Below are 52,244 nucleotides of genomic sequence, written 5' to 3' on the forward strand. Positions count from 1 at the left end.
GGGAGCCTCCGGCTTCGGCGGCTCTTTCTTCTGCAGCTTGTTGATGCCCTTGACCACCAGGAAGAGGACGAAGGCGATGATCAGGAAGTTGATGCCGGCCGTTACGAAATTGCCGTAGGCCAGCACCGCGCCCTGCTTCTTGGCTTCGGACAGGATCGGCGAATTGACGGCCTTGTTGAGGCCGATGAAGTAGTTCGAGAAATCGACGCTGCCGATCGCGCCGATGAAGGGCATGATGATATCGGAGACAAGCGAGTCGACGATCTTGCTGAAGGCCGCGCCGATGATGACACCGATGGCGAGGTCGACGACATTGCCCTTCAGGGCGAATTTCTTGAATTCTTCCAACATGGTGCACCCCTCGAGAATCGACGGAACTGTCCCAACAGCCTCCAGAGGACGCTAGACCAGCCTCGCGAAGCAGGGAAAGCCCGAAAGCGCGGCAAAGCGGGCCGAATACGGCTCCGGATGCAAAGAGTTGGGGATGAACCGGGCAGGTTGACTTGCGCCAATGGCCTATGGCGGGCCGAGGGACCGTCCGATACGCTATCGGAAAACCCGGAAACGGAACTCGATGGCGCCAGCAACCCGGCCTCGCTCGCACATGATATCCCCGAGGGCGGCATGATCCCCGCCTGGTCCGTGGTGCTGGTCGCGCTTGCCTATCTCTGCGGGCTTTTCGCCGTCGCCCATGTCGCCGACACCTCCGGGCGCAAGCTGATGACCGGGCGGTGGCGAACCACGATCTACGCGCTGGCGCTCGGCGTCTACTGCACCTCCTGGACCTTCTACGGCTCGGTCGGTTTCGCCAATCGTGCGGGCTTCGACTTCCTCGGCATCTATGTCGGGCCGATCCTCGTCATCGGGCTGGGCCATCGCTTCGTCGCGCGCATCGTCGGGATCGCGAAATCGCAGAACATCACCTCGATCGCCGATTTTGTCGGCGCCCGCTACGGCAAGAGCGAGCGGGTCGCCGCGCTGGTCTGCCTCGTCGCGGTGATCGGCGCGCTGCCCTATATCTCGCTGCAACTGAAGGCCGTCGCCAATTCTCTCTCGGTCTTCCTGGCGGCGACCGGCGGCCATCCGCTGACGCCGGACGTGCCGGTGCTGAGCGACCTGCCCTTCCTCGTCGCGGTCGTGCTCGCCGGCTTCGCCTGCGCCTTCGGCACCCGCCATATCGACGCGACCGAGCACCAGGACGGGCTGGTGCTGGCGATCGCGGTCGAATCCCTGATCAAGCTCGTGGCCTTCCTCGTGCTCGGCTTCTTCATCGTCTACGGGCTGTTCGGCGGCCCGGGCGACCTGCTGGCGCAAGCGGCAAAACCGGCCGACGGCGCCTTGCCGATCTGGGAGCGCACCTCGAGCTGGCCGAACTTCCTGACGCTGACGCTGCTGTCGAGCTGCGCCGCCCTGCTGCTGGCGCGGCAGTTCCACATGACGATCGTGGAGAACCGCGATGTCCGCGACGTGCGTCGCGCGGCCTGGATGTTCCCGCTCTATCTCGTGCTGATCAACCTGTTCGTGCTGCCGCTGGCGGCGGCCGGCGAAATCCTGATCCCCGGCAGCGGCGTCGACCGCGACATGACCGTGCTGCTGCTGCCGCTGCAACGCGAGGCCGGGGTGATCGCGCTCGTCGTCTTCGTCGGCGGGCTCTCGGCCGCGACCGCGATGGTGATCGTCGCCTCCGTCGCGCTCGCGATCATGATTTCGAACCATCTCGTCATGCCGCTCCTGCTGCGCGGGCGCCGGAGCCTCAGCGACCCCGGCCGCGCCTTCGGGCTGTTCGGCGGGCGCAGCGAAGGCGACGGCAATCTCGGCGGCGATCTCGGCTCGCAGGTGGTGATCATCCGGCGCCTGAGCATCTTCCTCGTGATCCTGCTCGGCTATCTCTATTACCGTGCCTCCGGCGAGGCGGCGCTTGTTTCGATCGGCCTGCTCTCCTTCGCCGCGACGGCACAGATCGCGCCGGCCTTCTTCGGCGGACTGATCTGGCGGCGCGGCACGTCGCTGGGCGCTGCGGCGGGACTGACGATCGGCACGCTGGTCTGGGCCTATACATTGCTCATGCCGAGCCTGGCGCTGCCTGGCGGCTGGTGGAGCAGCGTCGTCACCGAGGGCCCGTTCGGAGCGGAGATGCTCAAGCCGGAGGCGCTGCTCGGGCTCGAATGGCCGGCGCTGCCGCATGGCGTGTTCTGGAGCCTCGGGCTCAACATCGCCGCCTATATCGGCTTCTCGCTGCTGCGGCCGGCCAATGCGATGGAGCGGCTCCAGGCCAATGCCTTCGTCGAGTCGCAGCCGGCAACGATGGCGCAGTCCTTCTCGCTCTGGCGCACCACGATCACCGAAGGCGAATTGCAATCGACGATCGCGCGCTATCTCGGGGCGGAGCGCACGCAGCGCGCCTTCGAAGGCTTCAACCTCAGCCGCGGCGAGGCTTCCGAAAGCGGGCGGCAGGCCGATATCCATCTGCTGCGCTTCGGCGAGCACCTGCTCTCCTCGGCGATCGGCGCGGCTTCCTCGCGCCTCGTGCTGTCGCTGCTGCTGAAACGGCGCAATCTCTCGACCGAGGCGGCCTTCAAACTGCTCGACGACGCCTCGGCCGCGCTCCAGTACAACCGCGACATCCTCCAGCACGGGCTCGACCATGCCGGCCAGGGCATCACCGTGCTCGACCGGGACCTGCGCCTGCTCGCCTGGAACCAGGCCTTCATCCAACTCTACGACCTGCCGGCCTCGCTGGTGCGCTTCGGTACGGGGCTCGACGAGATCGTACGCTTCAACGCGGCACGCGGCGCCTATGGCAGCGGCGCGCGCGACGAATTGATGGCGGCGCGGCTGGAAAGCTTCATCAACGACCGCGAGCCGGTTCGCCTCAAGCTCTACCCGTCGAAGAAGGTCATCGAGGTCCGCACCAACGCCCTGCCCGATGGCGGCTTCGTCACGACCTATACCGACATCAGCGACACCGTCGCCGGCGAGGAGGAGCTCGAGCGCGCCAACGAAGGCCTCGAACGCCGTGTCGCCGAGCGCACCGAGGAACTGCTGCACGTCAACGCCGAACTCCAGCGCGCCAAGGCCGAGGCCGAGGCCGCCAATGCCTCGAAGACACGCTTCCTCGCCGCCGCCAGCCACGACATCCTGCAGCCGCTCAATGCCGCCAGGCTTTATGCGACCTCGCTGGTCGAGCGCGACCGCAGCGGCGGCCAGCCGGAGCTCGCCGAAAATATCGACGCCTCGCTCGACGCGGTCGAGGAGATCCTGACCGCGCTTCTGGAAATCTCGCGGCTCGACGGCGGGGCGCTCAAGCCGGAGCTCTCCTCTTTCCGGCTGGACGAACTGATGCGCCAGCTCCAGCGCGAATTCGAACCCAGCGCCCAGGAAAAGGGCCTGAAGCTGGTGTTCATGCCGACCAGCCTGACATTGCGCTCCGACCGGCGCCTGCTGCGCCGCCTGCTGCAGAACCTGATCTCCAACGCGATCAAGTACACGCCGAGCGGCAAGGTGCTGATCGGCTGCCGGCGCCGCGACAATCAGGTCGCGGTCGAGGTGATCGATACGGGGCTCGGCATCCCCCAGAGCAAGCAGAAGACCGTGTTCCGCGAGTTCCAGCGGCTCGACCAGGGCGCGAAGGTCGCGCGGGGCTTAGGGCTGGGGCTCTCCATCGTGCAGCGCATCGCACGGGCGCTCGACCATGGGCTGACGCTCGATTCGGCACCGGGACGGGGGTCGCGCTTCTCGGTCCTGGTCCCGCGCGCCGCACCGCTGCCGCCGATGACGACGGCGGCAGCGCCGCGCAACGCGCCGGCCGGGCAGCTTGCGGGCATGCGGCTTCTCGTCATCGACAACGAGCCCGCCATCCTCGACGGCATGAAGCGCCTGCTCGAAGGCTGGGGCTGCCGCGTCACGATCGCCGCCAGCCTGGAAGAAGCGCTGCCGCATGTCGGCAGCAAGGGCGAGGCCGATGTTCTGATCGCCGACTACCATCTCGACCACGGCAACGGCCTGACCGCGATCAGCGCGCTCCGGGCCCGCGCCCGGACGCCGATGCCGGCGATCCTGCTCACCGCGGACCGGACGCCGCATGTGCGCGAGGCGGCGAACGCGCTCGACGTGCACCTGCTCAACAAGCCGTTGAAACCGGCCGCCTTGCGGGCGCTGTTGGCGCAATGGCGCGCGACGCGGTTGGCGGCGGAGTAGCGGTTTGGCCTTTCAGAACAAACGAGCCCTCATCCTGAGGAGCAAGCCATAGGCTTGCGTCTCGAAGGATGCTCCAGATGGATCCGGAGTCTCCTGCAGCATCCTTCGAGACGCCGCCCACGTGGCTCCTCAGGATGAGGGCTCAGTTTTGGATAAGTCAGCGCTCTCTCAGGCAGCGGCCGAGGCGGCGTTGCGCATCGCGTCTTCCGAGGCGAGGAAGGCCGCGACTTCCGGGCTCGGCTCCGGGCTCTCGGCCGTGACGCCGATCTCGCCGAGCAGGCGCGCGACCGGGACATAGGACCGCGCCTTCTTGTCGTAGAGCGCAGCCCTGACGAGCGCGACCGCAGCGACGATCTCGGTGCCGTCCCGGCCCTGCATCAGCATGCGGTGCTGCATCACCAGCCAGTTCTCGCTCCAGCAGATAATCTTCGTCTCGACCCGGAACGGGCGGAACAGGCGCATCTCGCGGCGGAAGCGGATCGTTCCGGCGTTGACCACGGGCAGCCACCGATGGCGCAGGACCGCCCGCCAGAGGCCGCTGCGCAGCATCAGTTCGAGCCGGCCGAGATCCATCAGCGTCCAGTAGCGGCCATTGTTCATGTGCAGGCTGGTGTCGAGATCGTGGAACCAGACCCGGAAAGGCAGGACGGACGCATCTGCCGGCAAGTCGAGCCGCTTGCGGAAGCGCGTCGTCAGCAGGAGCCAGATCAGGCGGAACCAGAGATTCATGGGGAGCTTGTCCGCGCGGGATCGATCGAGTGAGCGCCTCCATGTCATGGAGATGCCGGCACTGTCGATCATGCTATCGTCTGTCCATCGCCACGGAGCCGGTCGTTGCCCACCCTGCACGTTTCCCCGCTGTCGCGCCTGGACGAGACCGTCGCGGCCGTCCGCGCCCGGCATCTCGTGACGCTGATCAATCTCGGCACCACGGTCGCGCGGCCGGCCGGAATCGCGCCGGAGCGGCATCTTTTCCTGGGCATGTCCGACATCAACCAGGCGCTGGACGGCCATGTCCTCGCCGGCCAGGAGCATGTAGGGCGGCTGCTCGCTTTCGTTCGCGATTGGGACCGTGCGGAGCCGATGCTGATCCATTGCTGGGCCGGGATCAGCCGCTCGACGGCAGCCGCCTATATCGCCGCCTGCACGCTCAACCCCGATCGCGACGAGGACGAAGCGGCCGACGCACTACGCGCCGCCGCCCCTTCTGCCACGCCGAATGCTCGGCTCGTGGCGCTGGCCGATGCCGCGCTCGGGCGGGGCGGGCGGATGATCCGCGCGATCGAGCGAATCGGGCGCGGCGCCGACGCCTTCGAAGGCACGCCTTTCGCCATGCCGCTCGGCTGAATTCCCGCTTCCGGCCACGCAGTTTCCTGCAAGCTTTCTCCGCCAACGCTGCCAATGCTACGGCGCTTACGCCGGATCGCTGCAGAAGATTGCTTGCATCCGGCGAAATTTGCGACGATGCATCCCGCGGGAGGCTTTCACAGTGACCACGACGATCGAGCTCGATTCCCGCGACCGCTCCATCCTGCGGATTCTCCAGCAGGACGGGCGCATCACCAATTCGGACCTCGCCGAGAAGGTGCATCTTTCGCCCTCCGCCTGCCTGCGCCGCGTGCGCCAGCTCGAGGACAGCGGCCTGATCCGCGGCTATGCGATGATGCTCGACGACAAGATCGCGGGCTTCCCCGGCACGGCCTTCGTCTTCGTCACGCTCGACCAGCAGGGCCGCGCCTCGCTGGAGAGCTTCGAGCAGGCGGTGCAGAGCCTGCCCGAGATCCTCGAATGCCATCTGCTGGCCGGCGCGCATGACTATCTGATGCGGGTGATCTATCGCGACAGCGCCGATTTCGAGCGCATCCACACCGATATCATCACGCAATTGCCGGGGGTCACGCGCGTGCAATCGACGCTGACCCTACGCACGATCAAGAAGACCTCGGCCCTGCCGGTCTAAGTCAGGAGCGCCCCGAGACGGGTTGCGGCCGGACGCGCTCCGGCCGATAAGCTCACCCGCAAAGAGGAATCAGGCCGTGAGCGAAGAGAAGACCAACGCCGATGTCGCCGCCCTGCCCTTCGAGGCGGCGATGAAGGAACTCGAAGCCATCGTCGCGCGGCTGGAGCGCGGCGACGTCCCGCTCGAGGAATCGATCGCGATCTACACCCGCGGCGAAGCGCTGAAGGCACGCTGCGACGCCCTGCTGAAGCAGGCGGAAGCCCGCATCGAGCGCATCACGCTCGGTGCCGACGGCAAGCCGACGGGCGCTGCCCCGCTCGACGTCGAGAACTGAGCCGCTCTCCCGGTCGGCGCCTGTCGCACCGCAATGACAATCCTTAGGCAATGCCGCGGCGCCTCGGGCGTCGCGGCATTGCATTTCTGCCAGCGGCCGGTTGCGATCCGGCGCTTGCCTGCCGGCCCCAGCGGGGTCAGATTCGGCCTTAACCAAGGAGGCCCTCATGTCGCAACTGCCCGCCGACGATCCGATCCTGGGCGATGCCCGCTCCTGCGAGGCGATCGAGAAGGTGATCGTGCCGCGTTCCCATGACCTTGGCGGCTTCCAGGTCCGCCGGGCGCTGCCGGCGATCGGCCAGCGCATGGTCGGCCCCTTCATCTTCTTCGACCAGATGGGCCCGGCCGAGTTCCATCTCGGCGAAGGGCTGGACGTCCGCCCGCATCCGCATATCGGGCTCTCGACCGTGACCTATCTGTTCGACGGCGAGATCATGCATCGCGACTCGCTCGGCACGGCGCTCGCGATCAAGCCCGGCGCGGTGAACCTGATGACGGCCGGACGCGGCATCGTCCATTCCGAGCGCACCGGCATGGAAGCGCGCGCCACCGGCCCGAAGCTCTACGGCATCCAGGCCTGGCTCGCTTTGCCAAAGACGCATGAGGAGACCGCGCCCGAGTTCAAGCATCATGGCGCTGAGGACCTGCCGCGCATCGTCGAGGGCGGCAAGCGCATCAGCCTGATCATGGGCTCGGCCTATGGCCAGACCTCGCCGGTCAAGTTCCCGTGGGATGCGCTCTATGCCGAGGCGGTGCTTTCGCCCGGCTCGATCCTGCCGCTCGACCCCGACTATGACGAGCGCGCGATCTATATCGTCTCCGGCAAGGTCGACATCGCCGGCGACGAATTCGGCGCCGGCCAGCTCCTCGTCTTCAAGCCGGGCGACCGGATCTCGATCCTCGCCATCGACCAGGCCCGCGTGATGATCGTCGGCGGCGAGCCGATGGACGGCCCGCGCAACATCTGGTGGAATTTCGTCTCTTCCTCGAAGGAGCGCATCGAGCAGGCCAAGCACGAGTGGAAGACCGGCCGCTTCGACACCGTGCCCGGCGACGAGAGCGAATTCATCCCGCTCCCGGAAGGCTAAGGCGACGTCTTCAGGTCATCATCCACGCCTCAGGTTTGTCTGTCATTCCGGGGCTATCCGAAGGATCGAGCCCGGAATCCAGAATCGACGCCTTTTCCAAGAAAGACGCTGTCGGGCCGTCGCTCGAACTGAAAGCCCATATCGGTTCTGGATTCCGGGCTCAGGCCTTTGGCCTGCCCCGGAATGACGGCATAGGCTCACGCGGCCTCGGAGATGTCCCGCAGTTGCGGCACTCGCGAGAAGCCGATCAGCAGCAACTGGATCAGGAAACCTGCCGTCGCCAGCGCGAGGCAGGCGGCGATGCCGAGATGGGCCGCCACGGTGGCGCCGATCGCCGCGCCCACCGGCCGCGCGCCGAAGGTCGCGGTCATGATCAGGGCCGAGACGCGGCCGAGCATCGCGTTGGGCGTCACCGCCTGGCGCAATGTCATGGTCGAGATCGTCCAGATGATCGGCCCGACGCCGAAGAGGAAGAAGCTCGCGGCGACCAGATAGACCGAGGGCATCCAGAGCGTCGCGAGCATCACGCCGGCCGCGCAAAGTCCGGCGAAGGGCCCGAGCAGGATCAGCGTCCCGAAGGTGACCTGCTTCGCGATGACTGGCGCGAGGATGGCTCCGACGATCATGCCCGCGCCGTAGATGCCGAGCGTGAAGCCGACTTGCGTCGCGCTCAGGCCCAGATTCTGGACGGCATAGGCGACATAGATCGCCTGGAAGATGAACCAGGAGACGTTGAAGAACACCGCCGTCATCAGGATCGGCCGGAGCAGGTCGTGGCCGGCGACGAAGCGGGCGCCTTCCTTCAGATCATCAAGCAGATCGCGGCGCGGCCCGGACGGCGCCTCATCCTTCGGCAGGCCGGTGAGCAGCAGCATGGCGAGGATCGAGAGCCCGGCCGCCAGCCCATAGGCGGTGGAGACACCGATCCAGCCGACGAGCGCGCCACCGAGCGCCGGGCCGCCGGCATAGGCGGCGCTGCGCGCCAGCTCCAGCCAGCGATTGGCATCGGCCAACTGAGCGCGCGGCACGACCGAGGGAACGAAGGCTGGCGCCGCGACGCTGTAGCAGACCGTGCCGATGGCACCGAGCGCACCGATCAGGGCGAGCCAGGTCGGGTTGAGGCTGCCTGCCGCGAGCAGAAGCGGGATCGCCAGCAGGGACACCGCCCGCAATGCCTCCGTGCCGACCATGAGGCGGCGCCGCGAGGCGCGATCGACCATCAGACCGGCGGGAATCGAGAGCAGGAGGAAAGGCAAGGTCTGCGCGGTCTGGAGCCAGCCGGTCTCGGCCGGCCCGGCCGCGAGCAGCAAAACCGCGGCCAGAGGCGCGGCGGCAAGCGCGATCTGCTCCGAGAACTGGGCGAAGAGGTTGGACCAGCCGATGCGACGAAATGCCATCGGCAAAGGCGTGTGATCGGTCGGATGCATGACGTTGCGTTCCCGGAAATGGTCGTGGGCGCAGTGAAATCCGTTGCCGGCGACGGAACCACCCGTTTCGTGGCAAGGCCGGCGCCAGCGGAGGACCAGGCCGAAAATACAGGCGCGGTTTGCAAGCGCGCCGCGCAGGCTCTATTTCGAAGCTATTCCAGTGAAGGATCAGACAGCCTCGTGCCCCGTCCCGCCACGCCGCTCCTCGATACGATCCACGGCCCCGCCGACCTGCGGGCCCTCGACGACGCCAAGCTGCGCCAGGTCGCCGACGAGCTGCGGCTCGAGACGATCGACGCCGTGTCCGTCACCGGCGGGCATCTCGGCGCGGGCTTAGGCGTGGTCGAGCTGACCGTCGCGCTGCATCATGTCTTCGACACGCCGCGCGACCGATTGATCTGGGATGTCGGCCACCAGGCCTATCCGCACAAGATCCTGACGGGGCGGCGCGACCGCATCCGCAGCTTGCGGCAGGGCGGCGGGCTCTCTGGCTTCACCAAGCGCTCGGAAAGCGAATACGACCCGTTCGGCGCCGCGCATTCCTCGACCTCGATCTCGGCCGGGCTCGGCATGGCGGTCGGGCGCGATCTCGCCGGCCGCAAGAACAACGTCATCGCCGTGATCGGCGACGGCGCGATGTCAGCCGGCATGGCCTATGAAGCGATGAACAATGCCGGCGCGCTCGATTCGCGGCTGATCGTCATCCTCAACGACAACGACATGTCGATCGCGCCGCCGGTCGGCGCGATGTCGGCCTATCTCGCGCGCCTCGTCTCGGGCCGGACCTATCGTTCGCTGCGCGAGGTCGCCAAGCAGCTCGCCGAGAAGCTGCCGCGCTTCTTCCACGACAAGGCGCGGCGCACCGAGGAATATGCGCGCGGTTTCTGGACCGGCGGCACGATGTTCGAGGAGCTCGGCTTCTACTATGTCGGGCCGATCGACGGGCACAATCTCGACCATCTTCTGCCGGTGCTGCGCAATGTGCGCGACGCCGGCAACGGGCCGATCCTCGTCCATGTCGTGACGCAGAAGGGCAAGGGCTACGCCCCGGCCGAGGCGACGGCCGACAAGTATCATGCCGTCGTCAAGTTCGACCCCGTCACCGGCCTGCAGGCCAAGGCGCCGGCCAATGCGCCGAGCTATACCAACGTGTTCGCCCAGGCCCTGATCAAGCAGGCGCGGGAGGACGACAAAGTCGTCGCCGTCACCGCCGCGATGCCCTCGGGCACCGGGCTCGATGCCTTCGGCAAGGAGTTTCCGGGCCGGACCTTCGATGTCGGCATCGCCGAGCAGCATGCGGTGACCTTCGCGGCCGGCCTCGCGACCGAGGGCTACAAGCCGTTCGTCGCGATCTACTCGACCTTCATGCAACGCGCCTACGACCAGATCGTCCATGACGTGGCGATTCAGAAGCTGCCGGTGCGTTTCGCGCTCGACCGCGCCGGGCTCGTCGGCGCCGACGGCGCGACCCATGCCGGTTCCTTCGACATCGCCTATCTCGCCTGCCTGCCCGACATGGTGGTGATGGCCGCCGCCGACGAGGCGGAGCTGACCCATATGGTCGCGACCGCAGCGACCTATGACGAGGGGCCGATCGCCTTCCGCTATCCGCGCGGCGAAGGCGTCGGCGTCGAGATGCCCGACATCGGCGTGCCCTTGGAGATCGGCAAGGGCCGCATCGTCCGCGAAGGCACGCGGATCGCGCTGCTCTCGCTCGGGACGCGTCTGGCCGAATGCCTCAAGGCGTCCGAGCTGCTGGCGCAGCGCGGCCTGTCGACGACCGTCGCCGATGCCCGGTTCGCCAAGCCGCTGGACGAGGCTCTGATCCTGAAGCTCGCGCGCGAGCACGAGGTTCTCGTGACGGTCGAGGAAGGCTCGGTCGGCGGCTTCGGCAGCCATGTCCTGCATCTGCTGGCGCAGAACGGCGCGCTCGATGCCGGCCTGAAGATCCGGAGCCTGACTCTGCCGGACGTGTTCCAGGACCATGACAAGCCGGACGCCATGTATGCGGCAGCCGGGCTCGACGCCGCCGGCATCGTCAAGGCCGTCGAGGCTGCGCTGGGCACGCCGAGCGCGGTGAAGCTGGCCTGACATCCCTGCCATGAAAAGCCGGGCCGATCAGTTGCTCGTCGAGCGCGGCTTCTTCGAGAGCCGGGCGCGGGCGCAGGCCGCAATCGCGGCCGGGCTGGTTACCGCCAATGGCGCCCCCGTGCGCAAGGCCTCCGAGATGGTGGCCGGCGATGCGGTGCTGACCGCGCAGGCGCCGCATCCTTACGTCTCGCGCGGTGGGCTGAAACTGGCGGGCGCGCTCGATGCCTTCGGCTTCGATCCGCAGGGGCTGACCTGTCTCGATGTCGGCTCCTCGACCGGCGGCTTCACCGACCTCCTGCTGCAACGCGATGCACGCCATGTCGTCGCCGTCGATGTCGGGCGCGACCAGCTCCACGCCTCGCTGCGGACCTATCCACGCGTCACCAGCTTCGAGGGGCAGGATATCCGCACGCTGGCTGTCGAGGCGCTGCCCGAGCGGCCGAGCCTCGCGGCGATCGATGTCAGCTTCATCTCGCTCAAGCTGGTCCTGCCGGCGGTCGCTGCCCTGCTCGCGCCTGCCGCCGGCATCGCCGCGCTGATCAAGCCGCAATTCGAGGCCGGACGCGCCGCGCTCAAGAAAGGCATCGTGCGCGACGAAGCGATCCAGTTGCAGGTTTGCGACGAGATCGTCGCGACGCTGCAAGCGCTCGGCTTTACAGTCGATGGACCGATTCCCTCGCCGATCGAGGGCGGCGACGGCAATCGCGAGTTTCTCGTCGGCGCGCGGCGCTAATACGTTCTCATTTTCCTCGGAAACGCCGCGTCTTCCCGGGCTCGCCGCGGGATCCATCGGAAGGCTCCGCACTCCACGATGGATCCCGGATCGCCGCGGCTGCGCCGCTTGTCCGGGATGACGGCGTGGTTCCGTTGGAAGCCGGATTGCCGAAACGAATGCCCGATCAGCGTGCCAGCAGCGCGTCGATCTGCGCCTGCAAGGCCGTGTCGTCGAACACTCCGATATCGATCGTGCCGTTCGCGTTGATGAACTGGGTCGCACGGGCGATCTGCCGACGCAGGGCCTCACCGGCGACCTCGATGATCACCGGCAATTCCGCCGGAGGCGGCGTTTCGGCGAGGAGCGCGGTCACCGTCCGCACCAGCCGCGTCATGGCGTGGCACGCCTCGTCGAAGGCCCGGGCCCGGTTCGGGTTCAGGTCGTCATAGGCAGCGAGCGCGGACGCCGCGCAGCGCAGGGCCGAGGTGGCGAAATGCTCGCGATAGCCGACGGATTGCCAGGCCTTGAGATCGGCGAGGATCGTCTCGTCCATCCCGACCATCTCGATCAGCATCAAGGCTTCGCTGAAGCGATTGAGGAAATCGGTCGACAGGCGCGGATAAGCACCGGCGTCGAGCCGATCGGCCGCCGTTCCAGCCAGCATATCCGCCGCGATGACGCTCATCCGCTACCCCAAACCGGGGCGACTATGTTCGTGCAACCGCAAATAAAGTGTTGATTCCGACCGCTCGTCTCGACGTAAACAGCGGGCATGTGCGGACGCTATGCGATCACCCTGCCCCCCGAGGCGATGCGCGAGACCTTCGGCTATCGCGAGCAGCCGAACTTCCCGCCACGCTACAATATCGCGCCGACGCAGCCGGTGCCGGTCGTCAGGCCGCATGACGGCGCGCCGCAGTTCATGCTGATGCGCTGGGGCTTCATCCCCGGCTGGGTCAAGGATCCCAAGGATTTCCCGCTCGTCATCAATATCCGCATGGAGAGCGCCGCCGAGAAGCCCTCCTTCCGCAACGCCCTGACGCGGCGGCGCTGCCTGCTGCCGGCCGATGCCTTCTACGAGTGGCGGCGCAGCGGCACCGGCAAGCAGGCGCAGAGCGAAGCCTTCCTGTTCCGCAAGCCCGATCGCGGCCTCTTCGCCTTCGCAGCTCTCTGGGAGACCTGGCACTCGCCTGACGGATCGGAGATCGACACCGTTGCGATGATGACGGGGCCGGCGAACGGCACGATGGCCCCGATCCATCACCGCAGCCCGATCATCCTCGATCCGCGCGACCACCAGGCCTGGCTCGATCCGCAGGCGACGCCGGAACAGACCGCGCGCCTGCTGAGGCCGCCGCCTGACGATCTGCTGGAGGCCATCGCGATCGGCAACGCGGTCAACAAGGTCGCCAACGACGCCGCCGAGATCCAGTTGTCGCTGGCCGAGCTTCCGCCCGAGGAGGCTCCCGAGGAACCGAAGCGCCATGCGCGCAAAGCGACCCGGCCTCCCGCGGATGACGGGCAAGGCAGCCTGTTCTAGCGCCGGATTCGTGCTCTGATCGTCGCCAGAAGACGACGAGGAGGAGACTGACGATGCATGGCCGCCGCCCCACGATGACCTCTCGCCACGGCATGGTCGCCGCGGCCCATCCATTGGCGGCACAGGCCGGCGCAAGGCTGCTGGCGCAGGGCGGCAACGCCTTCGATGCCGCCGCGGCCACGGCCGCCGCCCTCAACGTGGTCGAGCCCTTCATGTCGGGGCTCGCCGGCATGGGCCTGTCGACCATGTGGGTCGCGGCCGAGAAGCGGGTGCGCGTGCTCGATTTCGTGCCGCCGATCCCGGCGAGCTTCCCGGCGGACCGTTTCAGCCAGCGCACCGATCTGGAACGCGGCGCGCTCGCCGTCGCCTCGCCCGGCAATCTCGCCGGCTGGTGCGAGCTGGTGAAGACCTATGGCCGCAAATCGCTGGCCGAGGTCTTCGCGCCGGCAATCGCGCTGGCGCGGGACGGTTTCGCGCTGGCCGAGTTCGGGGCGGCGGAATTCGAGGAGAACGACCCGCTCCTGGAAAAAATCCCGGCGCTCTATCCGGCCTGGTCGAAGAACTACCAGCCCCATGGCGCGATGCATCTCGGCTCGGTGCTCGTCCAGTCCGATCTCGCCCAGACGTTGAGCGAGATCGCCGAGAAGGGGCCGGATCATTTCTATCGCGGTGCGCTCGGCGAGAAGATCATCGCGCATCTGCAGGCGCTCGGCGGTTCGCTGACCATGGCCGACCTCGCCGCGGTGAAGACGGTCTGGCGCGAGCCGATGGCTGTGAGCTTCAAGGGACTGTCGGTGCATGTGCCGCCGCCGCCCTGCGAGGGTTTCCAGTTCCTGTTGACGCTCAAGCTGCTCGACGGGGTCGATCTTGCGTCGAAGCCGAGGGACGGGGCCGATCATCTCGACCTCGTCTATCGCGCGATCCGTCTCGCGGCCGGCGAGCGCATCGCCCATAACAACCCCTCGCCAGAGAAACTCGCCGAGATCATGTCGGAGGCTTCGGTCGCGCAGCTGCGCCAGCGCCTGACCGACGGCAAGCCGGTGACCGGGCCGACCGAGCAGTGGGTGCCGCAGGACCAGGAAGACCCGGCGCACACGACCTCGCTCTCGGTCGCCGACAGCGACGGCAACCTGATCTGCATCACGCAGAGCCTCGGCAGCCCGTTCGGGAGCGGCGTCGTCGTGCCCGGCACGGGGTTGTGCTTCAACAACTTCCTGTACTGGGCAGATGTCCAGCCCGGCAGCCCGAACCGCTCCAAGCCCGGCGACGAATTGCCGATGTGCATGTCGCCCTCGCTCTCGACCCGCGACGGCAAGCCGGTGCTCGCGCTGGGCACGCCCGGCAGCTACGGCATCATGCAGACGCAGGCACAGGCCATGGTCCAGCATCTCGTCTACGGCCTGCCCCTGCAGGAGGCGATCGAGGCGCCGCGAGCGCGTCTCTGGGACGGCCGCCTCGTCGAGATCGAGAACCGGATCACGCCGGAGACGATCGCCGAGCTGGTCAAGCGCGGGCACGAGGCGCGCGCCTTCGATGTCGGCTGGACGATGCGCTGCGGCGGCATGCAGGCGGTCGCGGTCGACCCCGCGACCGGGGTGTTTACGGGTGCCGCCGACCCGCGCCGGGACGGGTATGTCGCGACGCCTTGAGGCGTCGCCATCGCGCACCGCTCAAAGAAGGCGCGCGGGATCCCCTCTCCCTCCGGGAGAGGGTTCCCCGCGGTGTCAGAGCTTACTTGCCGATCCGACTTACTTCGCCGCCAGCACGGCGCCTGGGTTCAGGATGCCCTGCGGATCGAGCGTCTTCTTCAGCGTCCGCATCAGGTCGAGCTCGACCGGGTCCTTCACGCCCGGCAGCAGGTCGCGCTTCAGGCGGCCGATGCCGTGCTCGGCCGAGATCGAGCCGTGGAGCTCGGCGACGATGGCGTGGACCGCCGCGTTCATCTCGCTCCAGCGGGCGAGGAAGCCGGCCTTGTCCGCGCCGACCGGCTGGCTGACGTTGAAATGGATGTTGCCGTCGCCGAGATGGCCGAAGGGCACCGGCCGGCAGCCCGGCACCATCGCCTCGACCGCGGTAATGGCGCGCGCCAGGAATTCGGGCGTCGCATGGATCGGCACGGAGACGTCGTGCTTGATCGAGCCACCCTCATAGGTCTGCACCTCCGAGAGCATCTCGCGCAGCTTCCAGAAATCGGCACGCTGCGTCAGCGAGCCCGCCAGGGCGGCGTCGGTGACGATGCCGTTCTCCAGCGCTTCGCCGAGGAAAGCTTCGACATGCTCGTCGAGCCCCGAGGCCTGCTGGGCGGAGACCTCCATCAGCACATACCAGGGCGACGGCTCGGAAAGCGGATCGCGCGTGCCGGAGGCGTGGCGCAGCACGAAATCCATGCCGATGCGCGGCATCAATTCGAAGGTGGTGAGCGTGCCGCCGGCGCCGGCCTTGGCGGCGTTGAGCAGTTCGAGCGCGGCTGCCGGATCGGGCACGGCGAGGAAGGCGGTGGCGCGCGCAGCCGGCGCGGGGAAGAGCTTCAGCACGGCGGCGGTGATGATGCCGAGCGTGCCCTCGGCGCCGATGAAGAGGTTCTTCAGGTCGTAGCCGGTGTTGTCCTTGCGGAGCTGGCGCAGGCCGTTCCAGATGCGCCCGTCCGGCAGCACGACCTCAAGGCCCATGCAGAGCTCCCTGGCATTGCCATAAGCCAGCACGGCGGTGCCGCCGGCATTGGTCGAGAGATTGCCGCCGATGGTGCAGGAGCCTTCGGAAGCCAGCGAGAGCGGGAAGAGCCGACCCGCGGCTTCCGCCGCATCCTGAGCGCGCTTCAGGGTGACGCCGGCCTCGACGATCATCGTGTCGCCATCGGTGTCGACGGCGCGGATCTTGTCGAGGCGCTGCAGCGAGAGGATGACCTCACGGCCCTCGGAAATCGGGATCTGGCCGCCGACGAGGCCAGTATTGCCGCCCTGCGGCACCAGCACCGTGCCGGTCTCCGCTGCGAGCTTCACGAGCTCCGCGACTTCGGCGGTCGAGCCGGGGCGGACGATGCCTTGCGCCTTGCCGCGGAAGAGATCGCGCCATTCCTTGAGATAGGGCACCATCGCGTCGGCATCGGTGATGATGTTCTTCGCGCCGACGATACCGGCCATGCGATCGAGAATTGCGCTCATCCTGAAGCCCTAGCCCTTCCTGCCCCGCCGGAACACGCCGACGAGCTCGACATGAGCGGAATAGCGGAACTGGTCGACCGGCGTCACGGCCTCTAGCGCATAGCCGCCCGCAACGAGGGTCGCGGCGTCACGCGCGAAGCTCGCCGCATCGCAGGAGACGTAGATCACGTCCTTGACCTTGGAAGCCGCCAAGCGCTTGACCTGCGCCTCCGCGCCGGCACGCGGCGGATCGAGCACGATCACGTCGAAGGCGTTGAGCTCATGCTCCAGAAGCGGGCGGCGGAAGAGATCGCGCGTCTCGGTCGCAATGGGTTTAAGGCCTTGCGTCGCGCCGGCGCCCTTCGCCAGTGCCAGCATCGCCGCCTTGTCGCTTTCGACGGCCAGCACCTGCATCTTCTCCGCGATGCGGAAGCTGAACGGGCCGCAACCGGCGAAGAGATCGGCCGCGCGCTTGCCATTGGGCAGCGCCGCCATGACGAGCCCGGCAAGCACCTCTTCGCCTGCCGCCGTCGCTTGCAGGAAGCCGCCTGCAGCCGGCGCGACCAGCGCCTTGCCCATGCGCTGCAAGGGCGAGCGACGTTCGACGACGATCTCGCCATGGTTGGAGAGTCGGGCCAGATCGAGCCGTTCGGCAAGCTGCGTCAGCGCGAGGCGGAGTTTGTCACCGAGTGGGCCATGGCCGCGGATATCGACATCGAGCCCTGCTTCCGAAGCGGTGACCTGGATATCGAGCGGCTTGTTGGCGCCGCCCATGCGGTTGGACAGCATCAGCGCGACAGCGGGGGCCCGATCGAGCCCCGGCGCCAGCACCGGGCAGGCCTCGACCGAAATCAGATCGTGGCTGCGCGCCGCCATGAATCCGACGACCATTGCCTCGCCCTCGCGGCGGGCATGGAAGGTGACGCGGCGGCGGCCTGCGCCATGGGCATCGACGAGATCGCCAACCGGCGCCTCAATGCCGGCTCGGCTCAAGGCGGTGACGACCTGCTGGCGCTTCCACTCGCGGTAAAGGCCGGGCGCCATGTGCTGCGCAGCGCAGCCGCCGCAGCGGGTGAAGAGCGGGCAGATCGCGGCGATGCGGGACTCGGACGGCGCGATGATCTCGACGAGATGGCCGCGCTCGCCATCGACCACGGCACGCACGGTCTCGCCCGGCAACGCATAGGGAATGAAGATGCTGCCCGACGCGGCCTGCACGATGCCGTCGCCCTTCTGGCCGAGGCGATCGACGGTCAGGATTTCGTTCATGGCGAGCTTCGGAGAAGAAATCTCTCCGGCTTGCGGCTTGGCGACTGGCATTGTTCCGAACTCGGGGCGTAAAGCCCGCTGGCTGGTGACCGCTGAGAGGCTTTCGCCTATCAGGTCAGGGACGAATTGGGAAATCCTGCCATGACTATCCGCAACGGCGTCATCGAAGCCATCGGCAACACCCCGCTCATTAAGCTGGAGCGCGCCTCGGCGGAGACCGGCTGTACCATCCTCGGCAAGGCCGAGTTCATGAATCCCGGCCAGTCGGTGAAGGACCGCGCCGCGCTTGCCATCATCCGCGATGCCGAGGCGAAGGGGCAGTTGAAGCCCGGCGGCGTCATCGTCGAGGGCACGGCCGGCAATACCGGCATCGGCATCGCGCTCGTCGGCAATGCGCTGGGCTATCGCTCGGTCATCGTCATCCCGGAAACGCAGAGCCAGGAAAAGAAGGACATGCTGCGATTGGCCGGCGCGACGCTGGTCGAGGTGCCGGCCGCGCCCTATGCCAACCCCAACAATTACGTGAAGGTCTCCGGCCGCCTCGCCGAGGAACTGGCGAAGAGCGAGCCCAATGGCGCGGTCTGGGCCAACCAGTTCGACAATGTCGCGAACCGCCAGGGCCATCTCGACACGACCGGCCCGGAAATCTGGGAGCAGACCGCGGGTAAGGTCGACGGCTTCATCTGCGCGGTCGGCTCGGGCGGGACGCTGGCCGGCGTCGGCATGGCGTTGAAGGCGCGCAACCCCAAGGTCACGACCGGGCTCGCCGATCCGATGGGCGCGGCGCTGTATTCCTACTACACGACGGGCGTGCTCAAGGCCGAGGGCTCCTCGATCACCGAGGGCATCGGCCAAGGCCGGATCACCGCCAATCTGGTGGACGCGCCGGTCGATATCGCCTTCCAGATCCCGGATGCGGAAGCGGTGCAGATCGTCTTCGGCCTGCTGGAGCAGGAGGGCCTGTGCCTCGGCGGCTCATCCGGCATCAACGTCGCCGGGGCGATCCGGCTGGCGAAGCAGATGGGGCCGGGCCACACCATCGTGACGGTGCTCTGCGACTACGGCACGCGTTACCAGTCGAAGCTGTTCAACCCGGAATTCCTGCGCTCCAAGAACCTGCCGGTTCCCGGCTGGCTGGAGCGCGACGGCTCGGCGCTGAAGCAGGTCGTCAGCAAGGTGATGGCCTGAGGCAGCCGCCGCCCCAGGCCACTCTTAAGTCACGCAGCGCGGGGCGTCGCGTCGATCGCCTCGATATCGCCGGCGCGATCATACTGCGCCTGATCGAGCATGCCCTGACGCTTGGCGACCAGGGTCGGCACCAGCGCCTGACCGGCAACGTTCACCGCCGTGCGGCCCATGTCGAGGATCGGGTCGATGGCAAGCAGCAGGCCGACGCCGGCGAGCGGCAGGCCGAGCGTCGAGAGCGTCAGCGTCAGCATGACGGTCGCGCCGGTGAGGCCGGCGGTCGCGGCCGAGCCGATCACCGAGACGAAGGCGATCAGGACGTATTCCTGGATGCCGAGCGGCACGCTGTAGAACTGCGCGACGAAGATCGCGGAGATCGCCGGATAGATCGCGGCGCAACCGTCCATCTTGGTGGTCGCGCCGAGCGGCACGGCAAAGGCGGCGTATTCGCGGGGCACGCCGAGGCTCTTCTCGGTCACGGCCTCGGTCACCGGCAAGGTTCCGATCGAGGAGCGCGAAACGAAAGCGAGCTGGATCGCCGGCCAGGCGCCCGCAAAGAAGCGCACCGGCGACAGCCCGTGCAGGATGAGCAGCGCCGGGTAGACAACGAGCAGCACGATCGCGAGGCCGAGATAGACGGCGAAGGCGTACCAGGAGAGCTGCTCCAGCGTCTGCCAGCCATATTGCGCGACCGCGTTGCCGAGCAGGCCGATAGTGCCGATCGGCGTGAGCCGGATCACCCACCACAGGACCTTGCGGACGATCGCCAGGAACGACTCGTTGAGGGCGAGGAAGCTGTTGGCGCGCTCGCCGACCTTCAGCGCGGCGACGCCGACGACGATCGAGATCACCAGCAGTTGCAGCACGTTGAAGCCGAGACGCGTGGTCGCGCCGCTACCGCTGACCTGCGTCGTCGCCTGCAGGCCGAACATGTTGGCGGGGACGAGGCCCTTCAGGAAATCGAGCCAGGAGCCGACCGAGCCCGGCGCCTTGGCGCTGGCGGCGGCGACGCCGGCATTGATGCCGGGCTGGATGATGAGGCCGAGCGCGATGCCGATCAGCACGGCGATGAAGGCGGTGATCGCGAACCAGAGCAGCGTCTGCCAGACCAAAGCGGCGGCGTTCGAGAGCTGCCGGAGATTGCTGATCGAGGCGACGATCGCGGTGAAGATCAGCGGCGGCACCAGCGCCTGCAGGAGCTGCACGAAGATCGAGCCGGTCGTCGCGAGCGTGACGGCCAGCCAGTTCGGCTGGCCCGGCGCGACCTGGCCCATGTTGCGCGCGATCCAGCCGAGGACGAGGCCGATCGCCATCGCGGCCAGGACCTGGAAGCCGAAGCTGGAATAGAACGGTTTTGAACCGGCGCCGGCTGAGCCGGTCCGGGGAATTGCGGTGGTCATGACAGGATCTCTTCTGGCTCGGCCCATGGCCGTAGATGAATGTTCCTATACACCTCCCGAACCGGCTGGTGCAAAAGCGGATACTTCTGTTTTTGATCTCAGCGCGATAAAAATATTCTCCAGAACTCTCAAGTTCAGATGTCATCCCGGACGCAGCGAAGCGGAGATCCGGGATCCATGCCTGAACCTTCATCGGAAACGTTCCGGCATGGATCCCGGGTCTCCCTGCGGTCGCCCGGGATGACATCTCGATCGGTCAGCGGAGGTGGCGAGGCCGCCGCAGCATCATCCCCTTTTGCCGGAAAAGTGTTTCCCACGAGGATCGAACGGTTCTAGCCTGCGCTTCGATGATCCAGCGATCGGCGAGGTGGTCGCATGTCAGTCTCTGAAGTCCCGCTCACGCCCTCCGCCGCGCGGGAAGCGGCGCGCGCCGCCGGTCCGCTCGAACAGGACCACCCGCATCAGGACGGGGTCGTCGCGTCCGGCGTCTATGTCCATGGCGTGCGCGTTGCCGACATTCCGGTCACCGAAGCCGGCGAATGGGCGCGCAAGGACGACCATGTCGTCTGGATCGGCCTGTGCGAGCCGGAGCCCGCGCTGCTGCGCTGCGTGCAGCAGCAGTTCAACCTGCATCCGCTCGCCGTCGAGGACGCGACCAACGCGCATCAGCGGCCCAAGCTCGAGCAATACGGCGACGCGCTCTTCGTCGTCGCGCGCACGGCGCAACTGATCGAGGGGCGCATCGCCTTCGGCGAGACCCATATCTTCGTCGGGCGCGGCTATATCGTCAGCGTCCGGCACGGCGCCTCGACCTCGTACAAGTCGGTGCGGCAGCATTGGGAGACCTGCCCGACCTCGCTGGCGAAGGGCGAGGATTTCATCCTCTATGCGATCCTCGATTTCATCGTCGACAACTACATGCCGGTGCTCGAAGCGATCCATGACGAGGTCGAGGAGATCGAGGACAAGGTCCTGGCCAAGCCGATGGCGCGCTCCGATATCGAGCGGCTCTACATGCTCAGGCGCGACCTGCTGCGCCTGCGCAATGCGGTGGCGCCGCTGGTCGATGTCTGCCAGCGCCTGATGAACGGCACGGTGCCGCAGGTCCGTCCGACGCTCGCGCCGATGTTCCGCGACGTGACCGACCATGTCCGCACCGTGCAGGAGAAGATCGACAGTCTGCGCGAGGTCCTTGCCTTCGCCTTCGAGGCGAGCCTGCTGGTCGGGCAGAGCCAGGAAAGCCTGATCACCAAGCGCCTCGCATCCTGGGCCGCCATCCTGGCCGTGCCGACGGCGCTGGCCGGCATCTACGGCATGAACTTCAAGAACATGCCGGAACTGGAGATGCAGTACGGCTACTACGTCGTGATCGGCGTGATCCTGACGTCCTGCGCCGTGCTCTACTGGCGCTTCAAGCGCAACGGCTGGCTGTAGTTACTTGAGCGGCCAGACAAGCAGGATCATCGGCACCGCGAGCAGGATGACCAGCAGGGACAGCGGGGCGCCGAGCCTTGCGTAGTCGCTGAAACGATAGCCGCCCGGCCCCATCACCAGCGTGTTGCACTGATGGCCGATCGGCGTGAGGAAGTCGCAGGCAGCCCCGATCGCCACCGCCATCAGGAAGGCATCGGGATTGTAGCCGAGGTTCTTCGCGAAACCTGCGCCGATCGGGGCCATGACCAGCACCGTCGCGGCATTGTTGAGGAACGGCGTCACCGCCATCGCCGCCACCAGGATGAGCGCAACCGAGGCCCAGCCCGGCAATCCGCCGCCGATCATGGCGAGCCAGGAGGCGAAGAGATCGGTCGCGCCGGTCGTCCGCAGCGAATCCGATACGGGGATCAGTGCCGCCAGCATGAGCAGGATCGGCGCATCGATGCTGTGATAGGCCTCGCGCAGGGGCACGCAGCGGAAGGCGATCAGCAGCACGGCCGCGGCGAAGAAGACGAGCGGCACCGGGGCGAGCCCCGCCGCCAGCGCGATGATGGCAGCCAGCACGATCGTCACGGTCAGCACGACGCGGCGCGTCGAACCGAGCGGCACGAGTCGATCGGCCAGTGGCAGCAGGCCGAGCTCGGAGAGCTTCTCCGGCAGCAGCTTCTCGTCGCCCTGGATCACGACGATATCGCCGGCCCGCAGGCGGATATCGCGCAGGCGCTGGCTGAAGCGCTCGCCCGAGCGGCTGATCGCGATCATGTTGACGCCGAAGCGGCTATGCAGAGCGATATCGCCGGCTGACTGGCCGATCAGCGTCGAATCCGGGCCGATGATCGCCTCGGCGATGCGATCGGGATCGAGCGCATCGTCCTTCTGCGTCGGACGGTCCTTGCCGGCGAGATCGAGCCCGCCCTCCGCGACGACCCGCTCCAGAACGGCGGCATCGCCGCGCAGGAGCAGGATGTCGCCGGCCTTCAAGGAGGCGTCGGGTAGCGGCGCCTGGACACGGCGCTCGTTGCGTAGGATCGAGACGATCTCGATGGCTTCGCCGCCGATCGCCTTGAGATCGGCGACCGTCTTGCCCGCCAGCGGCGATTTTTCGCCGAGCTTTGCCTCCGTCAGATAGTCCTTGATGTCGATCGCCTGGTCGAGCGAGACCGCGCCGCGGCGATCGCGCGGCAGCAGACGGTAGCCGAGGCTGAGGAAAATACAGCCGGCGACGGCCACCACGATGCCGACCGGCGCGAAATCGAACATGCGGAAGGGCTCGCCGCCCAGCTCCTGCCGGACGCGGGCAACGATGACGTTGGGCGAGGTGCCGACCAGCGTGACGATGCCGCCGAGGAGGGACGCGAAGGCCATCGGCATCAGGAAGACCGAGGGCGATTTTCCGCTCTTGCGGGCGAGTTGGTAGGCTATCGGCAGCATCATCGCGAGCGCGCCGATGTTCTTGATGATCGCCGACATCACCGCGACGACGAAGACGAGCAGCGGCACCTGCAATTGCGTCGAGGTGAGACCCGAACCCAGTTTCGAGAACAGGCGCTCGATGATGCGCGAGCGCGCGACTGCCGCACTGAGCACAAGCGCGCTGCCGACGATGATGACGATGTCGTCGGAAAAGCCCTTGAAGGCGTCGGCTGCCGGGACCAGCCCGAGCAAGACCGAGAGCAACAGCGCCAGCATCGCGACGATGTCGTAGCGCAGCCGCCCCCATAGAAACGCTGCCATCATGCCGGCGACGAGAAGGACGGAGAGAATCTGCGGCTGAGTCATCCGGCCTTCAAACGTATCGCGCGGGTCTTTCGCTTTACAGCCACTTCTTCCAGCGGAAGAGCAGATAGGGCAGCACCGCGAACAGGATCATCAGGCCGACCGCGAAGGGATAGCCCCATTGCCACTCCAACTCCGGCATCGTCTTGAAGTTCATGCCGTAGATCGAGGCGATCAGCGTCGGCGGCATCAGCGCGACGGAGACGACCGAGAAGAGCTTGATGATCTTGTTCTGCTCGATCGAGACGAGGCCGAGCGTGGCGTCGAGCATGAACTGCAGCTTGTTGGAGAGGAAGGTGGCGTGTTCCTCGATCGCCTGCACGTCGCGCACGGCCGAGCGCCATTCGGCCGAGAACCCGGTCTGCGCCTTCTTCGGCCGGGTATAGTTGGCCGAAAGGAAGAGCAGGACGCGCTCGACCGTCATCATGCTCTCGCGCACGTTGGAGATGATGTGCTCGTGCTGGCCGATGCGCTGGATCACGACCTGATAGACGCCGCCCTGTTCGACATCCTGGGCGCGCCCGGAAAAGATGCGGCGCGAGGCCATGTCGACCTTGTCGCCGACGCCGCGCAGAACCTCGGCCGCGCGATCGACGATCGCCTCGATCAAGCCGTCCAGAACCGCTTCCGGCTGCGGGCCGCAGCCGCCGGGCTTGCTGGCGCGGTTGAGGAAGATGTTGAAGGCACCCGGCTCGTCATAGCGCACCGTGACCAGCGCCTTGTCGGTCAGGATGAAGGTCACGTCCGCCAGCTTGGGGACGACGGTATCGGACTGGCAGATCACGCGCGCGGTCATGTAGCGCGCGCCGTTCTCGGTATAGATGATCTCGGACGGCTCGAGATCGTGCATCTCCTCGCGCGTCGGGATCGAGATACCGAGATGCTTCTCGACCCGTTTATCCTCCTCCGGCGTCGGATTGAGCAGGTCGATCCAGACGACGTCTTCCGGGAAATCCCCCTCCGCAGCGAGCGCGCCCGGGCGAAGCCTGTCGCGCGAGTCGGGGCATGTGCCGTGGATGGTCAGCATGGGCACGAATCTCGCTGCACGGTCGGGATGGAAACCGGCAGGAACTCCGATCCGCGCCGCGTGTCAAACCGATGACGGCGCCCACCCGACAATCCCCTCGTCATTCCGGCCGGAGCGACGCGGAGACCCGGAATCCATCATAGGGCGCCGTACCCTCCGATGGCTTCCGGATCGGCGCCGCTTCGCGGCTTGTCCGGAATGACGGTGCGGATCGACGATCTCACACCCCGCCCTTCACGCCCTGCGGCGGCAGGCTGTCGGCCGGCACGAAGAAATCCGGCATCAGCGGCACCGACGGGTCGACGCGGTAGGGGCTGAAATCGGTGACGCCCTCGCCCGCCATGAAGCTGTCGTCGATCAGGAAGTTGCCGGAGAACTCGCGGGACGGCTTCGAGAAGATCATATGGGCGGCGTCGGCGAGGATTTCGGGCGTGCGGCTCGCCTGCACCATCTTGTCGCCGCCGAGCAGGTTCTGGACGGCGGCGGTCGCGATCGTCGTGCGCGGCCAGAGCGCGTTGACGGCTATGCCCTGGCGCGCCAATTCGCCGGCAAGGCCGAGCACGCACAGGCTCATGCCGTATTTCGCGATCGAATAAGCCAAGTGCGGCGCAAACCACTGCGTCTTCATGTCGAGCGGGGGCGAGAGCATCAGGATATGCGGGTTCTCGGCCTTCGCCAGGTGCGGAATGGCGTATTTCGAGACCATGAAGGTGCCGCGGGTGTTGATCTGGTGCATCAGATCGAAGCGCTTCATGTCGGTCGTCTGGGTGTTGCTGAGCTGGATCGCGCTGGCATTGTTCACGACGATGTCGATGCCGCCGAAGGTCTCGGCGGTCTTGGCGATCGCCTCGGCGACGCTCTGCTCGTCGCGGACATCGACCATCAAGGGCAGGCATTTGCCGCCGGCCGCCTCGATCTCGGCAGCGGAGGTGTAGATCGTGCCGGGGAGCTTGGGATGCGGCTCGGCCGTCTTGGCGGCGATGGTGACGTTGGCGCCGTCCCGCGCCGCCCGGAGCGCGATGGCCAAGCCGATGCCGCGCGAGCCGCCGGTGATGAAAAGCGTCTTACCCTTGAGCGACATCGCCGCCTCCCTGTTCGTTGGTGATGACGTAGCGGGCCGGCTGCGAACCGTCCCGGTCGGTGAAACCATAAGCGCGCGCCAGATCGGCGACATGGAGAACCTGTCCCGCATAGCGCGCGACGGCGGGGTCGGCGGCGAGCGCAGCGACGGCGCGGCCCGCATAGAACGGGGTTTCGGTGGTCTCGGCAGCCAGGCCCGCATCGCGAACGCGCTCGGTCAGGACATGGCCCGGCGAGAGGCCGAGCGCCGTGACGCCGAAGGGCTTCAGCTCCTCAGCCATCGCGAAGCTCAGCCGGTTCATCGCCGCCTTGGCGAGGTCGTAGAAGACATCGCCGAGATAGCCGCCCGCCATGTCAAAGCTCAGCGTGACGATCAGCCCCGAGCGGGCCTGCACCATCGCCGGCGCCACCGCCCGCGCCAGCAGCAGCTGGGCATAGACGCCGCTCTCGAAGCTCTCGCCCAATCGCGCAACCGGGCGACGCCAGAACGGCGTGCCGAAGCTTGAGCCATCGGGATAGCGCTCGCCGTCATAACCTTCATTGCCGCCCCAGACCGCATCGACGACGCAGTCCAGCCGGCCGAAGCGGCGCAGCGCCCAGGCCACGAGCCCGTCGACATCGCGCTCGCTGGTATGGTCGCAGCGATAGGGATAGCCCTTGCCGCCGGCCGCCTCGACCTCGCGGGCCGCGTCCTCGAAGGTCTCCAGGCGCTGGTCGGTCCGCGGCCCGGCCTCGCTGGAGCGGCCCGTGACGATGACGGTCGCGCCGGCCTCGCCCAAGGCCCTGGCGATGCCGCGTCCGACCCCGCGCGAGGCGCCGGCGACGAGGCAAATTCGGTTGGAGAGGGGCGGTTGCGTCGTCGTCATGCCGGCTGGCCCAGCTTTGGTGGAGCAATCCACCCCGCCCCGCCCTGGTCATCCCGGACAAGCCGCGTCAGCGGCGCCGATCCGGGATCTATGCCTGAACCCTTGCTGGAAGCGCTCCGGCATGGATCCCCGGTCTGCGCTTCGCTCCGCCCGGGATGCCCCGCGCGGTTGGAACGGAAATCGGCTAGCCACGCTCCATCCGCTGCTCTATAGCCCCGCTCCCCTCGCAACGGAGCAGCACCATGGACAGTACCGATGTCGCCGCCTGCTGGGAGGCCAATGCCGAAATCTGGACCCGGCACGCGCGCGCCGGCTACGACCTCTATCGCGACGCGCAGAACACCCCGGTCTTCCTGGCGAACCTGCCTGACATCACTGGCCTGAACGGGCTTGATATCGGCTGCGGCGAAGGCTCGAACACGCGCAAGCTCGCCGAAGCCGGCGGGCTCATGACCGCCGTCGACATCGCGCCGACCTTCATCCGCCATGCGCAGGAGGCGGAAGCCACAGCGCCGCTCGGCATCGAGTACCGGTTCGGCGACGGCACCGCCCTGCCCTTCGCCGACGCGCAGTTCGACTTCGCCACGGCCTTCATGTCGCTGATGGACATGCCTTTCCAGGACAAGGCGCTGGCGGAAGCGGCGCGCGTGCTGAAGCCCGGCGGCTTCCTGCAGTTCTCTATTCTCCACCCCTGCTTTGCCCCGCCCTATCGCAAGGTGCTGCGCGACGATGCCGGCCAAATCCGCGCGATCGAGGTCGGCCGGTATTTCGACGGCGTCGACGGCGAGATCGAGACCTGGCGCTTCGGCGCCGCACCGGCCGCGGTCAAGGCCAGCGTCGAGCCCTTCCGTGTGCCGCGCTTCCACCGCACGCTGAGCCAATGGGTGGCGATGATCGTCGCGGCTGGGTTCACGATCGAGCACATGGCCGAGCCGCATGTCGATGCCGAGACGGCGAAGGCCGTCCCCTATCTCGCCGACACGCATATCGTCCCGCTCTTCCTGCATATCCGCGCCCGCAAGGGCGCGGCGGCCTGAGCGGGACGCGGCTGCGCTCACGCGGCGAAGACCGCGGCCGCGTCGGCGATGGCGCCGGCACCTTCCGTCACCGCAAGCTCGAGAGCGGGGGCCTCGGTCGCGATGCACTCGGCATAGAAGCGGGCGGTGGCGAGATCGGCTGTGCCTTCGGCTTCCGAGCGCGTGGCAAGCGCCTTCTTCGCCAAACCCGTGCCGCCTTGCGTCAGCGCGAAGAGCTTGAGATAGGGCGTGGCGCCCGCCAGCGCGTCGGCGGGCTTGCCGCCGAGCGCGCCGAGCATCCATTCCGTGGCGCGTTCCAGCGCATCGACGGCCGCACCGAGGCGGGCGGCGGCATGGCCGAAGGCCGGGGTGTTGGCGCGCTCGACCTCGCCGACGATGCCGCGCATCTCGTTGATCAGAGCATGCACCGCATCGCCATCGGACAGCGGCAGCTTGCGGGTGACGAGGTCGATCGCCTGGATGCCGTTGGTGCCCTCGTAGATCGCGGCGATGCGGGCATCGCGCAGATGCTGGGCGGCTCCGGTCTCCTCGACGAAGCCCATGCCGCCATGGACCTGCACGCCGGTCGAGGCGACGTCGATGCCGATATCCGTCGCATAGGCCTTGGCGATCGGCGTGAGGATGGCGGCGCGCTCGGAGGCGGCCTTGCGCCTGGCCTCGTCGGTCTCGCGATGCGAGCGGTCGAGCGCCTCCGCGACCTGATAGGAGATCGCGCGGGCACCTTGCGTCTTGGCGCGCATGTCCATCAGCATGCGGCGCACGTCCGGGTGGACGATGATCGGGCTCATCGGGGCACCCTTGGGCGCATCGAGCGCGGCGCCCTGCTTGCGCTCATGGGCGAAGGCGAGCGCCTGCTGATAGGCGCGCTCGGCAATGGCGACGCCCTGCAAGGCGACGTTGAGGCGGGCGTTGTTCATCATCGTGAACATGCAGGCGAGGCCGCGATTCTCCTCGCCGATCAGCCAGCCGATCGCACCGCCGTTGTCGCCGAAGGCCATCGAGCAGGTCGGCGAGGCATGGATGCCGAGCTTGTGCTCGATGCCGGAGCAGCGCAGGTCGTTATGCGCGCCGAGCGAGCCGTCGGCATTGACCATGAATTTCGGCACGAGGAAGAGCGAGATGCCGCGCGTGCCGGGAGGTGCGTCGGGCAGACGCGCCAGCACCAAGTGGACGATGTTCTTGGTCAAGTCGTGCTCGCCGTAGGTGATGAAGATCTTCTGGCCGGTGATGCGGTAGGTGCCGTCGCCGACGCGCTCGGCCTTGCTGCGCAGCGCGTTGAGGTCGGAGCCCGCCTGCGGCTCGGTCAGGTTCATCGTGCCCATCCACTCGCCGGAGACGAGCTTGGCGAGATAGGTCTCCTTGAGATGGTCCGAGCCATGGGCATAAAGTGCCTCGATCGCGCCGACCGTCAGCAGCGGGCCGAGCGCAAAGGCGAAGGCGGCCGAGTTCCACATCTCGATGCAGGCCGATTGCAGCAGCGTCGGCAGGCCCTGCCCGCCATAGGCTTCCGGCGCCGGCAGAGCGTTCCAGCCGGCCTCGGCCCAGGCCTTGTAGGCCTCCTTCCAGCCCGGCGGCGTGGTGACGGCGCCGTCCTTCAGCTTCGAGCCGGTGAGATCGCCGACGCGGTTCAGCGGCGCTATCACGTCGGTGGCGAATTTCGCGGCCTCGTCGAGCACGGCTTCCGCCACGCCGCCTTCGAGCTCCGGTGCCAGCCCGTCAGCGATCAGCCGGTCGAGGCCCGCGACGTGGCGCATGGTGGAGAGCATGTCCGAAACCGGGGCGCGATAGCTCATAATCGTCTCTCCCTGAGGCCGGCGCTTGCCCTAGAAGGCAGCCACAGCCTGCATTTGCCGTTGCCGCGATGGTAGCGAGGAACTATCGCCTAAGCCACGCGCAAGCGAGCGCGACCTTCGTCCCGTGTCGCGCCCGTCAGTTAGTTTATATATAAACAATCATCGGTCAATCGCCTCGTGAACCAGCCCCTGCCCGCCTCCCGCCAGACCAAGGCCCTCGTCGCCGATGCCTCCGGCATCGCCGAGGCTGCGGCGCTGCTGCGCGCGGGCGGGCTCGTCGCGTTGCCGACGGAGACCGTCTACGGGCTCGCCGCCGATGCGACCTCCGGCACCGCTGTCGCGGGCATCTACACCGCCAAGGAACGGCCCAGCTTCAACCCGCTGATCTCGCACCTGCCCGATCTCGCGACCGCGCGCCGGCAGGGCCTGTTCGATGCGAATGCGCTGGCGCTGGCGCAAGCCTTCTGGCCGGGACCATTGACGCTGGTCGTGCCGGCTTCGTCCGGTTGCACGGTCAGCGATCTCGCCCGGGCGGGACTTCCCTCCGTGGCGTTGCGCGTTCCGGCCCATCCGGTCGCGCATGCGGTGCTGGAAGCGGCCGGGCGGCCGATCGCGGCGCCTTCCGCCAACCGCTCGGGCCGGATCAGCGCAACCAGCGCTGCTCATGTCCTGGCCGATCTGGACGGACGCATCGACGCCGTCCTCGATGCCGGCCCGACCGAGGTCGGCGTCGAATCGACGATCGTCGCCTGCCTCGACGGCGCGCCGCGGTTGCTGCGCCCCGGCGGGGTGCCGCGCGCAGCGATCGAGCATGTCATCGGCCGGCCGCTGGTGATCGCGGGCGATGCCGGCCACGCGCCGATCTCGCCCGGCATGCTCGCCTCGCATTATGCGCCGGCAGCGCGGGTCAGGCTCGATGCGGAAGCGCCGGAGGATGGCGAGGCCTGGCTCGGCTTCGGCCCCGAGGGTCGCGAGCATGCGGCTTCGCTCAATCTGAGCCCCAGCGGCGATCTGCGCGAGGCTGCCGCCCATCTCTTCGGCTATATGCGCCGGCTCGACGAGATGGGGCGGAAGACCATCGCGGTCGCCCGCATTCCCGAGCATGGGCTGGGCGAGGCGATCAACGACCGTCTGCGGCGCGCGGCGGCGCCGCGCTGAGGCTCAGGCGTCATTCTCAGGCGAAGCGAAGCGCAGACCCGAGAATCTCTTGAAAGCAAGGCGCAGGAGCCCTCCGTCCTGAGATGCTCGGGTCAAACCCGAGCATGACGGCGATCCAAGCTTGCATCATTGCAAGATATCGGCTTGCGTGCGCGCAGGAGGACGCGGTGCCGATGAATGCCAAGCTCGCCTGGGACGATTTCCGGCTGATCAAGGCGATCGCCGATCACGACGGGCTGACCGGGGCGGCCGCCGCGCTTTCGGTCAATCATTCGACCGTGTTCCGGCGGCTCGGCCAGATCGAGGAGCTCGTCGGCCTGCCGCTCTTCGAGCGGCGCAAGACCGGCTATGTCGCGACCGTGGCCGGCGCCGAGATGGCGGCGCTGGCGAGCCGCATGGACGAGGACGTCACCGCCTTCGCCCGGCGCCTCGCCGGGCGCGACGTCGCCCCCTCCGGCGAATTGCGGATCACCACGACCGACACGCTCTACCAGAACGTGCTGCTGCCGATCTTCGCCGCGTTCCGCCAGGCGCATCCGCTGATCCGGCTCGATGTCGTCATCGGCAACCAGGCTCTCAACCTGTCGAAGCGCGACGCCGATATCGCGATCCGCGCCAGCGACACGCCGGGTGAGACGCTGGTCGGCCGGCGCATCGCCACCATCGCCTGGGCGATCTATGGCCCCACCGCGGATGGCATCACGCCCGAAGAAGAAGCGAGCCCTGCCCTGCTCTACCAGCGCGACTGGGTGGCGCTCGGCGACCAGCTCTCGCATGTGAAGGCGGCGCGCTTCGTGCGCGAGCATGTCGCGCCGGAGCGGATCGCGCTGAAGAGCTCGGCCGTGCTGGGCATCGCCGAGGCGGTGGCGCAGGGCCTCGGCATCGGCCCGCTGCCCTGCTTCATCGCCGACCAGCGGCCGGACCTGATCCGGCTTCTGCCACCCAATCCGGATTTCGCCACGGGCCTGTGGGTGCTGACCCATCCCGATATCCGCCATGTGCCGCGCGTGCGCGCCTTCATGGATTTCTGCAGCAACGAACTCGCGCGGCAGCGGGCGCTGTTCGAGGGCTAGTGTCTCGGACTCTCCCGATTTTCCTCGGAAACACGCCGTCATCCCGGGCTTGACCCGGGATCCATGCCGGAACGCGACCGAAGAAGGTTCCGGAATGGATCCCGGATCCCCCGCTTCGCTGCGTCCGGGATGACCCACGCTTTTCTTCGAAGCGGGTCGCTTCAGCCGATCTCGACCACCACCCGGCCCTTGACCTTGCCCTCGACGATCGCCTTGCCGGTCTCGATCACGGCCTCCAGCGGGATCGTCGTGGTGATCAGGGCGAGCTTGTCGCGGTCGAGATCGCTGGCGAGGCGCTGCCAGGCCTCGATCCGGCGCGGTTTCGGGCACATCACCGAATCGACGCCGAGCAGAGCGACGCCGCGCAGGATGAAGGGCGCGACAGAGGCGGGCAGGTCCATGCCTTGCGCGAGACCGCAAGCGGCGATGGCGCCGCCGTACTTCGTCATCGAGAGCAGGTTCGCGAGGGTGTGCGAGCCGACGGCATCGACGCCGGCAATCCAGCGCTCCTTGCCGAGCGGACGGCCGGGCTGCGAGAGCTCGTTGCGGTCGATGATCTCGGCGGCGCCCAAGCTCTTGAGGTAATCGGCCTCCTCGGCCCGGCCGGTCGAGGCGACGACGTGCCAGCCGGCCTTGGCGAGCAGGGCGATCGCGACCGAGCCGACGCCGCCGGCCGCGCCGGTGACGACGACCGGGCCATCGGCGGGTTTCAGGCCGTGCTTTTCGAGCGCGAGCACGCAGAGCATCGCCGTATAGCCGGCCGTGCCGATCGCCATGGCTTCGGCGGGCGTGAGACCCGCCGGCAGCGGCACCAGCCAATCACCCTTGACGCGGCTCTTCTGGGCATAGGCGCCGAGATGCGTCTCGCCCGTGCCCCAGCCATTGAGGACGACCAGATCGCCCGGCTTGAAATCGGGATGGTCGGAAGTCTCGACCCGGCCGGCGAAGTCGATGCCGGGGATCATCGGCCAGCGCCGCACCACCGGCGCCTTGCCGGTGACCGCGAGCCCGTCCTTGTAGTTCACCGTCGAATGCGTGACGCGGACGGTGACATCGCCCTCCATCAGATCGCTCTCGGCGAAATCGGTGAAAGCGAGATTCGGCCCGGCCTCGCCCTTGGTCGCCACGAGGGCCTTGAACGTCGTCATCACCATCTCCGGAACATACAAACACGAAGGCCGACAAGGTTGCAGCGGCGCGACGCCACCGCAACCCCATCGGCCGTATTCAGGTTCGTCTTCCCGATCAGGCGGGCTGCGCTTCCGGCCTCTGCACCGGGCGCTCGACGATCGGCAGGTTGATCAGGGCCGAGGCGACGCCGAGCGCGACGGAGAGCCACCAGACGAACTGGTAGTTGCCCATCGATTCGTAGAGCACGCCGCCGAGCCAGACCCCAAGAAACCCGCCGACCTGGTGCGAGAAGAAGGCGAAGCCATAGAGCATCGCCATGTACTTGGTGCCGAACATCAGCATCACCAGCGAGGAGGTCGGCGGCACGGTCGAGAGCCAGAACAGGCCGATGACGACGCCGAAGGTGATCGCGGTGGTCGGGCTCGGCGGCAGCAGGATGAACGCGGCGATCGCCACGGCGCGACCGAGATAGATCCAGGCGAGGAGATGGCGCTTCGGCATCCGCGTCGAGAGCCAGCCCGAGGAGAGCGAGCCGACGGCGTTGGCGAGGCCGATGACCGCGAGGGTCCAGCCGCCGACCCAGGCCGGCAGGCCGGCATCCTTGAGATAGGCCGGCATATGCACGGTGATGAAGGCGAGCTGGAAGCCGCAGGTGAAGAAGCCGAGCACGAGCAGGACGTAGCTGCGGTGCTTGAAGGCCTCGCCCAGCGCCTGCACGATGGTCTGGTTCGGCAGGTTGGCCGCGGCGGCGCCGGCCGCAGCGCCGGTCTTGCGCGTCGCCATGACGATCGAGATCGGCAGGATCGGCAGCAGCGTGAAGGCGAAGACGACCAGCGCCTGCTGCCAGCCCAGCGTGTCGATCAGGATGTTGCCGATCGGCGGGAACAGGAACTGGCCGAAGGAGCCGGCGGCCGTGCCGGCGCCGAAGGCCATCGGACGCCACTGCTCGGGCAGGAGCTTGCCGAAGGCGGCGAGCACGAGGTTGAACGAGCAGGCCGAGAGACCGAAGCCGATCAGCACGCCGGCGCCGAGATGGAGCTGCAGCGGCGAGGTGGCATAGGCCATCGTCACGAGGCCGGCCGCATAGAGCAGCGCGCCGACGCAGAGCACGCGCACCGTGCCGTAGCGGTCGGCGATCGCGCCGGCAAAGGGCGCGCCGAGGCCCCAGAGCAGATTCTGGATCGCCAATGCCAGGCTGAAGGTGTCGCGGCCCCAGTGGAACTGGACCGTCATCGGAATTTGGAACAGGCCGGCGCTGGCGCGGGGGCCGAAGGTGATCAGGGCGATCAGGCAGCCGGCCGCGACGATGATCTCCGGAGCATAGCTGCGCGCTGGAGTGGGCGTCATGGATCTCTCCGAAGCATCGAATGTGTGGCTACACGTTAGTGCCCTGCCCCGGCGGCAACCAGCGCGATTTCGTGACATCTCGCATCACGGCGACACATGGAAGGCAAGCGAGTTCGGCGCCGTTAACCGGCGCTCAACCTTACCGAGGTGATAACGGTTTCCAACGAAGGCGCGCGAGTCGGCAGCGCTTTTCGTTCCGTGCGATCGGGACGGGTGTGTCGCTTTGAGTCACTGGCGTGTGCACAGGCATGGGCGGAAGGCACGCCCCCTCGGCATCAGATGGGCCGCGAGCACCGTCGCGCCCTGGGCCCTGTCGTTCGGCATGCTCGTCTCCTTCACCGCCTCCGCCGGCCAGAATTTCGGGCCGACCGGCCTGCCCTCCAGCGCCATTCCCCGCGTCGCCCCCGGTCCGGTCTCCGAGCTGGCCGAAGGACCCTCGATGCTGGTCGCCGCCAGCGCCTTCCGTCTGCCGGGCCTCGCCCTGACCTCCGCCGTCACGCAGGCAAAACTCTCCTTCGAGGATCCCGAGCGGCGCATCGTCGTCGATCCCCGCGCGCCGCGCGAGGACATGAAGCGCTCCGCCGCCGCGAGCTTCCCCCAGGTCGACCGCACCGCCAAGGGCGACATGCTGCCGAGCCTGCGGCCGGGGCTCACCGAACATCCTTCCGTCGAGCTGGAACGCGTCGTCTTCGGCGACACCCAACCGAAGCTGATCTCGGGCGGCTTCTCGATCGATGCCCTGCGCGCGGCCGAGGCCGTCGATGGGCCGCAGACCGGCTTCGAGCCCTATGCCAATGACGAGGGGCTGACCGATCCGGCCCTGTCGGATTCCTCGCCGGTCTCGCCGTTCAAGCCGAAGATCCTCTCGGCACGGCAGGCGGAGCTGCATCTGGAAAGCATCGACGGCTCCTCGCCATCGGTCCCGAAAGCCAGCCAGGGCTCGTCCTCGACCCCGCTTGTCGGCTCGGTCATGGGCACGTTGACGCCCCCCGCCCTGCCCGCTCATGCCGCCCCGCAGCAGCGCGGGCGCATCGCGCTCGCCTCGGCGCCGGCCAATCGCGACCTGCGCCTCGCCGAACCCGGCGTGAAGCAGGACTATACCAGCCTGATCGCGCCGGAGAGCATGGCGAAGGAGCAGCGCTGCCTCGCGGAAGCCGTCTATTTCGAGGCCCGCTCCGAGTCCCTGCTCGGCCAGGCGGCTGTGGCGCAGGTCGTGCTGAACCGAGTCAAGAGCGGGCTCTATCCGAGCAGCGTCTGCGGCGTGGTCTACCAGAACAGCAATCGCTATCTCGCTTGCCAGTTCACCTTCACCTGCGAAGGCAAGTCGCTGCGCATCACAGAGCCCGCGTCCTGGCGCGACGCGGTCAGGATCGCGCGCGAGGTCTATGACGGCACGACCTATCTGCCGGAAGTCGGCGCCTCCACCCATTACCACGCCAATTACGTGCGGCCTTACTGGGCGAAGCGGCTGAAGAAGATGGATACGATCGGCCAGCACGTCTTCTACCAGCTACGGCCGGGGCAGACCTGACGGCGGTTCTTCCCTCCCACTGCCTACCGGGAGATGGCTGGGCTACCCGAACAAGAAATGCCAGGCGCCGTAGCCGATCACGCCGACCCAGCCCAGCGTCACAACCGCGGTGAGACCCAGATAGAGCGCGATGAACGCGTTGCCTTTGAGATCGCCCATCAGATCTTTCCGGGAAGCACCCGGCCTCCGCTTCGGATGATCGGACCAGCCCACGGGTATGCAGCGTAAAACCGGCTCAAACCCGTGCGCTTCATAGCAAAGCAATTCCGATGCCGGCGTCCTGCATTCGAAGGGTTCACGGCCTGAAACGGGCCCGCGGAGGCCGCCCCGTACCGTGATCGGTAGGATCGAAAAGGCAGGCGGCCCGCTTGCGGTATCCGCGCAGGTCGTTAAGAAGCCGCTCACGTCCCGCCATGCGCCGCGCCCGCATTCCAACCGCTAAAAAGCGAGCATTTTCCTTTACTTGAGCGCAATCTGGATGAATGCGCCCGGTGGCGCCGAATTGGTTAATTTTACCTTGTTTTAGCGTTTACCTTGCGTTCATCACTTCGAACGGGCTTCCTGTCTCCAACGAACGGCGCCCCGGCGCCGGAACCGACCAGGTCAGGCCACCATGCTGCGCTCGCTTTCATCGGGGACCATCGCCGCGTCCAGCCTTGCGACCGTGCTTCTGCTCGGCGCTTCCGCCGCCCAGGCCGGCGGTTGCGGCAGCTCCGCCTGCTACAACCTCGTCAACACGCCGCCGGTCTACGGCTCGATCGACGAGACCTATCAGGTCCGCCCGGCCCAGACGCAGCATCGCGTCGTCCCCGCCGAATACGAAACCGTCACCGACACTGTGATGATCGCCCCCGAGCGCCGCATCCCGCATCATCGCGCCGCCGTCTACGAGACCGTGACGGAGCAGGTGCTGGTCTCTCCGGCCACCCGTCGCTGGGAAGTCACCCGCGACGCCTACGGCAACATGGTCGGCTGCTGGGTCGATGTGCCCGCCCGCTACGGCTACCAGAGCCGCCGCGTCGAAGTTTCCCCGGCCACCGTCGATTACGAGACGGTCCCGGCCGTCTACACGCAGCGTCAGCGCAAGGTGATGGTGCGTCCGACCCAGGTCGTGCGGGAAGAGATTCCCGCCGTCTACGAGACCCGGCAGCGCCAGGTGATGGTCAGCCCCGGCTCGCAGTATTGGTCCCGCGCCCGCTACTGAGCGGACCGGGCAGAGTTTCATGTAGACCCTTGTATACCCACGGAACGACCACTTTCACCCCGGCCTTCGCGCCGGGGTTTTTTCTTGGGCGGTTTTCGGGGGAGGGTCACCGTCATTCCGGACAAGCCGCGGCAGCGGCGCAGATCCGCAATCCATCGGAGCGCGGGCTCTCGACGATGGATTGCGGATGCTTGCTTTCGCTTGCCCGGAATGACGTTTGGTGGATGGAGCCTGCCCGCTCAGGCGAACTTGCCGCCCAGCAGGACGACACAGACGCCGACGACGAAGGCGAGGAAACGGGCGGGCATGCCGACCAGCGTGCCGGGCGAGCGGCCCGCGGCATAGCCGGCGACCAACTCGACGAGGCCCAGCCCGATCAGCACGATGGCGAAGGGCGGCAGGGCCCCATTGGGGGCGACAAGGCCGGTCTTGACCGCATAGGCGACGACGGCACCGAGGACGGCGCCCAGCGCGACGAACAGCAATTCGTTTCGCGACAGGCGCGCCATTTCGATCAGCGCCGGCGGAAGTTCTGGCGCGGCGGGCCGCCCGGGGCGGGACCAGCCGTCTTCTGGCGGAAATTGATGCGGCCGCGATCGAGATCGTAAGGCGACATCTCGACGATGACGCGGTCGCCCGCGATCGTACGGATGCGGTTCTTCTTCATCTTGCCGGCAGCATAGGCCAGGATGATGTGCTCGTTGTCGAGCTTCACCCGGTAGTTGCCGTCCGGGAGCACCTCGACCACGGTGCCGTCGAATTCAAGCAGTTCTTCTTTCGCCATCTGTCGTCCTTCGTGAGCCCTAGAGCGCGCGCCGACCAGATTGCATGGCAATCTCATCGGATCACGCGTTCTCTACCAATAGTCCGGAGACGAATTCACCGGACAGATCAAACGATCTGTCCGGATCCGGCTCCTGGCGCGTGGGCGAGCCATCGTGAGGAGGCTCGCCCTGTTCTGGTCGATCGCGCGTCAGCGCGCGCGCCGCCGGGCGCCGTTGGTGCGTGGTTGCTGTGTTCTTTGCTGCAAGAACGCGACGCCGCCAAGCCCTTCTTTTGCGGAAGCGCCGTCTTTTCGCTGCGCCGCCTGCTCAGGGCGCGGGCCTCGCTCGGGATGACGCGGACGCTCGTGACGTTCCTGGCGCTGGGCGCCATTGGCGGGCTGGCTGCGCTGGCCGCCCTCACCGGGCTTGCCGCCGCGCGGCTGCTGCTGCCCTTGCGGACGAGCCTGCTGGCCCTGCGGAAGGCCTTGGCCGCGCCCGCCGCCGTTCTGCTGCTGGCCACGCCCGCCGCCGCGCTGGTTCTGCGGCGGCTTCTTCGGCGTACGGCCGTCCCAATAGGGCACGGCGCCGACCGGGGTGATCGCGACCTTGGTCAGCTTCTCGATGGCGGCGAGGTCGCCGCGCTCTTCCGGCGTGCAGAAGGCGATGGCGATGCCCTCCGCGCCGGCGCGCGCCGTGCGGCCGATCCGGTGAACATAGGTCTCCGGCACGTTCGGCAGGTCGAAATTCACGACATGGCTGATGCCGTCGACATCGATGCCGCGGGCGGCGATGTCGGTGGCGACGAGGATGCGCAGCGAACCGTCGCGGAAGGCGCCGAGCGCCCGCTCGCGCTGGCCCTGGCTCTTGTTGCCGTGGATCGCGGCCGCCTCGATGCCGGACGTGCCGAGCTGGCGCACGACCTTGTCGGCGCCGTGCTTGGTGCGGGTGAAGACGATGGCGCGCTCGAGCTCGGGCACGTTCAGCGTCTTCGCCAGCAGCGCCGGCTTGTCGTGGGCATCCGTGAAGATGACGCGCTGGTCGATCTTCTCGGCGGTGGTGGCGACCGGCGCCACCGCGACCTCGACCGGATCGGTCAGGTAGGCGGAAGCAATATCGCGGATCGGCTTCGGCATGGTCGCCGAGAAGAGCAGCGTGTGGCGCTCCTTCGGGATCAGGGTCGCAATGCGGCGCAGCGCATGGATGAAGCCGAGATCGAGCATCTGATCGGCCTCGTCGAGGACGAGGAATTCGATCTCGCGCAGCGAGACGGCGCGCTGGTCGACGAGGTCGAGCAGGCGGCCGGGCGTGGCGACGAGGATGTCGACCTTCTCGCCGAGCGCGCGGATCTGCTTGCCGACGGGCACGCCGCCGAAGATCACCGCCGACTTCAGCGACGTGAAGCGGCCATAGGTGCGGATGCTGGCCTCAATCTGGGCGGCCAGCTCGCGCGTCGGCGACAGGATGAGCGCACGCACACTGCGGGCCGACATCTGGCGCGGCTTGCCGAGCAGGCGATGCAGCATCGGCAGCGAGAAGGCAGCGGTCTTGCCGGTGCCGGTCTGCGCCGCGCCGAGCAGGTCGCGGCCCTGCAGGATATGGGGAATCGCCTGCGCCTGGATCGGCGTGGGCGTCTCATAGCCCTCGGCCGCGAGCGCCTTGAGAAGGGGCTCGGCGAGGCCGAGATCGGTAAACTTGGTCAAGAAGGATCTTTCCGGACGCCGCGATGCGAGGGGCGCATGTGGGTTTCGGCTGCGCCGCAGGCTCGCATCCGGCCTGTACTTGTCTTTAGTCGGACCTGCCGGCGAACCGCTAGCCACAGCGCCGGCAGGCTTGTCGTGGACCGGGGCCGCTTTAGGGCTCTCCCGGTCGATCGGTATCGGCTCAGGCGACGACGAGGTTGCCGGCCGAGGTCTTGCCGGTCTTGCGATCGGCAATGAGCTCGAAGGAGACGACCTGACCGTCGCGCAGCTCGCGCAGGCCGGCGCGCTCGACAGCGGAGATGTGGACGAACACGTCCTGGCCGCCGTTCTCAGGGGTGATGAAGCCGTAGCCCTTGGTGGCGTTGAACCACTTCACGGTGCCCTTTTCCATAGTTCCAGAATCCTTACGTTTCAGATCCGCGTATCGTTGCGACCCAAAGCTCGACGCGCGGACGTCTTGCAATGGTATTGTAGCGATGTGTGGTGGATCTGAATCGTGCCCGCCGACCGGATTGCCCGCGCGGAGGATTGGCCAGAACCCGGCCGCATCTCGTCATACATCGGTGCGGATAGCACGAAATGCAAGATTGGTCCAGCAAGGGGCTCGACAGCGCCTGGAACAGAGCGGGCGAGCCCGGGTTTGGCTGGAAGGGAGGCTCGTCATGCCGATCACGCTCAAGGGTTCCTGCCGCTGCGGCGCCGTCCATTTCTCGGTCGAGAGCCAGGCTCCGGTTCCCTATCAGCTCTGCTACTGCTCGATCTGCCGGAAGACGGCGGGCGGCGGCGGCTTCGCGATCAATCTCTCGGCCGAAGCGGCAACGCTGAAGGTCGAGGGCGAAGGCAAGATCGGCAGCTTCAGCGCGGATATCAGGGGCGATGACGGCGCCTGCGAGCGCTCGCAAGCGCAACGCCGCTTCTGCACCGCCTGCGGCACCGCTCTCTGGCTGTTCGACCCGCGCTGGCCGGAGCTGCTGCACCCCTTCGCCTCCGCGATCGACAGCCACCTGCCGCACGCGCCCGAAAAGACCCATATCATGCTGCGGTTCAAGGCCAGTTGGGTCGAGCCGGCGATCGGGCCGAACGACCAGAGCTTCGACGACTATCCCGAGGAATCGATCGAGGACTGGCACCGTAAGCGCGGCCTCTGGGTCGATTGATCCCGCCGCCAGCGGCGCCCGGCGGCCGACGGATTAGCGAACGAGCTGCTCGATGAGACCGCGCAAGGGTCCGAGATCCGGAATCGCGTGATAGCGACCATGCCCCACGGGCTCCTCGGCATGCTCCAGCGCCCAGGTCAGCTCATGCGGGACATGGACGGCCCACGACCCGGCTTCCAGCGCGGGTAGGATATCGGACTTCAGGGAGTTGCCGACCATCATCGCCCGCCCTGCCCCGTCGCCATGGCGGTCGAAGATGCGGCCATAGGTCTCCGGCTTCTTGTCGCTGACGATCTCGACCGCGTGGAAGAAATCGCCGAGACCGGACTGGGCGAGCTTGCGCTCCTGGTCGAAGAGATCGCCCTTGGTGATCAGTACCAGCCGGTACCCGCCCGCGAGCGATTCGAGCGTCTCATGGACATGCGGCAAGGTCTCGACGGGGTGGGCAGCCATCTCGCGGCCGGCAGCGAGGATTTCGCCGATCACGGAAGCAGGCACCTGGCCGCGCGTGATCTCGATCGCCGTCTCGATCATCGAGAGCACGAAGCCCTTGATGCCGAAACCGTAGAAGCCGAGATTGCGCTTTTCCGCTTCGAGCAGGCGCCCGGAAATCTCAGCCGCTTCGCCATGCTCTCCAAGCAGCGCGACGAAGCGATCCTCCGTCATCCGGAAGAACTGCTCGTTCTGCCAGAGCGTGTCGTCGGCATCGAAGCCGATGGTGGTGAGAGAGCGCTCGGGCACAGGTTCAGACCTTCAACCCGGCAATGAAAGCATCCAGCTCGGCGTTGAAGCGGACTGGGTTTTCGAAATAGACGGAGTGCCCTGCATCCGGCACAAGCACGAAGCGTGCGTCCGGTGCCTCGGCCGCAACGGCGTCGAGACCGCAAGCCGGCACCACGAGGTCGTCGGCGCCGGACAGGAACAGAACCCGACAGCCCAGCGACGCGATTTCGCTCGGCGAACGATGCCGCGAGAGGGCGAGGCGCCGACGCAACGCCACCTTGTCGAGCCCCGCATTCAATCTGTCGATCGCCTTATAGAGTTCATGGAGCGCGGGCGACCGCGCGGCAAACCCTTCGCCGCAAGCCGGGTGGATGCCGGCCTCGCCCCAGCGCGGAGCCGCCTCATCCGCCCGCGCCTGCCAGATGGCGAGGTCAGCCGAGATGTCGCGCATTCCCTTGCGGAAATCGAGCATCCCTGTCGTGCAGGCCATCATCAGGCCGGAGACCTTGCCGGGATTGTCGAGCGCATAGCGCAGGCAGCTCCACCCGCCCATGGATTGAGCCACGAGGACAGACCGATCGAGACCAAGATGGTCGATCAACGCCGCGAGATCGCCGGCGTAGTCCTCCGGATCAGGGCCGTTCTCGACCGGATCCGACGGCGCGAAACCGCGATGCGCAAAGGTTACGCAGGTGTGTGCCCCACTGAAATGCGCGACCTGCTGCCACCAGGAGAGATGGTTCCCACCAAGCCCGTGGGCGAAGACGATCGGCGGCCCCTGGCCGGTAACCTCGTAATAAAGCCGTCCGAACGGGCGGGCGAGGTGGCCTATCGTCGTCTGCATGGCTGAACGCTAGCCCGTCCGGCCGGCACCCGGCAAGACCGGTCACCGGCCTCGCACCGGGCCTCGGCGAGCTCAGCCATCCTTCGGCTTGATCGCCCCCAGCGCCGCCTGCGCGGCCGCCAAGCGGGCGATCGGCACGCGGAAGGGCGAGCAGGAGACATAGTCGAGGCCGACGCTCTCGCAGAAGCCGATCGAGGCCGGGTCGCCGCCATGCTCGCCGCAGATGCCGAGCTTGATGCCGGGCCGGGTCTTGCGGCCGCGCTCGGCGGCGAGCTTAACCAGTTCCCCGACGCCCTCCTGGTCGATCGTGACGAAGGGATCGGCGTCGAGCAGGCCCTTGGCGGTGTAGGAGCCGAGGAAGGAGGAGGCGTCGTCACGCGAGATGCCGAGCGTCGTCTGCGTCAGGTCGTTGGTGCCGAAGGAGAAGAACTCGGCGCTCTCGGCGATCTCGGCCGCGCGCAAGGCGGCGCGCGGCAGTTCGATCATCGTACCGACCTGATAGTCGATCTTTGTGCCGCTCTCCTCGATCACGGCCCTGGCCATGGCGTCGATGCGGGCCTTGACGAGATCGAGCTCGGGCTTGCCCATGACGAGCGGCACCATCACCTCGGGGATCACCGGCTTGCCGGTCTCCTTGGCGGCGATGACCGCCGCCTCGAAGATGGCGCGGGCCTGCATCTCGGCGATCTCGGGGAAGGCGACGGCCAGACGGCAGCCGCGGAAGCCGAGCATCGGGTTGAACTCGTGCAGCTCTGCAGCGCGCTGGCGCAGCGCATCCGGCGTGACGCCGAGCGCGGCGGCGACCTCGCCGATCTCCTTGTCGCCCTGCGGCAGGAATTCGTGCAGCGGCGGATCGAGCAGGCGGATCGTCACCGGCAGGCCGCTCATGATCGTGAAGAGCTGGACGAAGTCCTGGCGCTGCACCGGCAGGAGCTTGGCGAGCGCGGCGCGGCGACCCTTGTCGTCCTGGGCGAGGATCATCTCGCGGACGGCCTGGATGCGGTCCCCTTCGAAGAACATGTGCTCGGTGCGGCAGAGGCCGATGCCCTCGGCGCCGAACTCGCGGGCGGTCCTGGCGTCCTCCGGCGTCTCGGCATTGGCGCGGACCTTGAGGCGGCGGACCTTGTCGGCCCAGCCCATCAGCGTCGCGAATTCGCCGGAGAGCTCCGGCTTCTGCATCTTGATCTCGCCGAGCAGGACCTGGCCGTTGCCGCCGTCGATCGTGACGAAATCGCCGGCCTTCAGCGTGGTCGGACCGATCGAGAGCGTGCCCTTGGCATAGTCGATGCGGATTTGGCCGGCGCCGGAGACGCAGGGCTTGCCCATGCCGCGGGCCACGACCGCCGCATGCGAGGTCATGCCGCCGCGCGAGGTCAGAATGCCCTCGGCGGCGTGCATGCCGTGGATGTCCTCGGGGCTCGTCTCGACGCGAACGAGAATGACCTTGCGGCCGGCCTTCTTGGCGGCCTCGGCATCGTCGGAATTGAAGACGATCTCGCCGGCGGCGGCGCCGGGCGAGGCCGGCAGGCCGGTGGTCAGCACGCGGCGCTCGGCCTTCGGATCGATCGTCGGGTGCAGGAGCTGGTCAAGCGCGCCGGGCTCGACGCGGCCGACGGCCTCCTCCTGCGTGATCAGGCCTTCGGTCGCGAGCTCGACCGCAATGCGGAGCGCGGCCTTCGCAGTGCGCTTGCCGGACCGGGTCTGCAGCATCCAGAGCTTGCCCTCCTGGATGGTGAACTCCATGTCCTGCATGTCGCGGTAATGCTTCTCGAGGATGCCGTAGATGCGGCAGAGCTCGGCATAGGCCTCCGGCATCTCCCGTTCCATCGAGGGCTTGTCGGAGCCCGCCTCGATGCGCGCCTTCTCGGTGATGTCCTGCGGCGTGCGGATGCCGGCGACGACGTCCTCGCCCTGCGCGTTGATCAGGAACTCGCCATAGAGCGCGTTCTCGCCGGTCGAGGGATTACGGGTGAAGGCGACGCCGGTCGCGGAAGTGTCGCCCATGTTGCCGAACACCATCGACTGGACGTTGACCGCCGTGCCCCAGCTCGCGGGAATGCTGTTCAGCTCGCGATACTTGATGGCACGGGCGTTCATCCAGGAGGAGAAGACGGCGCCGACCGCGCCCCAGAGCTGCTTCTCGGGGTCCTGCGGGAAGTCGGAGCCGAGCGCCTTCTTCACGATGTCCTTGTACTTGCCGACCAGCACCTTCCAGTCGGCCGCCGAGAGGTCGGTATCGAGATGGAGGCCCTTGCGCTCCTTGTAGTCTTCCAGCGCCTCCTCGAAGAGGCCGTGGTCGATATCGAGCACGACGTTGGAGTACATGGTGATGAAGCGGCGATAGCTGTCCCAGGCGAAGCGCTCGTCGCCCGAGGCCTTCGCGACCGCCTCGACCGTCTCGTCGTTGAGGCCGAGATTGAGGACGGTGTCCATCATGCCTGGCATCGACGCCCGCGCACCAGAGCGAACCGAAACGAGCAGCGGATTGGCCGGGTCGCCGAAGGTCTTGCCGGTAAGTTTGCCCATGCCGGCCAGCGCGGCCTTGACCTGCCCGTCGAGCTCGGGCGGGAAGCTCTTGCCGTTGTCGTAATAGGCCGTGCAGACCTCGGTGGTGATGGTGAAGCCGGGTGGAACGGGCAGGCCCAGATTGCTCATCTCGGCGAGGTTCGCGCCCTTGCCGCCGAGCAGGTTCTTCATTCCCGCCTCACCCTCGGCCTTGCCGTCGCCGAAGGTGTAGACCCACTTCCCACCTGCCATCACATAGCCTCTTCTGTTCAACCGGACGAGGCAAACGCCGCGCCGGCCTGAAAGTTTCGTGTGTGTGCCGCCAATGACCTATGGTCACCGGCAGCGGGGATGAGGCGCTCATGCCCAAACCGACATGAACAATCAATGAGCGTGTGCAGCATCGGCTGATGCAGCGCAATAGCACGGCCGGTTGCGTCAGGCCCCCTTCCCGCGCGCGGCGCGCGGCCAGCGCAGCGGCCAGTTGACGATGCGCTCGGCGACCTCCTCCTCGGGCATCTCATCCTCGTTGGCGAAGACGCGGCCGCGCACGGAGATACCGGCGGCAACCACCGTCTCGGGATCGCCGGAGACCAGCGGATGCCACCAGGGCAGGTCCTTGCCCTCGGCGACGAGGCGATAGCCGCAGGTCGGCGGCAGCCAGGGCAGCGTGCGCACCTCCTCGGGCGTCAGGGTCACGCAATCGGGCACCTTCTGCGAGCGGTTCGGATAATCGCGGCAACGGCAGGTGCCGGCCTCGAACAGGCGGCAGCCGACATCGGTCGCGAAGATGCGCCCGGTATCCTCGTCCTCGAGCTTGACCAGACAGCAGCGGCCGCAACCGTCGCAGAGCGATTCCCATTGCTCGCTCGACATCGCCTCTAGCGGCGTCGTCAGCCAGAAAGGCTGCTCTTTGGGCGGGGTTTGCGTCATGGCAGGCTTATGCGCCCGCCGGCGGCAAGATGGAAGGCCATTCCCGCCCGCAGATGCCTCGCCGCTACCCAAGAAATTTACCGTCCCGCCTCTTATTCGGATGCAGGACATCCCCATTTGTTCTTCCCGGGCGCTCTGCTGTTGCCAAGTGGACAACCACACGGCAGGACTTGTGCAGGGGGGCCATCGGAAGCCTGGAACGGCCATGGAGTTCAGGAAGGCTGGCTGGAGGACGCGGCTGAAGCGCTTCGCGCTCGCCGCAGACTCATGGCTCGATGCCGGCCTGTGGGGCGCCGGGCGCCGGGCCGGCGAGATCCATGAACGCATCCGCAGCGCCGCCGACCGCCTGACCGTCAGCGGCGGCAAGCGCATCGCCGCCGAGTTCGCCAGCGAAGGCCTGAATATCGGCATCGTCGTCGCGCTCTTCCTGCTGATGCTGGCCCTGCCCGCGTTCCGGATCGGCAACGAGGAGGCGCTGAAGAGCCAGGTCCTGGCCGTCACCTTCCTCGATCGCTACGGCGCGCCGATCGGCCATCGCGGTGCCCGGCACGACGATTCGCTGAAGCTGGAGGAGATGCCGGACCATCTGCTCAAGGCGGTTCTCGCCACCGAGGACCGGCGCTTCTACGACCATTTCGGCATCGACCTGATCGGCACGTTCCGGGCCGTGACCGTCAATGCCCGCGCCTCCGGCGTCGTCCAGGGCGGCTCGTCGCTGACCCAGCAGCTCGCCAAGAACCTGTTCCTCAACAACGAGCGCTCGCTCGACCGCAAGATCAAGGAAGCCTTCCTCGCCCTCTGGCTGGAGACGCGGCTGACCAAGAACGAGATCCTCAAGCTCTATCTCGACCGCGCCTATATGGGCGGCGGCACCTTCGGCGCGGCGGCCGCGGCGGAATATTATTTTGGCAAGTCGGTGCGGGACGTCTCGCTGGCTGAAGCCGCGATGCTCGCCGGCCTGTTCAAGGCGCCGACGAAATACGCGCCGCATGTCAACCTGCCGGCGGCTCGCGCACGGGCCAACGACGTGCTCAACGCCATGGTCGATGCCGGCTTCATGACGGCGGGCCAGGTCGACAGCGCCAAGCGCAACCCGGCGACGCCGGTCGACCGCAAGCGCGATTCCAGCCCCGACTACTATCTCGACTGGGCCTTCGACGCGGTGAAGGAGCTCGCGGCCGAGGGCAAGCTCGGCGCCGATCGCGTGCTGACGGTGAAGACACCGCACGACATCGCGATCCAGGAACGCGCCGACGAGGCGATCGAGTCGATCCTGCGTCAGCACGGGCCAGCCTATCGGGTGAAGCAGGCGGCGACCGTCATCATGGATCCGGACGGGGCGGTACGCGCCATCGTCGGCGGGCGGGATTATGGCGCAAGCCAGTTCAACCGGGCGACCGCAGGCCAGCGTCAGCCGGGCTCCTCGTTCAAACCCTTCGTCTATGCGACAGCGCTCTCGGCCGGGCTCTACAAGCCGAATACCATCGTCACAGACCGCCCGGTCTGCATCGGCAACTGGTGCCCGAAGAACTATGGCGGCTCTTTTGCCGGTTCGATGCCGCTCACCGTCGCGCTGGCGAAGTCGATCAATTCGATCCCCGTGCAGATGTCGATCGCGATCGGCAAGGCGACCGGCGAGACGCATGAAGCGCGGGCCGCCGCGATCGGGCGCAAGAAAATCGTCGAGATGGCTCATGCCATGGGCCTGACCACACCGCTGACCGATACGGTTTCGCTCCCGATCGGCGCGGGCGAGGTCACCGTCATCGACATGGCCGCCGGCTATTCCGTCCTCGCCAATGGCGGGCGCCGGGCCAAGCCCTATGCGGCGATCGAGATCGCCAATTCGCAGGGCGAGGTGATCTATCGCCACGACCGCGACGAGCCTGAGCCCAAGCAGGTGCTGAGCCCGCAGGTGGCGCAGGACATGAACTTCATGCTCTCCAAGGTGCCGATCGAGGGCACCGGCCGGCGCGCCGCGCTCGATGGCGTCATAACCGCCGGCAAGACCGGCACGACCAATGGCTACAAGGATGCCTGGTATGTCGGCTATTCCGGCAATCTCGTCGGCGCCGTCTGGTTCGGCAACGACAACTCCGCCGAGACCGCGAACATGACCGGCGGCTCGCTTCCCGCGATGACGTGGAAGGAGATCATGCAGTTCGCCCATCAGGGGCTTGAGCTGAAGCCGATCCCCGGCGTACCCACGGCCGACCCGAAGGGTGTGGCGGTCGCCAAGGCCGGCAGCGCCGCGGCGCCGCTCGGCGCCGCGGCCGGCCATATGCCGCGCCAGTCCTTCGAGGTGCTCTCGGCGGTCAGCACGATGTTCAAGGCCGTCGAGCCGCGGCGTGTCGCCAGCCGCCCGATGCAGGTCGGCGCCCGAGACATCACCGGCAGCGAGCCCAGAGTGCGCTGACGCCCACAAGCCGTTGTTGACGACCATCGGCGCGGCGGGTCAACTCGCCCTGCGAACGCCCAGGCGGAAGGACAGCGTGCGGATTCTCGACCTCGCCTATATCCTCGCCCTCGGCGGCGGCCTCGGACTGGGCACCGCGCATTGGGCAGTGGCCGGACGCCCGGCGATCGGCCGGGTCGAGGTCGGCGCCTGGACGGCTTGGCCGGGCAGCGGCAGCCGCGATGTCGATCCCTATATGCGGGCCTATCTCGCCCGCGGCGTCCATCTGCCGCTCGGCTCCGGCGAAGGGCTCGAACTGATCGCGGATCGGGACGATGCAGGGCAGCCACTGGACGGGCGTTGCCGCTACAAACTTTCCGGAACGACGCCGACGACGCGCGGCTGGACCATCGGCGTCACCGATAGCGACGGCCTGCCGTTCAGCCTGCCGCTGGAGCGCACCAGCTTCACCGATTCGGAAATCGTCCGCCCCGAGGATGGCGGGCTCGCCATCATCGCCGCAGCCACGCCTGAGGCCGGCAACTGGCTGCCGCTGCCGGCGAGCGGGCGCTTCCAGATCCGCCTGCGGCTCTATGATACACCGATCTCGAGCCAGACCGGCGAGACACGCGCCACCAACCTGCCGCGCATCACGCGCGTCGATTGCCGATGAGCGCCGTGAGCCACGATCCGCCGCAGCGGCACCCTTCGGCCTTCGCCGGCTGGCGGCCACGCCTGCGCGCCGGCCTCGCGCGCTTCGCGATGACGACGCTCGCCGGCCTGATCCTCGCGGCGATCGTGCATATCGTCACGGTCCTGGCGATACCCGCCCTCTCCCGGCACGATGCCGCCCATGCCTATCGCGCGCTCGGCACCGAAGGCCATGCCGAGCCTATCCCCCTGCCGGGCAATGCCGGGGGCCTGCCGGCCCTGCGCGAGGCCGATCCCAATGTCGTCACCGCCATCTGCAGCTACGATCTTTCGGCGGGCCCGATCCGGATCGTCGCCCGCACCGGCACGCTGCCGCTCGGCCTGACGCTGCACCGGCAAGGCGGCGGCGTGCTCTATGCCATCACCGATCGCGCTGCGATCCGCGGCACGCTCGAATTCCTGGTGATGACCGAGGCCCAGCGCGACGAGCGCATCGCCGCCGACGACGAAGGCGAGACCAGCCGGGAATTGCGCGTCGTGTCCGATGCCGAGCAAGGGCTGATCGTGGCGCGCGTCCTGATGCGCCTGCCCTCCGACCGGGCCGATGCGGAAGCGCTGGCCACGGGCGTCGCCTGCGGAGCGGCGAACTGAACAAGGCTCCAAATAATTTTCAGGAGCACGTCATCCCGGACGCAACGCAGCGGCGATCCGGGATCCATCGTAGCGTGCGCCGCCTTTCGATGGATCCCGGATCAAGCATGGGATAACGGCGCGTTTCCGCGGAAAGCCAAGAGACCCTAGCCCTTGTAGACGACCGGGCGCTTGCCGTCTTCGCCGAAGGCGCCGTTGAGCTGCATCTGGCAGAGGGGCCGCGCCTCCATCTCCAGCGCCATGATCGCGCGCTCGGCCTTCACCGCCTCGCGGGAGGGCATCTCGACGACGAGATTGGCCAGGGCGTAGCGGTAGCTGCGGATGCGGAAATCGACACGTTCGCAGACCCAGAAGACCAGCCCCTCGTTCTCGACCACGCGAGCATAGGCCGGAGCCTGCTTGTCGACGGGCACATCGGGGGAGCCTTCGACGGTCCGCATGCGAACCCGGTCCATGTTCACGACGCGCCCCGCATTGGCGCGGAAGGGGCCGATCAGCAGGCGATCGGCATTGGCATCTTCCGCCAGCCGGTTGTAGCGCGAGGCCTGCGAGGCGAAGGAGATCGAGGTCAACCCGCGGAAATAGTCTGACACGTCCGTCGACTGGGCCGCGACCGGCAGGATGCGCGTATGGGCGAGATTGGAGACCTCTCCCTGGAAGACGCTGTTCGGGCTCGACGGCATGACGAAGCGCCAGGCGCGGTCGCGCATCTGCTCCTCGTCATCGGTCAGGCGGAAATAGGAGGCCTGCTCGTCGCGGAAGGTCGCGGACCAGAAGCCAGCTTCGGGCGCAACCAATTGCGACCAGATCGTCGGGCGCGGCCGGCCGAGATCGCCCGTGGTCGCCGTGCAGGCCGAAACGGAGGCAGCCGCCAGCATGGCGAGCAGCAGCTTGGCCAGCGCTCTTGTCACGCAGGCTGCCTGCGCGCGCTCTTGCGAACTGCGACCTTGCGGGCCCGACCGGAGGCGGGTGTCTTCGCGGCCGCCGGCCGCGCCTCGGGCGCGCGCTCGTAACGCACGCCCGTGAAGAACAGGATCTCCGCCGTCCGCGGCGGAAGGGAGCAGGCGAAAGCCTGACGGGGGCGCCGCTGCGGCGCAAAGGGGATGACGACGGCCATGATGCGCCTCCTTATCCAGCGCCAGAGTTGCAACGCGAGAATCGGCGAGGTGCGGGCAGCACCGATCGCAAAGTCCCGCAAGCCCATCAGGCCCGGACATGGTTAACGCGGCCTTAACAGTCGGGGATTAATGCTGCCCTTCCGTCGGTTTCCCTTCCCGAGCCTGCCATGCCCGCATCCGTTTCCGAGGAACTTGCCGATCTCGCCCGCCTGGCGCGTGAGGGCGGGCTCGACCTCAGCTCGATCTCGCTGCGGGTGAAGGCGGATTTGCTGCTCTCCACGCCGCAACCGTCGCCGGGCGACCTCGCCGCCTTCGGCGAGATGGCCGAGGCTCTGCTGCCGGGCATCGACGAGGCGACGGCGCTCATCCTGGCGCGCAAGCTCGCCGGCTGGCCGCACACGCCGGGACCGGTCATGGCCGGGCTCGCCGCGAAGGGGGGCGCGGTGCTGGCGGAGCTGCTGCGCCACGGCATGCCCGTTCAGGAGGCCGAACTCGAAGGCCTGGTCGAATCCGGGGACGAAGCGATGCGCGCAGCGATTGCCGTCCGTTCCGACCTTAACGCCCAGGCCGTGATCATGCTGGTCGCGGCCGGGAATCGCGAATTGGACCTCGCCCTGATCGCCAATCACAGCGCGCCGATGCCGCGCGCAGCCGTCGACAGCCTGATCACGCGGGCGCGGATCGAGCCGGCCTATCGGCCGGGCCTCCTGGCGCGACCCGACCTGTCCAATATCGAGCTCGCACCGCTTTTCCTGCATGCCGGCGCCGAACGGCGCCTCGCGATCATCGAATCGCTGATGGCCCGCGAGGCGTTGCATCCCAGCGAGCGGCGTCCGGCCCTGTCCGGCCCGGTCTTCGCGGACTGGCTCGATCTCGCCGCCGAGGATCGCGACGCCGCCTTTTCCGCCATCGCCGAGCATCTCGGCGGCGGCGCGCCGCTCGCGGGGGCCATGGCGGCCGATGCGTCACGGGATCTCGCGGCATTGGCGCTGACCGCAAGCGGCACCACCGTCGAGGAAGCGACCCGTTTCCTGATCCGCCTCGGCGACGATGCCGCCCACTCGGTCGAGCGCATCTTCGCACTGGTCGCGTTGATGCGCTCTGTGAAGCCTGCCATCGCCTTCCGCCTGGCGATGCATATCGCCGGCACCACGGCGGCGGCGCCGCACCGGCGGGGCCAGCATCAGCCGGCGATGGACCCGAGCGGAACGCCGGCCCGCGCCGGCCATGCCCGGCCGGAGGCGCAGCCTGCCATGTCGGAAGTCCTCGGCAAGATCGGAGCAAAGCGCGAACGCGGCTGAGCCGCTTCCATCGGCAGCGTCAGCTCTCGACGAGCTGAAGCCGCGTATCTCCGGCCCGGTTCTCGATCTCGACGAGCCAGAGGTCGCCGTCGAAGCGCAGTTCACGCGCGACGCGGTCCTCTATCGCGAGGGGATCGGCATCGAGCAGGAGCTGGAAGCGGCGCTCGCCGTCATCCTCGGCCAGCGCCTGGGGCGCCGGGCCGTAAAGCGCCGCAGTACCGTCCAACCGGTCGAGCTTGACGAAGATGGCGCCCGCCTCGCGCGCGCCGCGGCGGCGCAGCACGGCGACGAGGCCATCGAGCCCCGCCTGCCGGAGATAGGCCGAAACCCAGAAATCGCTGGTCAGGCGCGCCATATCAGGCGCCGCGTATCAGGTGCGCGGCGCCGCCGCGGCGCGTCCGGCGGACCTGACATCGGCCGGCGGACGCAGGTCGCCGCCATTGATGAGATCGGCGATCGGATCGCGCGCAGGAGCGGGGGCGGCGGCCGCGCGGGGCGCCGGAGCCGGAGCGGCCGGAGCGGCGGCACGCGGCGCGGCCGGCACTGAAGGCGGCCTGTCTCTTATACACATCTTAAGAGGGGGGGGGGGGGGGGGGGGGGGGGGGGGGGGGGGGGGGGGGGGGGGGGGGGGGGGGGGGGGGGGGGGGGGGGGGGGGGGGGGGGGGGGGGGGGGGGGGGGGGGGGGGGGGGGGGGGGGGGG

General features: G+C 67.6%; 46 protein-coding genes and 1 pseudogene. 21 read left to right on the plus strand and 26 right to left on the minus strand.

Annotated features, from left to right (window positions below; genetic code table 11):
• The coding region (gene mscL / locus JHD80_RS10860; protein WP_199086944.1) for a large conductance mechanosensitive channel protein MscL at positions 1 to 351 on the minus strand (351 nt) is incomplete at its 3' end.
• 273 nt (positions 352 to 624) lie between these two features.
• Here mscL and JHD80_RS10865 point away from each other — a divergent pair.
• Positions 625 to 4,197 carry a hybrid sensor histidine kinase/response regulator gene (locus JHD80_RS10865; protein WP_199087007.1) on the plus strand — a complete coding sequence of 1,191 codons (3,573 nt, stop codon included), beginning with the start codon at positions 625 to 627 and terminating at the stop codon, positions 4,195 to 4,197.
• A gap of 168 nt (positions 4,198 to 4,365) precedes the next feature.
• Here the strand turns inward: JHD80_RS10865 and JHD80_RS10870 are convergent, their stop codons facing one another.
• Entirely contained in the window at positions 4,366 to 4,926 is a 561-nt protein-coding gene (locus JHD80_RS10870; protein ID WP_199086946.1) for a thioesterase family protein, read from the minus strand.
• Between the two features lie 105 nt (positions 4,927 to 5,031).
• Here JHD80_RS10870 and JHD80_RS10875 point away from each other — a divergent pair, with 105 nt between their 5' ends.
• The 4 genes from JHD80_RS10875 (at position 5,032) to JHD80_RS10890 (ending at position 7,578) form a co-directional block, all read left to right on the plus strand.
• Positions 5,032 to 5,544, plus strand: coding sequence for a tyrosine phosphatase family protein (locus JHD80_RS10875; RefSeq protein ID WP_199086947.1), 513 nt, complete (start codon positions 5,032 to 5,034; stop codon positions 5,542 to 5,544).
• Positions 5,545 to 5,686: 142 nt separating this feature from the next.
• Entirely contained in the window at positions 5,687 to 6,157 is a 471-nt protein-coding gene (locus JHD80_RS10880) for an Lrp/AsnC family transcriptional regulator (protein ID WP_210339861.1), read from the plus strand.
• Positions 6,158 to 6,233: 76 nt separating this feature from the next.
• Entirely contained in the window at positions 6,234 to 6,491 is a 258-nt protein-coding gene (locus tag JHD80_RS10885; protein ID WP_199086949.1) for an exodeoxyribonuclease VII small subunit, read from the plus strand.
• Positions 6,492 to 6,657: 166 nt separating this feature from the next.
• Complete coding sequence (locus tag JHD80_RS10890) at positions 6,658 to 7,578, plus strand: pirin family protein (RefSeq protein WP_199086951.1); 921 nt, start codon at positions 6,658 to 6,660, stop codon at positions 7,576 to 7,578.
• A 197-nt stretch (positions 7,579 to 7,775) separates the two neighbouring features.
• On the opposite strand, the gene JHD80_RS10895 is transcribed toward JHD80_RS10890, so the two are convergent.
• Positions 7,776 to 9,005 (minus strand): MFS transporter, encoded by a 1,230-nt coding sequence (locus JHD80_RS10895; RefSeq protein WP_199086953.1) that lies wholly within the window; start codon positions 9,003 to 9,005, stop codon positions 7,776 to 7,778.
• A gap of 180 nt (positions 9,006 to 9,185) precedes the next feature.
• On the opposite strand from JHD80_RS10895, the gene dxs reads away from it, so the two are divergent.
• Together dxs and JHD80_RS10905 are read left to right on the plus strand one after the other, a co-directional pair.
• Positions 9,186 to 11,096 carry a 1-deoxy-D-xylulose-5-phosphate synthase gene (gene dxs, locus JHD80_RS10900; RefSeq protein ID WP_199086955.1) on the plus strand — a complete coding sequence of 637 codons (1,911 nt, stop codon included), beginning with the start codon at positions 9,186 to 9,188 and terminating at the stop codon, positions 11,094 to 11,096.
• 1 nt (position 11,097) lies between these two features.
• On the plus strand, positions 11,098 to 11,829 hold the full coding sequence (locus tag JHD80_RS10905) for a TlyA family rRNA (cytidine-2'-O)-methyltransferase (RefSeq protein WP_199087011.1): 732 nt from the start codon (positions 11,098 to 11,100) through the stop codon (positions 11,827 to 11,829).
• Positions 11,830 to 11,995: 166 nt separating this feature from the next.
• Here JHD80_RS10905 and JHD80_RS10910 read toward each other — a convergent pair whose 3' ends face one another.
• On the minus strand, positions 11,996 to 12,496 hold the full coding sequence (locus tag JHD80_RS10910) for a hypothetical protein (protein WP_199086957.1): 501 nt from the start codon (positions 12,494 to 12,496) through the stop codon (positions 11,996 to 11,998).
• 87 nt (positions 12,497 to 12,583) lie between these two features.
• Here JHD80_RS10910 and JHD80_RS10915 point away from each other — a divergent pair, with 87 nt between their 5' ends.
• Positions 12,584 to 13,351 (plus strand): SOS response-associated peptidase, encoded by a 768-nt coding sequence (locus JHD80_RS10915; RefSeq protein WP_199086958.1) that lies wholly within the window; start codon positions 12,584 to 12,586, stop codon positions 13,349 to 13,351.
• 53 nt (positions 13,352 to 13,404) lie between these two features.
• The gene (locus tag JHD80_RS10920) at positions 13,405 to 15,000 is read left to right on the plus strand and encodes a gamma-glutamyltransferase family protein (protein WP_199086960.1); all 1,596 of its coding nucleotides are present in this window, start codon (positions 13,405 to 13,407) and stop codon (positions 14,998 to 15,000) included.
• 99 nt (positions 15,001 to 15,099) lie between these two features.
• On the opposite strand, the gene JHD80_RS10925 is transcribed toward JHD80_RS10920, so the two are convergent.
• Positions 15,100 to 16,512 (minus strand): FAD-binding oxidoreductase, encoded by a 1,413-nt coding sequence (locus JHD80_RS10925; protein ID WP_199086962.1) that lies wholly within the window; start codon positions 16,510 to 16,512, stop codon positions 15,100 to 15,102.
• A gap of 9 nt (positions 16,513 to 16,521) precedes the next feature.
• The gene (locus JHD80_RS10930) at positions 16,522 to 17,760 is read right to left on the minus strand and encodes a class I SAM-dependent RNA methyltransferase (RefSeq protein WP_199086964.1); all 1,239 of its coding nucleotides are present in this window, start codon (positions 17,758 to 17,760) and stop codon (positions 16,522 to 16,524) included.
• Positions 17,761 to 17,901: 141 nt separating this feature from the next.
• On the opposite strand from JHD80_RS10930, the gene JHD80_RS10935 reads away from it, so the two are divergent.
• Positions 17,902 to 18,948, plus strand: a complete 1,047-nt coding sequence (locus tag JHD80_RS10935; RefSeq protein WP_199086966.1) for a cysteine synthase A — start codon at positions 17,902 to 17,904, stop codon at positions 18,946 to 18,948.
• A 29-nt stretch (positions 18,949 to 18,977) separates the two neighbouring features.
• Here JHD80_RS10935 and JHD80_RS10940 read toward each other — a convergent pair whose 3' ends face one another.
• Positions 18,978 to 20,345 carry a dicarboxylate/amino acid:cation symporter gene (locus JHD80_RS10940; RefSeq protein WP_199086968.1) on the minus strand — a complete coding sequence of 456 codons (1,368 nt, stop codon included), beginning with the start codon at positions 20,343 to 20,345 and terminating at the stop codon, positions 18,978 to 18,980.
• 375 nt (positions 20,346 to 20,720) lie between these two features.
• Between JHD80_RS10940 and corA the strand changes: the two genes are divergently transcribed.
• Positions 20,721 to 21,779, plus strand: coding sequence for a magnesium/cobalt transporter CorA (gene corA / locus JHD80_RS10945; protein WP_199086970.1), 1,059 nt, complete (start codon positions 20,721 to 20,723; stop codon positions 21,777 to 21,779).
• On the opposite strand, the gene JHD80_RS10950 is transcribed toward corA, so the two are convergent.
• The 4 genes from JHD80_RS10950 to JHD80_RS10965 all read right to left on the minus strand — a co-directional run bounded on the left by JHD80_RS10950 (position 21,780) and on the right by JHD80_RS10965 (position 26,528).
• Positions 21,780 to 23,558 (minus strand): SLC13 family permease, encoded by a 1,779-nt coding sequence (locus JHD80_RS10950; protein ID WP_199086972.1) that lies wholly within the window; start codon positions 23,556 to 23,558, stop codon positions 21,780 to 21,782.
• A 34-nt stretch (positions 23,559 to 23,592) separates the two neighbouring features.
• Complete coding sequence (locus tag JHD80_RS10955) at positions 23,593 to 24,582, minus strand: magnesium transporter CorA family protein (protein ID WP_199086974.1); 990 nt, start codon at positions 24,580 to 24,582, stop codon at positions 23,593 to 23,595.
• Between the two features lie 220 nt (positions 24,583 to 24,802).
• Positions 24,803 to 25,663, minus strand: a complete 861-nt coding sequence (locus tag JHD80_RS10960) for an SDR family oxidoreductase (protein ID WP_199086976.1) — start codon at positions 25,661 to 25,663, stop codon at positions 24,803 to 24,805.
• Complete coding sequence (locus tag JHD80_RS10965) at positions 25,647 to 26,528, minus strand: SDR family NAD(P)-dependent oxidoreductase (RefSeq protein ID WP_199086978.1); 882 nt, start codon at positions 26,526 to 26,528, stop codon at positions 25,647 to 25,649. The genes JHD80_RS10960 and JHD80_RS10965 overlap by 17 nt, the downstream gene beginning before the upstream one ends.
• A 242-nt stretch (positions 26,529 to 26,770) precedes the next feature.
• Between JHD80_RS10965 and JHD80_RS10970 the strand changes: the two genes are divergently transcribed.
• Positions 26,771 to 27,565, plus strand: a complete 795-nt coding sequence (locus tag JHD80_RS10970; RefSeq protein ID WP_199086980.1) for a class I SAM-dependent methyltransferase — start codon at positions 26,771 to 26,773, stop codon at positions 27,563 to 27,565.
• A gap of 17 nt (positions 27,566 to 27,582) precedes the next feature.
• Here JHD80_RS10970 and JHD80_RS10975 read toward each other — a convergent pair whose 3' ends face one another.
• Entirely contained in the window at positions 27,583 to 29,358 is a 1,776-nt protein-coding gene (locus JHD80_RS10975) for an acyl-CoA dehydrogenase (protein ID WP_199086982.1), read from the minus strand.
• 177 nt (positions 29,359 to 29,535) lie between these two features.
• Here JHD80_RS10975 and JHD80_RS10980 point away from each other — a divergent pair, with 177 nt between their 5' ends.
• Together JHD80_RS10980 and JHD80_RS10985 are read left to right on the plus strand one after the other, a co-directional pair.
• The gene (locus JHD80_RS10980) at positions 29,536 to 30,516 is read left to right on the plus strand and encodes an L-threonylcarbamoyladenylate synthase (RefSeq protein ID WP_199086984.1); all 981 of its coding nucleotides are present in this window, start codon (positions 29,536 to 29,538) and stop codon (positions 30,514 to 30,516) included.
• A gap of 173 nt (positions 30,517 to 30,689) precedes the next feature.
• Positions 30,690 to 31,589, plus strand: coding sequence for a LysR family transcriptional regulator (locus JHD80_RS10985; RefSeq protein WP_199087013.1), 900 nt, complete (start codon positions 30,690 to 30,692; stop codon positions 31,587 to 31,589).
• Between the two features lie 161 nt (positions 31,590 to 31,750).
• On the opposite strand, the gene acuI is transcribed toward JHD80_RS10985, so the two are convergent.
• Both acuI and JHD80_RS10995 read right to left on the minus strand, forming a co-directional pair.
• Positions 31,751 to 32,737, minus strand: a complete 987-nt coding sequence (gene acuI, locus JHD80_RS10990) for an acrylyl-CoA reductase (NADPH) (protein ID WP_199086986.1) — start codon at positions 32,735 to 32,737, stop codon at positions 31,751 to 31,753.
• A 97-nt stretch (positions 32,738 to 32,834) separates the two neighbouring features.
• Positions 32,835 to 34,067: an MFS transporter gene (locus JHD80_RS10995; RefSeq protein ID WP_199086988.1), complete on the minus strand. Its 1,233-nt coding sequence runs from the start codon at positions 34,065 to 34,067 to the stop codon at positions 32,835 to 32,837.
• A gap of 322 nt (positions 34,068 to 34,389) precedes the next feature.
• Here JHD80_RS10995 and JHD80_RS29105 point away from each other — a divergent pair, with 322 nt between their 5' ends.
• Both JHD80_RS29105 and JHD80_RS11005 read left to right on the plus strand, forming a co-directional pair.
• Complete coding sequence (locus tag JHD80_RS29105; protein WP_199086990.1) at positions 34,390 to 35,598, plus strand: cell wall hydrolase; 1,209 nt, start codon at positions 34,390 to 34,392, stop codon at positions 35,596 to 35,598.
• Positions 35,599 to 36,211: 613 nt separating this feature from the next.
• Positions 36,212 to 36,802 (plus strand): hypothetical protein, encoded by a 591-nt coding sequence (locus JHD80_RS11005; protein WP_199086991.1) that lies wholly within the window; start codon positions 36,212 to 36,214, stop codon positions 36,800 to 36,802.
• A gap of 239 nt (positions 36,803 to 37,041) precedes the next feature.
• Here JHD80_RS11005 and JHD80_RS11010 read toward each other — a convergent pair whose 3' ends face one another.
• From JHD80_RS11010 to JHD80_RS11025, 4 genes are all read right to left on the minus strand, one after another.
• The gene (locus JHD80_RS11010) at positions 37,042 to 37,311 is read right to left on the minus strand and encodes a hypothetical protein (RefSeq protein WP_199086992.1); all 270 of its coding nucleotides are present in this window, start codon (positions 37,309 to 37,311) and stop codon (positions 37,042 to 37,044) included.
• A gap of 5 nt (positions 37,312 to 37,316) precedes the next feature.
• Positions 37,317 to 37,586: a translation initiation factor IF-1 gene (gene infA / locus JHD80_RS11015; RefSeq protein ID WP_061964687.1), complete on the minus strand. Its 270-nt coding sequence runs from the start codon at positions 37,584 to 37,586 to the stop codon at positions 37,317 to 37,319.
• A gap of 189 nt (positions 37,587 to 37,775) precedes the next feature.
• Positions 37,776 to 39,266, minus strand: coding sequence for a DEAD/DEAH box helicase (locus JHD80_RS11020; protein WP_199086993.1), 1,491 nt, complete (start codon positions 39,264 to 39,266; stop codon positions 37,776 to 37,778).
• A 181-nt stretch (positions 39,267 to 39,447) separates the two neighbouring features.
• Positions 39,448 to 39,657, minus strand: coding sequence for a cold-shock protein (locus JHD80_RS11025; protein ID WP_199086994.1), 210 nt, complete (start codon positions 39,655 to 39,657; stop codon positions 39,448 to 39,450).
• 271 nt (positions 39,658 to 39,928) lie between these two features.
• Here JHD80_RS11025 and JHD80_RS11030 point away from each other — a divergent pair, with 271 nt between their 5' ends.
• A complete protein-coding gene (locus tag JHD80_RS11030) occupies positions 39,929 to 40,423 on the plus strand; it encodes a GFA family protein (RefSeq protein WP_199086995.1) in 495 nt (164 codons plus the stop codon).
• 33 nt (positions 40,424 to 40,456) lie between these two features.
• Here the strand turns inward: JHD80_RS11030 and JHD80_RS11035 are convergent, their stop codons facing one another.
• The 4 genes from JHD80_RS11035 to JHD80_RS11050 form a co-directional block, all read right to left on the minus strand.
• On the minus strand, positions 40,457 to 41,164 hold the full coding sequence (locus tag JHD80_RS11035; RefSeq protein WP_199086996.1) for an HAD family hydrolase: 708 nt from the start codon (positions 41,162 to 41,164) through the stop codon (positions 40,457 to 40,459).
• 4 nt (positions 41,165 to 41,168) lie between these two features.
• Positions 41,169 to 41,990, minus strand: a complete 822-nt coding sequence (locus tag JHD80_RS11040) for an alpha/beta fold hydrolase (RefSeq protein ID WP_199086997.1) — start codon at positions 41,988 to 41,990, stop codon at positions 41,169 to 41,171.
• Positions 41,991 to 42,062: 72 nt separating this feature from the next.
• Positions 42,063 to 44,747 (minus strand): pyruvate, phosphate dikinase, encoded by a 2,685-nt coding sequence (ppdK, locus tag JHD80_RS11045; protein ID WP_199086998.1) that lies wholly within the window; start codon positions 44,745 to 44,747, stop codon positions 42,063 to 42,065.
• Positions 44,748 to 44,933: 186 nt separating this feature from the next.
• Entirely contained in the window at positions 44,934 to 45,428 is a 495-nt protein-coding gene (locus tag JHD80_RS11050; protein WP_199086999.1) for a YcgN family cysteine cluster protein, read from the minus strand.
• A 205-nt stretch (positions 45,429 to 45,633) separates the two neighbouring features.
• On the opposite strand from JHD80_RS11050, the gene JHD80_RS11055 reads away from it, so the two are divergent.
• From JHD80_RS11055 to JHD80_RS11065, 3 genes are all read left to right on the plus strand, one after another.
• Positions 45,634 to 47,844 (plus strand): transglycosylase domain-containing protein, encoded by a 2,211-nt coding sequence (locus tag JHD80_RS11055; protein ID WP_199087000.1) that lies wholly within the window; start codon positions 45,634 to 45,636, stop codon positions 47,842 to 47,844.
• Between the two features lie 76 nt (positions 47,845 to 47,920).
• Positions 47,921 to 48,496, plus strand: coding sequence for a DUF1214 domain-containing protein (locus JHD80_RS11060; protein WP_199087001.1), 576 nt, complete (start codon positions 47,921 to 47,923; stop codon positions 48,494 to 48,496).
• Positions 48,493 to 49,125, plus strand: a complete 633-nt coding sequence (locus JHD80_RS11065) for a DUF1254 domain-containing protein (RefSeq protein WP_199087002.1) — start codon at positions 48,493 to 48,495, stop codon at positions 49,123 to 49,125. Before JHD80_RS11060 ends, JHD80_RS11065 begins: the two co-directional genes overlap by 4 nt.
• Before the next feature lie 146 nt (positions 49,126 to 49,271).
• Here the strand turns inward: JHD80_RS11065 and JHD80_RS11070 are convergent, their stop codons facing one another.
• Both JHD80_RS11070 and JHD80_RS11075 read right to left on the minus strand, forming a co-directional pair.
• Positions 49,272 to 50,036: a hypothetical protein gene (locus JHD80_RS11070; protein WP_199087003.1), complete on the minus strand. Its 765-nt coding sequence runs from the start codon at positions 50,034 to 50,036 to the stop codon at positions 49,272 to 49,274.
• The gene (locus JHD80_RS11075; RefSeq protein WP_199087004.1) at positions 50,033 to 50,242 is read right to left on the minus strand and encodes a hypothetical protein; all 210 of its coding nucleotides are present in this window, start codon (positions 50,240 to 50,242) and stop codon (positions 50,033 to 50,035) included. The genes JHD80_RS11070 and JHD80_RS11075 overlap by 4 nt, the downstream gene beginning before the upstream one ends.
• A gap of 168 nt (positions 50,243 to 50,410) precedes the next feature.
• Here JHD80_RS11075 and JHD80_RS11080 point away from each other — a divergent pair, with 168 nt between their 5' ends.
• On the plus strand, positions 50,411 to 51,544 hold the full coding sequence (locus JHD80_RS11080; RefSeq protein ID WP_199087005.1) for a DUF2336 domain-containing protein: 1,134 nt from the start codon (positions 50,411 to 50,413) through the stop codon (positions 51,542 to 51,544).
• Positions 51,545 to 51,563: 19 nt separating this feature from the next.
• Here the strand turns inward: JHD80_RS11080 and JHD80_RS11085 are convergent, their stop codons facing one another.
• Together JHD80_RS11085 and JHD80_RS11090 are read right to left on the minus strand one after the other, a co-directional pair.
• Positions 51,564 to 51,899, minus strand: a complete 336-nt coding sequence (locus JHD80_RS11085; protein WP_199087006.1) for a DUF1491 family protein — start codon at positions 51,897 to 51,899, stop codon at positions 51,564 to 51,566.
• Positions 51,900 to 51,914: 15 nt separating this feature from the next.
• Positions 51,915 to 52,244 (minus strand): annotated as a pseudogene (locus JHD80_RS11090) (hypothetical protein); the annotation flags it as partial.

The organism is Allobosea sp. ASV33 (assembly GCF_016428755.1).
Classification (GTDB): Bacteria; Pseudomonadota; Alphaproteobacteria; order Rhizobiales; family Beijerinckiaceae; genus Allobosea.

Bases quoted from the DNA above. Each gene is read 5' to 3' on its own strand.
- JHD80_RS10865 (WP_199087007.1), top strand. From the start codon at position 625: ATGATCCCCGCCTGGTCCGTGGTGCTGGTCGCGCTTGCCTATCTCTGC.
- JHD80_RS10870 (WP_199086946.1), bottom strand. From the start codon at position 4,926: ATGAATCTCTGGTTCCGCCTGATCTGGCTCCTGCTGACGACGCGCTTC.
- JHD80_RS10890 (WP_199086951.1), top strand. From the start codon at position 6,658: ATGTCGCAACTGCCCGCCGACGATCCGATCCTGGGCGATGCCCGCTCC.
- JHD80_RS10895 (WP_199086953.1), bottom strand. From the start codon at position 9,005: ATGCATCCGACCGATCACACGCCTTTGCCGATGGCATTTCGTCGCATC.
- JHD80_RS10910 (WP_199086957.1), bottom strand. From the start codon at position 12,496: ATGAGCGTCATCGCGGCGGATATGCTGGCTGGAACGGCGGCCGATCGG.
- JHD80_RS10915 (WP_199086958.1), top strand. From the start codon at position 12,584: ATGTGCGGACGCTATGCGATCACCCTGCCCCCCGAGGCGATGCGCGAG.
- JHD80_RS10920 (WP_199086960.1), top strand. From the start codon at position 13,405: ATGCATGGCCGCCGCCCCACGATGACCTCTCGCCACGGCATGGTCGCC.
- JHD80_RS10925 (WP_199086962.1), bottom strand. From the start codon at position 16,512: ATGAGCGCAATTCTCGATCGCATGGCCGGTATCGTCGGCGCGAAGAAC.
- JHD80_RS10930 (WP_199086964.1), bottom strand. From the start codon at position 17,760: ATGAACGAAATCCTGACCGTCGATCGCCTCGGCCAGAAGGGCGACGGC.
- JHD80_RS10935 (WP_199086966.1), top strand. From the start codon at position 17,902: ATGACTATCCGCAACGGCGTCATCGAAGCCATCGGCAACACCCCGCTC.
- JHD80_RS10940 (WP_199086968.1), bottom strand. From the start codon at position 20,345: ATGACCACCGCAATTCCCCGGACCGGCTCAGCCGGCGCCGGTTCAAAA.
- corA (WP_199086970.1), top strand. From the start codon at position 20,721: ATGTCAGTCTCTGAAGTCCCGCTCACGCCCTCCGCCGCGCGGGAAGCG.
- JHD80_RS10950 (WP_199086972.1), bottom strand. From the start codon at position 23,558: ATGACTCAGCCGCAGATTCTCTCCGTCCTTCTCGTCGCCGGCATGATG.
- JHD80_RS10955 (WP_199086974.1), bottom strand. From the start codon at position 24,582: ATGCTGACCATCCACGGCACATGCCCCGACTCGCGCGACAGGCTTCGC.
- JHD80_RS10960 (WP_199086976.1), bottom strand. From the start codon at position 25,663: ATGTCGCTCAAGGGTAAGACGCTTTTCATCACCGGCGGCTCGCGCGGC.
- JHD80_RS10965 (WP_199086978.1), bottom strand. From the start codon at position 26,528: ATGACGACGACGCAACCGCCCCTCTCCAACCGAATTTGCCTCGTCGCC.
- JHD80_RS10970 (WP_199086980.1), top strand. From the start codon at position 26,771: ATGGACAGTACCGATGTCGCCGCCTGCTGGGAGGCCAATGCCGAAATC.
- JHD80_RS10975 (WP_199086982.1), bottom strand. From the start codon at position 29,358: ATGAGCTATCGCGCCCCGGTTTCGGACATGCTCTCCACCATGCGCCAC.
- JHD80_RS10985 (WP_199087013.1), top strand. From the start codon at position 30,690: ATGAATGCCAAGCTCGCCTGGGACGATTTCCGGCTGATCAAGGCGATC.
- acuI (WP_199086986.1), bottom strand. From the start codon at position 32,737: ATGACGACGTTCAAGGCCCTCGTGGCGACCAAGGGCGAGGCCGGGCCG.
- JHD80_RS10995 (WP_199086988.1), bottom strand. From the start codon at position 34,067: ATGACGCCCACTCCAGCGCGCAGCTATGCTCCGGAGATCATCGTCGCG.
- JHD80_RS29105 (WP_199086990.1), top strand. From the start codon at position 34,390: ATGCTCGTCTCCTTCACCGCCTCCGCCGGCCAGAATTTCGGGCCGACC.
- JHD80_RS11005 (WP_199086991.1), top strand. From the start codon at position 36,212: ATGCTGCGCTCGCTTTCATCGGGGACCATCGCCGCGTCCAGCCTTGCG.
- JHD80_RS11010 (WP_199086992.1), bottom strand. From the start codon at position 37,311: ATGGCGCGCCTGTCGCGAAACGAATTGCTGTTCGTCGCGCTGGGCGCC.
- infA (WP_061964687.1), bottom strand. From the start codon at position 37,586: ATGGCGAAAGAAGAACTGCTTGAATTCGACGGCACCGTGGTCGAGGTG.
- JHD80_RS11025 (WP_199086994.1), bottom strand. From the start codon at position 39,657: ATGGAAAAGGGCACCGTGAAGTGGTTCAACGCCACCAAGGGCTACGGC.
- JHD80_RS11030 (WP_199086995.1), top strand. From the start codon at position 39,929: ATGCCGATCACGCTCAAGGGTTCCTGCCGCTGCGGCGCCGTCCATTTC.
- JHD80_RS11040 (WP_199086997.1), bottom strand. From the start codon at position 41,990: ATGCAGACGACGATAGGCCACCTCGCCCGCCCGTTCGGACGGCTTTAT.
- ppdK (WP_199086998.1), bottom strand. From the start codon at position 44,747: ATGGCAGGTGGGAAGTGGGTCTACACCTTCGGCGACGGCAAGGCCGAG.
- JHD80_RS11050 (WP_199086999.1), bottom strand. From the start codon at position 45,428: ATGACGCAAACCCCGCCCAAAGAGCAGCCTTTCTGGCTGACGACGCCG.
- JHD80_RS11055 (WP_199087000.1), top strand. From the start codon at position 45,634: ATGGAGTTCAGGAAGGCTGGCTGGAGGACGCGGCTGAAGCGCTTCGCG.
- JHD80_RS11065 (WP_199087002.1), top strand. From the start codon at position 48,493: ATGAGCGCCGTGAGCCACGATCCGCCGCAGCGGCACCCTTCGGCCTTC.
- JHD80_RS11075 (WP_199087004.1), bottom strand. From the start codon at position 50,242: ATGGCCGTCGTCATCCCCTTTGCGCCGCAGCGGCGCCCCCGTCAGGCT.
- JHD80_RS11080 (WP_199087005.1), top strand. From the start codon at position 50,411: ATGCCCGCATCCGTTTCCGAGGAACTTGCCGATCTCGCCCGCCTGGCG.
- JHD80_RS11085 (WP_199087006.1), bottom strand. From the start codon at position 51,899: ATGGCGCGCCTGACCAGCGATTTCTGGGTTTCGGCCTATCTCCGGCAG.